Below are 56,212 nucleotides of genomic sequence, written 5' to 3' on the forward strand. Positions count from 1 at the left end.
ACGAGATCGGCATGGGCGACAACATCTGGCTCGGCGACCGCGACGCGGTGCGCACCCCGATGCAGTGGACGCCGGACCGCAACGCCGGCTTCTCGACCTGTGACCCCGGGCGACTCTACCTGCCGACGATCATGGACCCGGTCTACGGCTACCAGGTGACGAACGTCGAGGCGTCCATGGCCTCGCCCTCCTCCCTGCTGCACTGGACCCGGCGCATGATCGAGATCCGCAAGCAGAACCCCGCCTTCGGCCTGGGCACCTACACGGAACTGCCGTCCTCCAACCCGGCCGTCCTGGCCTTCCTGCGGGAGGCCCCCCCGAATGGGGACGGGGAAGACGACGTGGTGCTGTGCGTGAACAACTTCGCGCGGTTCGCGCAGCCCACCGAACTCGACCTGCGCGAGTTCGCCGGACGCCACCCGGTGGAGCTGTTCGGCGGAGTCCGCTTCCCCGCCATCGGCGAGCTGCCGTACCTGCTGACCCTCGGGGGCCACGGCTTCTACTGGTTCCGGCTCACCCGAGTCGCATCCCGCATCGGCCGCCGCGCTTGAGCCTGGGCCGAGGAAAGGACGCGTCACCATGCCGAAGACCGCACCCCTGCGCCCCAGACGCAGGCAACTCGCCGAGCCCATGGCGTCGCTCGGCGAGCTGCTGCGGGAGTGGCTGCCGCACCAGCGCTGGTTCGCCGGCAAGGACCGACCCGTCGCCGAGCTGGGTCTGCTGTCGATGACCGAGCTGTTCCCGGGCTGTCTGCACCTCCTGGTGCACACCGGACAGGGCCCCGTGCCCGCCCCGGGCGGCGCCCCCTCGGCCGGGGACTGCTACCAACTGCTGCTCGGCGTACGCGAGCAGCCCTCTCCGCGCCTGGGCCGGGCGATCATCGGTCAGGTACAGGACGGCCCGCTGGCCGGGCGGACGGTCTACGACGCGCTGCACGATCCGCGCACCGCGCAGCTCCTGCTGGAACGGCTGCGGCACCCCGGCAAGGCGGGGCCGCTGCGCTTCGAGTCCGACCCCGCGCGGCCGGTGCCCGGCGGACTCGCGCCGCGCCTCCTGGACGCGGAGCAGTCCAACTCCTCGCTGATCTACGGCGACGAGTTCATCCTCAAGCTCTTCCGGCGCGTCCAGCCGGGCGTCAACCCCGACCTCGAGGTGCCGGACGCGCTGGCCCGCCAGGGCTGCGGGCGGGTCCCGGCGCCGGTGGCGTGGATGCGCACGACGCATCCCTACGAGGCGACCCTCGGTGTGCTCCAGCCGTTCCTGCACGACGCCTCCGACGGCTGGACCCTCTCCCTGAACGCGCTCGCGTCCGGGGACGACTTCACCGTGCAGGCCCACGAGCTGGGACAGGCCATGGGGGATGTACACCTGGCGCTGGCCTCCGCCTTCCCGGCCGGGGCCCCCGGGGAGAACGGCCGCACCGCGGCGGCGATGACCGAGCGGCTGACGGCCGCCGCGCACTGCGTCCCGGCGCTCCAGCCCTTCGTCCCGGGACTGCGGGCCGCCTTCGCCGCGCTGACCACCTGCGACTCCGGGCCGCCCGCCCAGCGCATCCACGGCGACCTGCACCTCGGGCAGGTGCTGCGGGCAGGCCGGGACTGGTTCGTCATCGACTTCGAGGGCGAACCGTCCCGCCCGCTGGCCGAACGGCGCAGCGCCCACTCCCCCGTCCGGGACATCGCGGGCATGCTGCGCTCCTTCGACTACGCCGCCCGGCAGCGTCGCCCCTGGCGCCCCGAGTGGGCGCGCCGCTGCCGGGAGGCGTTCTGCGCGGGCTACGCCGCCCGCGCGGGCTGGGACCCCCGTAAGAAGCACGGCCTGCTGCGCGCCTACGAGACGGACCGGGCCGTGTATGAGGTGCTGTACGAGGCGCGGCACCGCCCCGACTGGCTTCCCGTACCCATGGCGGCGATCGAACGACTCGCCGTGAGAGGAGACTGACCCGTGGCACTCCGCGACACCTCACTCCCCGAGCCGTCCGCGCCCGCCCCGTCCCCACCCGGCGCCCGCGCCACCGCCCCGCCGCTGGACCCCACCGACCGGGGGCGCCTGCTGGCGGGCGCCCACCACGATCCGCACGCCCTGCTCGGTGCCCACCCGGTTCCCGGCGGGGTCGCCTTCCGGGTGCTGCGGCCCTTCGCCCGCGAGGTGAGCGTGGTCGTGGGCGGCGAGCGCCACGCCCTCGTCTCCGAGGAGGACGGCCTCTTCTCCGGTGTGCTGCCGCTGGCCTCGATCCCGGCGTACACCGTCGTCGTGGCGTACGAGGAGGGCGAGCACGAGGTCCACGACCCGTACCGCTTCCTGCCGGCCCTGGGCGAGCTGGACCTGCACCTGATCTCCGAGGGCCGGCACGAGGAGCTGTGGCGGGCGCTCGGTGCGGAGCCGATGAGCCACGAGGGCGTCACCGGCACCCGGTTCACGGTGTGGGCGCCGAACGCCCAGGGCGTGCGGGTCGCCACCGACTTCACGCACTGGGACGGCACCGCGTTCCCGATGCGCTCGCTGGGCTCGTCGGGCGTGTGGGAGCTGTTCCTGCCGGGCGTCGGTGAGGGCACCAAGTACAAGTTCGAGATCCACTCGCGCCACGGCCACCGGTTCCTGAAGGCCGACCCGATGGCCCGCGCGGCCGAGGAGCCGCCGAACACCGCGTCCGTGGTGACCGCCTCGCGGTACGAGTGGGGCGACGCGGAGTGGATGCGGACCCGGGCCGCCACGCCGGTGCACGAGGCGCCCTTCTCCGTGTACGAGGTGCACCTGGCGTCCTGGCGGCCGGGCCTCACCTACCGCGAGCTGGCCGAGGAGCTGCCCGCGTACGTCAAGGACCTGGGCTTCACCCACGTGGAGCTGATGCCGGTCGCCGAGCACCCATACGGCCCGTCGTGGGGGTACCAGGTCACCGGTTTCTACGCGCCCACCGCACGCCTCGGCTCGCCCGACGACTTCCGCTTCCTGGTCGACGCCCTGCACCGGGCGGGCCTCGGCGTGATCATGGACTGGGTGCCGGCGCACTTCCCGAAGGACGACTGGGCGCTGGGCCGCTTCGACGGGGAACCGCTGTACGAGCCCGGGGACTCCCGGCGGGCGGAGCACCCGGACTGGGGCACGTACACCTTCGACTTCGCCCGGACCGAGGTGCGCAACTTCCTCGTGGCGAACGCGGTGTACTGGTGCGAGGAGTTCCACATCGACGGGCTGCGCGTGGACGCGGTCGCCTCGATGCTCTACCTGGACTACTCGCGCGACTCGGGGCAGTGGGAGCCCAACCAGTACGGCGGCCGTGAGGACCTGGCGGCCATGGCGTTCCTCCAGGAGATGAACGCGACCGTCTACCGCCGCTGCCCCGGCGTGGTGACCATCGCCGAGGAGTCGACGGCGTGGGGCGGCGTGACCCGGCCCACCGACACGGGCGGGCTCGGCTTCGGCCTCAAGTGGAACATGGGCTGGATGCACGACTCGCTGGAGTACGCCGCGCACGAGCCGGTGCACCGCAAGTACCACCACCACGAGATGACGTTCTCGATGGTGTACGCGTACAGCGAGAACTACGTCCTGCCGATCTCCCACGACGAGGTGGTGCACGGCAAGCAGGCGCTGGTGTCGAAGATGCCGGGCGACTGGTGGCAGCGGCGGGCGAACGTGCGCGCCTACCTCGGCTTCATGTGGGCCCACCCCGGCAAGCAACTGCTCTTCATGGGGCAGGAGTTCGCGCAGGGCGCCGAGTGGTCCCAGGAGCACGGGCCGGAGTGGTGGCTGCTGGACGAGGGGTACCACTCGGCGGCCGACCACCGCGGGATCCAGGACCTGGTCCGCGACCTCAACACCCGCTACGCGGGCACCCCCGCGCTGTGGCAGCGGGACACCGACCCGGCCGGTTTCCGGTGGGTGGCGGTGGACGCGGCCGAGGACAACGTCTTCGCGTTCCTGCGGTTCGACGCGGACGGTGCGCCGCTGCTGGCGGTGTCGAACTTCTCCCCCGTCGTCCGGCACGAGTACCACCTGGCCGTTCCCGGCGAGGCCGTCGCCTGGCAGGAGGTGCTCAACACCGACGCCGGGGAGTACGGCGGCAGCGGGGTGACCAACCCCGGTCCGGTCAAGCCCGAGGACGGCGCCGTCCGGATCACGCTGCCTCCGCTGGCCACGGTCTGGCTGACGCCGTACGCCCTGTGAGACGACCAGGTGTCCGACCGGCTGCCCGGGGCAGTCGGTTGGTCCCGGGAGCCCACAGAGAGGCGGCACCACGTGCGCACCGTCGGAGTGGAGGAGGAGCTCCTCCTGGTCGACCCAGCGACCGGAGAGCCACGGGCGCTGTCCGCCGCCGTGCTGGCCAGGGCGTCGCTGGACGACGCCGAACAGGACGTGTTCGAGAAGGAACTGCACGAGCAGATGCTCGAGTTCGCCACCCATCCGCAGGCGGACATGGAGCGGCTGCACACGGAGATCGTCCGCTGCCGTGAGGAGGCTGGCCGGCACGCCGGGGGGATCGGGTGCGCCGTCGCCGCGCTCGCCTCGTCGCCGCTGCCGGTCACCCCGTCCATCGGCGTGAACCGCCGCTACGAGTGGATGGCCGACCAGTACGGCGTCGTCGTCCAGGAGCAGCTGGTCCTCGGCTGCCACGTGCACGTCGCGGTCGGCTCCGACGAGGAGGGCGTCGCGGTCATCGACCGGGTGCGGCCCTGGCTGCCGCTGCTGACCGCGCTGAGCGCGAACTCCCCCTACTGGCAGGGGGAGGACTCCTCGTACAGCAGCTACCGCAGCCGGGTCTGGCAGCGGTGGCCGTCGGCCGGTCCGACGGAGCTGTTCGGTTCGGCCGAGCGCTACCACCGCCGGGTCGCGGACATGCTGGCCACGGGCACGATCCTCGACGACGGGATGGTCTACTTCGACGTCCGGCTCTCCCCGCGCTATCCGACGGTCGAGTTCCGGGTGGCGGACGTCTGCCTGGACGCGGGGACCGCGGTCGTCCTCGCCGCCCTCGCCCGCGCGCTGGTCGAGACGGCCGCCCGTCAGTGGCGCGCGGGCACCGAGCCGGACGGGCACAGCGTGAGCCTGCTCCGCCTGGCGGCCTGGCGGGCGGCCCGCTCCGGGCTGACGGAGGAGCTGCTGCACCCCGCGACGATGCGGCGGATGCCCGCCGCGGTGGTCGTACGGGCGCTGGTGGAGCACGTCGAGGAGGCGCTGGCCGACCACGGTGACCTCGACCGGGTGCGCGAGGGCGTCGGGACGCTGCTGCGCCACGGGAACGGCGCCCGGGTGCAGCGCGAGCTCTTCGAGCGCACGGGCAGTCTCAGTGAGGTCGTCACGGCGTGCGTGCGCCGGACCCAGGCGGCCTGAACCGAGATCACCGCGCGGACACACTTCTGCCGTCCCGGCCCCCCGCGGCCTGCGGCTCGGCTAGATTCCGAGCACCGCCGGCCACGGTACTCGTGGGTGGTGTCACCGTCCGTACACGTCAGGAGCCAGCGTATGCGCGACCTCGCTCCCGCTCCCCGGGCCGCCGGGCCGCTGACCGGCGGGCTCGCCGACAGCCTCTTCGAGACGGCCGCCCGCAGGCCGACCCTGCCGATGCTCGCGCGCCGCCGCGGCCCCGACTCCGCGGTCTGGGACGAGGTGACGGCGGTGGAGGTCCGCGACGAGGTGGTCGACCTGGCCAAGGGGCTGATAGCGAGCGGGATCCAGCCGGGCGACCGGGTGGCGATCCTGGCCCGTACCCGGTACGAGTGGACGGTCTTCAGCCACGCCCTGTGGACGGTGGGCGCCGAGGTCGTGCCGATCTATCCGACCTCCTCGCGCGACCAGGTCGAGTACATCCTGCGGGACGCCGGCTGTGTGGGCGTGCTGGTCGAGGACGAGCAGAGCGTGATGACCGTCGGCTCGGTGTGCGCGTCGCTGCCGGCCCTGCGGCACGTCTGGCAACTGGACGCGGGGGCGCTGGACGCGCTCGTGGCGCGCGGCGAGTACCTCCCGTTCGCCACCGTCGACTCCATGCGCCGCATCGTGCTGCCGGACTCCACGGCGGTCGTCGCCTACACCTCGGGGACGTCGGGCCGGGCCATGGGCTGCGCCCTCAGCCACCGCGGGCTGGCCCTCCCCTGCGACACGCTGATCGCGGGCTGGGGCCACACGGTGGCGCCGGAGGGAGAGCAGGGCGCGGTCCTCGCCTACCTCCCCTTCTCGCACGTGTACGGGCTGATGATCCAGACCCTGTGTGTGCGCGGCGGGCTCCTGATGGCGCACGAGCCCGCGATGACCGGCGAGGCGCTCTCCTCGGCCCTGCGGTCCTTCCGTCCGACGTATCTGTACGCCGTCCCGTCGGTCCTGGAGAAGATCTACAAGAATTTCCTGCGCGCGGCCCAGCAGGCGGGGCGCGGGGCCCTGTTCGAGCGGGCCGCCGGCACGGCGCGGGACTTCGCCGCGGCGCTGGAGCGCCAGCGGCTGGGCAGGGGGCCGGGGCCCGGCTTCGACCTGCGGCTCCAGCACGCCCTGTACGAGCGGACGGTGTACCGCCGGCTGCGGAACGCTCTCGGGGGACGGGTGCTGCGGGCGACGTCCGGCGGTTCGCCGCTCAGCCGCGAGCTGTCCCTGTTCTGGGAAGGCATCGGGGTCTACGTCCACGACGGCTACGGGCTGACGGAGACCAGCGGCGGACTGACGATGCAGCCACTGGGCCGGGAGAAGTCGGGCACCGTCGGGCAGCCGTTGCCCGGGGTGGAGATCCGGCTGGCCGACGACGGGGAGATCCTGGTGCGCGGGGCGTCGCTGTTCCAGGGGTACGTCGGTGACGAGGCCGCCACCCGCCAGGTGATGCGCGGGGGCTGGCTGGCCACCGGGGACCTCGGGCACCTGGACGACGAGAACTATCTGGCGATCACCGGCCGCAAGAAGGACATCATCATCACCAGCGGCGGCAAGAGCGTCGCGCCGGCCGCCCTGGAGCAGCGGCTGCGGATGCACCCACTGGTGCACCAGGCGGTGGTGGTCGGCGACAACCGGCCCTGTGTCGGTGCCCTGATCACTCTGGACCCGGAGTTCCTGACGCACTGGCGGGCGGCGCTGGCCGCGCAGGGCGACACCGCGGCCCGTGAGGCACGCGAGGAGAACGCGCTGCGGGAGGAGGTGGCGCGTGCGGTGGCCGCCGCCAACAGCGCGGTGTCCCGCTCGGAGTCCATCCGGGTCTTCCGCGTCCTGCCGGAGCCCTTCGACGTGGCCAACGGCCTGCTCACCCCGTCGATGAAGCTGCGGCGGGACGAGATCGTGCGGACCTACGCCCTGGAGATCGACGCGATGTACGAGGCGCGCTCGCACCGCCGGCCGCCGCAGCCGCCGCCCGAGGAGCCGGCCGGCTGGGAGGAACCGGACAGCGTGTTCCTCCGCTGAACCGCGCCCGGGGGTGACAGGGCCGTCACCCCGGGTCGCACCGGCAGGACCAGGCAGACCGACGCGAATGGCCTCGGCCGTCTCGGGAACTAACAAACGAAGGGAATGCGAAGGAAGGACGACGCCCGGCCGGTGCCGGGCCGGGAAGGCGAGATGGCAGCCGAGTCGCGTAGGGACAGGACACTGGCTTCCGAGGAGATCACGAGCCGCACGGCGAGCTTCACCGGGGAACTGCACAACGTGACCGGTGCGCGGCTGGTCGCGGAGGAGTTCCTCTACGACCTGGCCCGTGCGGCGCCTCCCGCGGCGCCCGAGCACTGGGACGACATACTCCTCGTGGTCACCGAACTGGCGGCCAACGCCGTGCAGTACGCCCCGGGGCCGTTCCAGCTGCGGCTGCGCCGTACCTTCGACGGCGTGCACGTGGTCATGCACGACACCAGCCTGACCGAGCCCGCGCCGCGTCCCTTCCATCCGAGCAACGGCGGCGGCGGCATCGGCTGGCATCTGATCCACACCCTGTCCGACCAGGTGAGCGTCGTCACCGGTGAGCGGGGCAAGGACATCCACGTCTTCCTGCCCTGGTGACCTCGCGGTCAGGTGCTCGCGGGGCGCAGGGGCACCAGCACGCTGATCGTCTTGCCGCCGCCCTCCCGCGGGTCCACGGCGATGTCCCGGGCCAGCCGGGCGACCAGCGGCCAGCCGTAGCCGCCTCCGGGGTGCGTGGTGGGGAAGGCGTACGCCGCCCGGGGCACCACCTCGCTGTGGTCGTGCACGGCGATCCACAGCCCCTCGGGCATCGGCCGCACCTCGAAGCCGGCCAGTCCGTCGCCGTGCCGGATCGCGTTGGTGACCAGCTCCGAGACCACGAGCAGGAGGTCGACGACGTCCTCTTCGCGGACCGTGCGGCCGGAGCCGCCCCACTGGGCGCGCGCCACCGACTCGGCGTGGGCGCGTGCCGCCGACGCGCTGTCCACCACGGCCGGCGCCGGCACCCCCACAGGGGCGGCGGCGGACGAGGCCGTGATGATCCCTTCACTTGGTTCCATGTCGTGGGTCCCCGTTTTCAGCGTGTTTCCGCGTGCTCTCTTCCGGCGCCCGGTCAGGTCGCGGAAGTCTCCCTCGGCGGCAGCCGATGGTAGTAGTCGCCGACGGACGCCAGGTAGGCACGGTCCATCGTCTCGCTGTCGGTCCGGAACCGCGGCGCGGCCTTCACCTCGGCCCTGGTGCAGGTCAGCGTGACCGTCCGGGACTCGGGGTCGATGCCGCGGACCACGCCCACCGGCACCAGCACGCTCCGGCCGAAGACCCAGACTCCGGTGTCGACGACCAGGTGCTGCATGCCGAAGTACTCGGCCTGCCGGTCCACGTGCCCGATGGTTCCGTCGTCGGCGACGACGGTGCAGTCCGTCAGGTCCTGTCCCTCCACGTGACCGCTGTCCGCCGCGTACGACCAGATGCTCTCCATCGGCACGCTGTCCCTTCCCTCCCGTTTCGGCGACTTCCGCGGAGCCGGTCCGGCCCCACAGCAGCAGATACCCGGCCGGAGCCACCGCATTCGGGCCCGCGGGCCGATCGGGGGCGGCGAAACGCCCCCGCCGAGGGGCGCGGCCCCGCTTTGTCCGCACCCCGCACCTGGGTTAATCTCGGGCGTATTTTCTCATCGTGCAAATCCGTGAACAGCGGAAATGCCACGCAACAGCCCGGACCCACCCAATCGGTCCGGAGGGGGTCCGAGTCCTCGCTCCGAGGGCTCTTGGGGAGCGGAACGAGGGTGCGCATGACCAACGACAGCGCCGGGGCCGTCGACGCGGTTCCGGCCGATCAGGAGTTGCGCCGCCTTCTGGCGGGCCTGACGGCGGTGCGGGACGGCGACTTCGGCACCCGTCTGCCGGACGACGCCGACGGCCTGATGGGCGACATCGCCAAGGTCTTCAACGGCATGGTCGACCAGTTGTCCGTGTTCACCTCCGAGGTGACCCGGGTGTCCCGCGAGGTCGGCACGGAGGGCACCCTCGGCGGACAGGCGAAGGTGCCGGGTGTCTCGGGCACCTGGGCCGACCTGACGGACTCGGTCAACGCCATGGCGGGCAATCTGACCACGCAGGTGCGGGACATCGCCCAGGTGGCCACCGCCGTGGCCAAGGGCGACCTCTCCCAGAAGATCGACGTCGACGCCCGCGGCGAGATCCTCGAACTGAAGAACACCATCAACACGATGGTCGACCAGCTCTCCGCCTTCGCCGACGAGGTCACCCGCGTCGCCCGCGAGGTCGGCACCGACGGACGCCTCGGCGGCCAGGCCGACGTCCAGGGCGTCAAGGGCACCTGGCGCGACCTCACCGACTCGGTGAACTTCATGGCGGGCAACCTGACCAACCAGGTCCGCAACGTCGCCCAGGTGGCCACCGCCGTGGCCAAGGGCGACCTCTCCCAGAAGATCACCGTGGACGCGCGCGGCGAGATCCTGGAGCTGAAGAACACCATCAACACGATGGTCGACCAGCTCTCCGCCTTCGCCGACGAGGTCACCCGCGTCGCCCGCGAGGTCGGCACGGCCGGGAACCTGGGCGGCCAGGCCCGGGTGCGCGGGGTGTCGGGCACCTGGAAGGACCTCACCGACAACGTCAACGTGATGGCGTCGAACCTGACCGGTCAGGTCCGCTCCATCGCCCAGGTCGCCACCGCCGTGGCGCGGGGCGACCTGTCGCAGCGGATCACCGTCGACGCCAAGGGCGAGGTCGCGGCGCTGGCCGACGTCATCAACACGATGGTGGACACCCTGTCCGCCTTCGCCGACGAGGTCACCCGCGTCGCCCGCGAGGTCGGCACCGACGGACGCCTCGGCGGCCAGGCCAACGTGCCGAACGTCGCCGGCACCTGGAAGGACCTCACCGACAACGTCAACTCGATGGCCAACAACCTCACCGGCCAGGTGCGCAACATCGCGCTGGTGACGACCGCGGTGGCCCGGGGCGACCTGTCGAAGAAGATCGACGTCGACGCGCGCGGCGAGATCCTCGAACTGAAGACGACGATCAACACGATGGTCGACCAGCTGTCCGCCTTCGCCGACGAGGTCACCCGCGTCGCCCGCGAGGTCGGTACCGAGGGCCGGCTCGGCGGTCAGGCCGAGGTGGAGGGCGTCTCCGGCACCTGGAAGCGCCTCACGGAGAACGTCAACGAGCTGGCCGGCAACCTCACCCGCCAGGTCCGCTCGATCGCCCAGGTCACCTCCGCCGTCGCCGAGGGCGATCTGACCCGCTCCATCAACGTGGAGGCGTCCGGCGAGGTCGCCGAGCTCAAGGACAACATCAACTCCATGGTGGAGTCCCTGCGCGAGACCACCCGGGCCAACCAGGAGCAGGACTGGCTCAAGACCAACCTGGCCCGCATCTCCGGCCTGATGCAGGGCCACCGGGACCTGCCCGTGGTCGCCGAGCTGATCATGGACGAGCTGGTACCGCTGGTGTCGGCGCAGTACGGCGCGTTCTACCTGGCCGAGGAGGGGGACCAGGGTCCCGAACTGCGGCTGGTCGGCTCCTACGGCTACCCGGAGAGCACCGCCAGGCCCACCCGTTTCGCCTTCGGCCGCACCCTGGTCGGCCAGGCGGCGCGCAGCCGGCGCACCATCCTGGTGGACGACCTGCCGGCCGGCTACCTGACCGTCTCCTCGGGGCTCGGCGAGATCGTGCCGACGGCCCTGGTGCTGCTGCCGATCGTGGTGGAGGGGCAGGTCCTCGGCGTCATCGAACTCGCGTCGGTCGCCCCGTTCACGCAGATCAACCAGGACTTCCTGCAAATGCTGATGGAGACCATCGGCGTGAACGTCAACACGATCGTGGCCAACGCCCGTACGGACGAACTCCTGGCCGAGTCGCAGCGCCTCACCGGCGAACTCCAGGCCCGCTCGGCCGAGCTCCAGGTGCAGCAGGAGGAACTCCAGCACTCCAACGCCGAGCTGGAGGACAAGGCGTCCCTGCTGGCGACGCAGAACCGGGACATCGAGGCGAAGAACCTCCAGATCGAGCAGGCCCGGCAGGAGCTGGAGGCACGGGCCCAGCAGCTGTCGCTGGCCTCGAAGTACAAGTCGGAGTTCCTGGCCAACATGAGCCACGAACTGCGCACCCCGCTCAACAGCCTGCTGATCCTCGCCCAGTTGCTCGCCCAGAACCCCTCGCGCAACCTCACCCCGAAGCAGGTCGAGTACGCGGGCATCATCCACTCCGCGGGCTCGGACCTGCTCCAGCTGATCAACGACATCCTGGACCTGTCGAAGGTCGAGGCGGGGAAGATGGACGTCGCCCCGGAGCGGGTGACGCTGCGGCAGCTCATCGAGTACGTCGAGGCCACCTTCCGGCCCATGACGACGCAGAAGGGCCTGGAGTTCACGGTGGCGACGGCCGCCGGCGCGCCCGCGGACCTGCTGACCGACGACTCCCGGCTGCGTCAGGTGCTGCGCAACCTGCTGTCCAACGCGGTGAAGTTCACCGAGCGGGGCGGCGTGGAGCTGGCCGTCGAACCGGCGCCGGACGACGAGGTGCCCGCGGGCGTGGTCCGGGGCGGTGCCGTGGTGGCCTTCCGGGTGAAGGACACGGGCATCGGCATCCCCGAGCAGAACCTGGAGTCGATCTTCGGGGCGTTCCAGCAGGCGGACGGCACGACGAGCCGCAAGTACGGCGGCACCGGGCTCGGCCTGTCCATCACACGGGAGATCGCCCAGCTGCTCGGCGGCGCGGTCACCGTGGACAGCACGCCCGACCGCGGCAGCACCTTCACGCTGTTCCTGCCGGTGACCCGGCCCGACTTCGAGGAGCTGCTGGTACGGGGCCCGGACCGGGTGCCGGACGAGTCGACCGCCGACGTGCTCGCCCGGCCGGCACCGGTGCCCGAGCTGACGAGCGGCGGTCACCGGCCGCGCCCGCGGCGGCTGCTGGTCGTGGAGGAGCGCCCGCGCGGTCTGCTCACCCTCGTCGCGGAGAGCGTGATCGCCGATCTGACGCACGGGCGGGACGAGGCGGGCGACCGGCCCCCGCTCGACGTGATCACCGCCGTGGGGGCGCAGGAGGCGGCCGGCGCGCTGGCGGCCGAGCCGTGCCACTGCGTCGTCCTGGAGCTGGGCATGCCGGACGAGGAGGCGTCCCGGTTCCTGCACGCGCTGCGGGGCGACTCCGCGCTGGCGAGCGTGCCCGTGCTGGTGCACAGCGGCCACCGCGTGGACGCGGCCCTGGAGGAGGACCTGCGCTCCGGCGCCGCGGGCGGGGTGCTGGAGTTCCTGTCCAGCCTCGACGAGCTGCGCGAGCGTATCGCCCTGCACCTGGCCGCCGAGGAGCCCGGGGACGTACTGACCCTGGTCCGGCCGGAGGAGCCCCGGCGCGCGAGTGCGCACCTCGGGGAGGACTCCCCCACCGGGCGCACCGTCCTCGTCGTCGACGACGACGCGCGCAACCTCTTCGCGCTCAGCGGGATCCTGGAGCTGCACGGTTTCCGCGTCCTGCACGCGGAGAACGGCCGCCGGGGCATCGAGAAGCTGACGCACCACCCGGAGGTCGCGCTGGTCCTGATGGACGTGATGATGCCGGAGATGGACGGCTACACGGCGACGGCGGAGATCCGCCGGATGCCCGAGTACGCCGAGCTGCCGATCATCGCGGTCACCGCCAAGGCGATGCCGGGCGACCGGGAGAAGAGCCTCGCCTCGGGGGCCAGCGACTACGTCACCAAGCCCGTCGACACCCAGGACCTCATCGCCTGCGTCCGACGGTGGCTGCCCGCATGACCGCACCGGCCCCCGTCCCGTACCAGGGTGGGCCGGACGGAGCGCGGCGCGGCCCGTCGCGCTCCGTGGCCCTCGCCAGCCGAGGAGCGTCCCCGTCGTGAGCAAGTCCGAGCAGTCCCGCGAACCGGCCGCCGCACCGCGGGAGCCGTCCGCCGCACCGCCCCCGGCACCCGGGCCGCCGCAGTCCTGCGCGCTCGACGGACCGGCCGTCGGCATGCGCGCGCTGACGCCGCTGTCGCCCGTGGGCCGGCTGGCGGCCACCGTCGACCGGCTCAGCAGCGAGGTACGGGCCGCCCAGGCGGAGGCCGAGGGCCGGGCCCTGATCGAGCTGGCCAAGGGCATCCTGGTGGCGCGGCTCGGCTGCGGTCCGGCCCAGGCGGCGCGGCAGCTCGCCGAACTGGCCGAGCAGTCCCGGGCGACGCCGCTGGAGTTCGCGGTCGACGTCATCAACCAGGCGGCGCGGGACCGGATGTCGGAGGTGACGGACGCCTTCCTCGCGGCGACCGCCGCCGTGCGCTCCGAGTCCGACCGGGACCCCCGGGCCGGCGGGGACGGCGGGGGCTCCGGGCGAGACCGGCGGCCCGGGGAGACGGGGGGCGACTCCGCCGCCGTACGCCTGCGGGCCGCCGAGAGCGGCGCGCTGGCCGCGGGCGACACCCAGGCCGTGGCCGACTCCCTGCTGGAGCAGGCGCTGCGCCCGCTCGGCGCGGTCGCGGTGGCCATCTGGGCGGCCGGGTACGACGGGTCGCTCACCCTGGCCGGCAGCGCGGGGTTCTCCCCGGCCGAGGCCACCCGCTGGCGCTACGTGCCGCCGGACGTGGCGACGGTCGCCCGGTCCGGACTGACCGAGCGGACGGGGCAGTGGTTCACGTCCCTGGCGGAGACGGGGCTGCCCAGCGTGGGCCGGCACCAGTATCCGGACGGCGGCAGGGTCGCCGTGCCCGCCGGCACCGGAGGGCGCCTGCACGGCGTGCTGGAGATCGCCTGGCCGGCACCGCTGGCGCCGCAGCCGCCGCAGGTGGTGCGCCAGGTGGAGGCCCTGGCGGAGCTGTGCGCGCACACCCTGGAGTCGTACACGCCGCCGAACGGCGCCGGGCAGCAGCCGCGGGTCATGCCGGACGCGGTGGAGCTGATGGACCTGGCCGACGGACTGTACGACCCCGCCCTGGTGCTGGTGCCGCACCTGGACGCCGACGGCCGGCTGGCGGACTTCCGCATCCAGCACGTGAACGAGAATTTCCTGGACCCCGCCGGCCGGCCGCGTGCCGTCGTGAGCGGGGCCCTGCTGCTGGAGGCGTACCCGTTGGCCGCCGGGGACAGCGAGCTGTTCCGGCACCTCGAGCGGGTGTACGCGACGGGCGAGCCGTTCCGGGCCCGGCGCATGAACCTGACCGCGCTGGTGGACCAGGTGGCCCTGTCGGCGGTCGCGGACATAAGCGTCAGCCGGCACGGCAACGCCGTCCTCCTCATCTGGCGGATCGAGGACGAGACGGCCCGGCTGGCCAGCCTCCTCCAGCACGCCCAGCGACTCGGCCGCATCGGCGGTTTCGAGGAGAACCTGCTGACCGGCGAGATCACCTGGAACGGGCAGCTCTTCGACCTCTACGGACGTCCGCGGACGAGCACCCCGGTGCGGCTGGAGGAGCTGGCCGCCCACGCCCATCCGGACGACGCGGTCGCCATCGGACGCTTCCTGCGCACGCTGCTGCACCACCGGCGGCCGGCCTCGGCGGCGTTCCGGCTCCAGCGGCCGGACGGCGTGACCCGGCACGTGCGGGTGGTGGCCGAGCCGGTCCTGGACACCGACGACCGCCTGCTCGTCGTACGGGGGGCCTATCAGGACATCTCCGCCCAGCACTGGACCGAGGTGGCGCTCGCCGCGACCCGCGACCAGCTGGCCCACACCGAGCAGCAGGCCATCGAGCGCAACCGGCTGACCCTCCAGTTGCAGCACGCCATCATGCCGCCGGCGCAGACCCCGCTGAAGATGCCCGAACTCCAGGTGGCCGTCCGCTACCGGCCCGCGGAGACGGAGCAGCTGGTCGGCGGCGACTGGTACGACGCCGTGAGGCTGCCGAACGGGCTGGTGCTGCTGTGCGTCGGCGACGTGGCCGGACACGGCATAGAGGCGGCGACCAGCATGGTCGTGCTGCGCAACGCGCTGCGCGGGCTGGCGGTCACCGGGGCCGGTCCGGGCCAGCTGCTGTCCTGGCTCAACATCGTCGCGCACCATCTGACGGGCGGTGTCACCGCGACCGCGGTGTGCGGGCTGTACGACCCGGCCCGGCGCACCCTGCGCTGGGCCAGGGCGGGCCATCTGCCGCCGGTGCTGGTGCGCGGCGTACGGGCGGAGCGGCTGCCGCTGGTCAGGGGGATGCTGCTGGGCGCGGTCGCGGAGGCGGCGTACGAGGAGGCCGAGGTGCAGCTGGCCGGCCAGGACACGCTGCTCATGTACACCGACGGCCTGATCGAGCGCCGGGACCGCTCCGTGGAGGAGGCGCTGGACCAGTTGCTGACCACCGTCAGCCCGACGCCGACCACCCTGGACCAGCACCTGGACCGGCTGCTCACCTACAGCCGGTCGGACACCGACGACGACACCTGCCTCGTGGGCATCCGGGTCGGCTGAGGGCGGTCCGCGAACCCGTCCCGGCGGCCGTGCATGGGACCCGGATTCGGGGGTAATCGCCGGGCGCGGCGGATCACGACGGTCCGCCGCGACGCCGCGTTGTTGGAGGTACACGTGCCCATCGCCCAGAACCCGTTGTCCGTCGAGGTGACGCTGCCGCGGGAGGAGATCGCGCTGCTGAAGGTGGCGGGCTACCTGGACGTCGACACCGCGACCGAGCTCCAGCATCACCTGGCCAACCAGCTCCACCACGGCCGACGGCACTTCCTCCTGGACCTGTCGGAGGTCCCGTTCATGGACTCCTCCGGCATGAACATCATCCTGCGGGTCTACCAGGAGGCCCGGGAGCTGCCGGGCAGTGTGCACATCATCGCACCGGCCCCGGCGGTGCGCCGCGTCCTGGACCTGACCGGGGTGAGCATCACCGTGCCGGTCTCGGAGAGCACCGAGGAGGCGCTCTCTCGCGTCGACGCGCAGCCGGCGGGTCCCGGCGTGCCGGAGGCCTGAGCCCCGGGCCCCGCCGGGCGGGGACCGGTCGTGCGGGAGCAGGTGTCGTGCGAGGTCGGAGGGTGGTTACAGTTGTCGCCCGGCAGAGTCACATCACCGCCGCACCGCTTCGTGCGCTGCGGGGGGCAGGAGCGGATGAGGAGTGGAACAGGTGCCGGAAGAGGGAACCGCGGGATCGCCCACGCTTGAGATCAGGGACTTCCTGCGGCGCCGCCGGGAGCAGATCGCCCAGCGCTGGGCCGACGAGCCCTTGTTCCGGGCCGTGTTCACCGTCTCGCGCGACGAGGCGGTCGAGGCGGGCAAGGCCGTGGTGGACGCGCTGGCTCAAGTCGCGGACGCGGAGCGGGTGGAGGACCCGGACGCCGCGGGATTCACCACGGTGCGCGAGCAGTTGGCGCGGATGGGCGCGGCCCGCTCCCGGGCGGGCCTGAGCAGCGCGCAGGTGTCGGGCGAACTGGCCATGCTGCGTGCACCGGTCGAGAGCCTGCTCCTGGCCGATCTGCCCGACGACTCCGTCGAGCACACCCGCTCCTGTCTGGCCACGCTGGGTGTGCTGATGGGCACCCTGCGCGTCGTGGTGATGCAGACGGCGCTCAGCGAGGGCCAGGCACTCATCGACCGGCAGCGGCTGCAGTTGCTGGAGGTCGCCACCCCGGTCATCAAGCTGTGGGACGGCGTCGTGGCCGTGCCGCTGATCGGCACGCTGGACAGCGCCCGCAGCCAGGTGGTGATGGAGACCCTGCTGGAATCCATCGTGGAGCAGCAGGCGCGCTTCGCGATCCTGGACATCACCGGTGTCCCGACGGTCGACTCCCTGGTGGCCCAGCACCTGATGAAGACGGTCGCGGCGGCCCGGCTGATGGGCGCCGAGTGCATGGTCTCCGGCATCCGGCCGGCGATCGCGCAGACCATGGTCCACCTCGGTCTCGACCTGGGCAACGTGCCGACCCGTGCGAGCCTGGCCGACGCGCTGGCGTACGTACTGCACCAGCTCGGGGTCGGCATCGTGGCGCCCGGCTCGAACGGAGCGGTCACGCGGTGAGCGAGAGCTTCCCGGGACCCGGCGGGGCTCCCCCGGCGGGTCGTCTTCCGGTCCTGCGGCTCGGTGACGTCCTGCTGGTCACCTTGCAGGGAGACCTGCACGACAGCACGGCGCAGCAGCTCCAGGAGGATCTCGCCGAGACCATCGTGGGCAGTGGCGCCACGGGTGTGATCATCGACATCTCCGGTGTGGAGATCGTCGACTCCTTCCTCGGCCGGGTGCTGGCCGAGATCGCCGGGCAGAGCGGCCTGCTCGCCGCGCGCACCGTGGTGGTCGGCATGCGGCCGGCGGTCGCCATCACGCTGGTGGAGCTGGGTCTCACGCTGCCGGGCATGCGGACGGCGCTCAGTCCCGAGCGGGCGATGGAACTCCTCACGGGGCAGGCCCCGTCGTCCCGCCACGGCGGCCTGCGCCGGGAGACTCAGTGATGCACACTGCCGCGGGCTCCCAGGCCCGCCTGCCGATCCGTTCGGACATGGATCTGGTGTGGGTGCGACAGCATGTGCGGCAGGCCGCCGCACAGACCGGCTTCGGGCTGGTGGACCAGACCAAGCTGGTCACGGCGGCCAGCGAACTGGCGCGCAACACGCTCGTGTACGGCGGGGGCGGAACGATGGAGACGGAGCAGCTGACCGACGGGTCCGCCCGGGGGCTGCGGCTCACCTTCGCCGACGAGGGGCCGGGCATCGCGGATCTGGAGCAGGCGCTCAGTGACGGCTTCACCTCCGGTGAGGGGCTGGGCCTGGGGCTGGGAGGGGCCCGGCGGCTGGTGCACGAGTTCGCGATCGAGAGCGCCCCGGACACGGGCACGACGGTGCGGGTGACGTCCTGGGTGGGCAGACCGCCGCGGCCGCGCGAGGAGTCCTGATGCCACGCGTGTGGGACGTGCCGGTGCACGACTCGACCCGGGTGCGTGACGTCAGGGTGGCCGCGGAACAGGCGGCGGCGCTGGCCGGACTGGACGAGCGGCGCACCGCCACGGCGGCGCTGGTGGCGACCGAGCTGGCCACCAATCTGCTCAAGCACGCCGGGGGCGGCCGGGTCCTCATCGACGTCGTCGCTCCGCCCGTCCTCGCCGGCGGCCGGGACGGAGCCCGGCTCGTGCAGGTGACCACGGTGGACCACGGCCCGGGGATCGCCGACGTGCCCGCCGCCCTGGGGGACGGTTTCACCACGGCGCACTCCCTCGGTGCCGGTCTGGGCACCTGCGCGCGTCTCTCGGACCACTTCGACCTGCACAGCGTCCCGGGGCGGGGCACGGTGGTGGCCGCCCGGATCGGCGCCGTACCGGACGGCCCGGCCACCGAGCCGGGCCCTGCGGACCGGGTGCGGGCCGGCGGCGTCAACCTCCCCTTCGGCGGGGCGCAGTACTCCGGCGACGCCTGGGCCTGGGTGCGCGCGGGCGACCTGGTCACGCTGATGCTGGCCGACGGTCTGGGACACGGCCCGGAGGCGGCCCGTGCCTCGACCGCCGCCGTCGATGCCCTGCGCGACGCGGCCCACGTCACCCCCGCGGACGCGCTGCGGCGGCTCGACCGGGCGCTGACCGGCACCCGCGGCGCGGCCGTCGCGGTGGCCCAGGTCGACGCGCGGGCCGGCGTGCTCAGGTTCGCCGGCGTCGGCAACATCGGGGCGCGGCTGTGCGAGGGCGGCACCTGGCGCCATCTGCTGTCCCGGCCCGGCATCATCGGCACCCACCGGCCCACGACGCTGCGTGAGGAGACCGCGGACTGGGCGGACGACCGGGTGCTGGTGCTGCACAGCGACGGTCTGCCGAGCCGCTGGACGCCGACGGCGGAGACCTGCAGCACGACGGCCGACCCGGCGGTGACCGCCGCCGTCACCCTCCGCGACGCGAGCAGCCCGGCCCGCCCGGTGCGGGACGACACCGCGGTCGTCGTGCTGGCCCCCGTCCCGGGGAACCGCCCATGACCCGTACCTGGCAGATCAGCGACGTCACCGACGCGGCGCGGGCGCGCGTCGCCACCGCGCGGCTGGCCGCGGCCTGCGGAGTGCCGCCGCTGGAACGCACCCGGCTGACGGCCGCGGTCGGCGCGCAGCTGCGGCTGTGCCTGACCAAGGGCGGCACCTGGCGGCTGACCCTCACGACGGGCCCGGCGGGCCGCGCCGCGTCGGAGGCCGGGAAGGGCGCCCTGCACGCCGTGGTGACCTCGCCGGACGCCGCGGCCGCGGGCGAGCCGCCGTGGCAGGTCACGGTGGCCTGCCCCGAACCGGCCACGGATCTCGGGGACGGCGCCGTGCCGGACGACGCGGCCGGACTCGCGGAGGCCCTGCTCGGTGCCGACGAGGACACGGCGCTGGTGCTGGAGCGGCTCGGCGAGCAGGAGGACCTGGTCGGCTTCCACCGCGAGGAGTTGCAGCAGACCAACCAGGGCGTCGTGGCGCTGCACGCGGAGCTGGACGCCGCCGGGCGGGCCCAGCGGGAGGCGTTCGCCGCCGAACGCAAGGCGCGCACGGAGGCGGAGAACGCCCGGCGGCGGCTGACCTTCCTGGCGGACGCGAGCGCGGTGCTGACGGCGTCCCTGGACCACCACGAGATCGTGCGGCGGCTGCCGGAGCTGCTGGTGCCCGAGTACGCGGCGAGCGTCGACGTCTGGCTGTTCGAGCAGGACGACGGGCGGCCGGTGCAGGCGCGTCCTGCGGCGGCCGTGGTCGCGGCCCGCACCGGGCGGCCGCAGTACGCCGCCACGCAACCGGGGGGCCTGCCCGGCGTCCAGGACCAGCCCCCCTCGGCGCTGGACGCGGACCGGCCCGCGCTGTGCATCCCGCTGCCGACCCGGCAGGCGCCCCAGGGCGTGGTGACCCTGTCGCCGCCCGGGGAGCAGTGGGACCCGGACGACGCCGTCATGCTGGTGGAGCTGACCCGGCGGGCGAGCATCGCGATCGACCACGCCCGGCGCTACCAGCACAACCGCGACATCGCGGAGACGCTCCAGCGGGCCCTGCTGACGGAGCTGCCCTCCCCGGCGGGCCTCGGGCTGGCCGCCCGCTATCTGCCGGCCACCCACGGGCTGAACATCGGCGGCGACTGGTACGACGCCTTCCGCCAGCCCGACGGCGGGGTCATCACCGTGGTCGGCGACGTCACCGGGCACGGGCTGCGCGCCGCCGTGATGATGAGCCAGCTGCGTACCGCGCTGCGGGCGTACGCTGTGGACGGCGGCAGCCCGGGGCGGCTGCTGACCCGGCTGCACACGTTCCTGCACCATTTGCAGCCCGACCTGTTCGCCACCGCCGTCATCGCGCGCTTCCACCCCGACGACCCGACCCTGACGTGGGCCGCCGCCGGCCATCCGCCGCCGGTGCTGCGGACCCCGGACGGTCAGGTGCGGATCCTGGACGACAAACCCGGCGCGATGCTCGGCATCCCGCTCCGCCAGGAGATCGCCGACCACACGGTGCCGCTGGCGCCCGGCTCCACGCTGGCGCTGTACACCGACGGTCTGGTGGAGCGCCGCGCCCAGGGCATAGACCCGGGCATCGGGCGACTGGCCGACGCGCTGGGCTCGTTCGCGCCGGCGAAGCTGGAGACGGACCTGGAGGGTGCGGCGGACGGGCTCCTGGATCCGCTGCTCAGCGACTCCGAGCGGGACGACGACGTGTGCCTGCTGCTGTGCCACCTCCGCGGCCCGGCCTGACCGGCGGCACCACTCCCCCGGCCGCGCCCGCCCGATCGCACCCGCCTGCCGCACCCGGCTGGCCGCACCGGCGTGGGCGCGATGGGATTGTCGAGGTGCGAAGCAGCGATCCAGGGGCAGGCGAAGGGCGTTCGCGGCGGAACGTCCGACGCCGCAGAAAGGGATGAACACCGTGACACGACCCAGGATTCTGGTGGTCGGCGCAGGTTTCGCCGGCGTCGAGTGCGTCCGCCGTCTGGAGCGGAAGCTCGCCCCCCGAGAAGCCGACGTCACCCTGGTGACACCGTTCTCCTACCAGCTCTACCTGCCCCTGCTGCCCCAGGTCGCCTCCGGGGTGCTGACCCCCCAGTCGATCGCGCTCTCCCTGCGCCGCAGCAGCCGCTACCGGACCCGGATCATTCCGGGCGGCGCCATCGGGGTGGACCTGAAGGCGAAGGTGTGCGTGGTGCGCACCATCACCGACCAGATCGTCAACGAGCCGTACGACTACATCGTCCTCGCACCCGGAAGCATCACCCGCACGTTCGACATCCCGGGGCTCACCGACAACGCGTTCGGCATGAAGACGCTGGCGGAGGCCGCCTACGTCCGCGACCACGTCATCTCCCAGCTGGATCTCGCCGACGCCAGCCAGGACCCGGTCGAGCGCGCCTCCCGGCTCCAGTTCGTGGTCGTGGGCGGCGGTTACGCCGGTACCGAGACCGCGGCCTGCCTCCAGCGGCTGACGCACGCGGCCGTCAAGCGGTACAACCGGCTCGACCCGAGTCTGATCAAGTGGCACCTGATCGACATCGCCCCGAAGCTGATGCCCGAGCTGGGCGAGAAGCTCGGGCGCGACGCGCAGGAGGTCCTCGCCCGGCGCGGCATCGAGATCTCCCTGGGTGTCTCCATCGACAAGGCCGGGCCCGAGGAGGTCACCTTCACGGACGGCCGGGTGGTGCCGACCCGCACGCTGATCTGGACGGCGGGCGTGGTGGCGAGCCCGCTGATGGCCACGCTCGGCGCGGAGACGGTCAAGGGGCGGCTCGCGGTCACCGCCGAGATGTGCCTGCCGGACCACGACGGGGTGTTCGCGCTGGGCGACTCCGCCGCCGTGCCCGACCTCGCCAAGGGCCAGGACGGCGCGGTGTGCCCGCCCACGGCGCAGCACGCGATGCGGCAGGGCCGGCACGTCGCCGAGAACCTCATCGCCACGCTGCGCAACCAGCCGATGCGGCCGTACGTGCACAAGGACCTCGGTCTGGTCGTGGACCTCGGCGGCACCGACGCGGTCTCCAAGCCGCTCGGCATCGAGCTGAAGGGTCTGCCGGCGCAGGCGGTGGCCCGCGGCTACCACTGGTCGGCGCTGCGCACGGGCGTGGCCAAGGCCCGGGTGGCGGCGAACTGGGCGATCAACGCGGTGGCCGGCGACGATTTCGTCCGCACCGGCTTCCAGGCCCGCAAGCCGGCCAAGCTGAAGGACTTCGAGTACACCGACGCCTATCTGACCCCGGAACAGGTACGGGAGCGGGTCGAGGGGGCGGGTCTGAAGGAGCGGTGACCCCGCGGCCGGGTCCGGCCCGCGGCATGACATGCTGAGAAGTGGATCTCGGCGTGAACCGGCCGGGAATCGGCTGTGAATCGGGAGAGTGTACGGCGGCGTGAAGGCAGCGGGGCGCTCGGTGCGGACACGGCTGCGGGACAGCGTCGCCGCGTCCGACCCCGGGCTGTTGCGGCTGACGGCGGGACTGCGGACGGTGGGCGCCATCGCGCTGACGCTGGCGGTGCTCGCCGTGTTCGGCGTGGACGTCAAGCATCTGGTGGCGGGCGCCATGGCGGCGATGGTCGCCACGTTCGCCATCCGGGAGAAGGAGCTGGGCCCGCAGGCCGTCACGCTGGCGCTGGGCCTGCCCGTCGCCCTGGCCTCGGTGTCGCTCAGCGCGCTGCTGACCTCGCGGGTGATCATCGGCGACGCGGTCTTCGTCGTCCTGATCTTCTGCGCGGTCTTCGTCCGCCGGTTCGGCGACCGCGGCACCGCGTTGGGGCTGATCGGCTTCCAGGTCTACTTCGTGTCGCTGTTCGTCGGCGCGAAGGTGTCCGGGCTGCCGGCCCTGTGGACCGCCATCGCGGTGGCGTTCGCGTCCAGCGCGGTGGTGCGCTTCGGGATCGTACCGGCGACGCCGGCGCGGATCCTGCAACGGCTGCGGCAGGCGTTCCGGGCCCGCCTGGCGCAGCTGATCGCCACGCAGGCCGAGTTGCTGGACGCCGGTCCCGACGACATCGAGAAGACCCTGGAGCGGCTGCGCGAGGGCACCGCGCGGCTGCACGAGACGGCCCTGATGATCCAGTCCCGGCTGGAGGAGGGCACGCCCGACGAGTCCACCGCGCGGCTGGTGCAGCGGCGCATCGCGGACGCCGAGATCGCCGCCGAACGGCTGGGCCTGCTGCTGCTGACCGCGCGCAGCGCCGAGCGGGCGGACACCCTGACGCTGCACCTGCCGGGGGCGCCCGCGCCCTCGGTGGGCCACTCGCCGGCGCCCGGTGAGGCGACGGACATACTGCGCCGGGACCTGGCGGCGCTGCGCACGCTGGTGCTGAGGCCGCCGGCCGAGGCGCGCGGGACCGCGCTGTCCCATCTGCGCAACCGGCTCCTGGGCTACCGCGACGAGGAGAACCTGCCCGAGGCGACCCCGGCCGTCCAGGACGTCTTCCGCGGCATCGGTGAGAGCGCGCGGGCGGTCATGGGGCTGCGGATCGCGCTGGACGGGCCGCAGGACGAGTCGGACGACTCACCGGCGACGGCCCGTTCCCGGGAGGAGCTGGACGCCGAGGACGCGGCGATCGACGCCGGCGAGGAGGCGGCGGCCGAGGACGAGCCGACCGGTCTCAGGCGGCCCACGACGCGGGCCGCGGTGCAGGTGGCGGTGGGGTCGTCGCTGGCCATCGTGGGCGGTGAGTTCCTGTCGACGCAGCGCTGGTACTGGGCGGTGCTCACCTGCTGGATCGTCTTCATCAACACCGCGTCCACCGGCGAGATCCTGGTCAAGGGCTACCGCCGGCTGCTGGGCACCGTGCTGGGGGTGGTGGCCGGCATCGTGCTGGCCGGTCTGGTCGGCAACCACACCTGGACCGCGTTCGGGCTGGTGCTGGTGCTGATCTTCGCGATGTTCTACACGGCGCCGCTGTCGTACACGCTCATGTCGTTCTTCGTCACGGCGATGCTGGGGCTGCTGTACACCCTGCTGCACACGTACAGCATGTCCGTGCTGCTGCTGCGGGTGGAGGAGACGGCGCTGGGCGCGGCGTGCGGGATCGTCGCGGCGGCGCTGGTGCTGCCGATACGGACCGACCGGCGGACCAACGAACTGCTCGGCACGGTGCTGGAGCGGCTCACCGACGTCACCGAGGGCGCCGTCGACCAGCTCAGCGGCGGTCCCGCGGCCGACCTGCTGGACACGGCCCGGGAGCTGGACCAGGCGCTCGGCGACCTGCGGGCCGCCGTGCAGCCGCTCACCCACCCGATCACGCCGCTGCGCTCGCGGCGCAACACGGCGCAGTACGTGGTCGCGCTGCTGGAGACCTGCGCCTACCACGCGCGGTCGCTGGCCGCGACGGCCGAGCTGCTGCCCACCCACCCGTCGATCGCGGCCGACCCGCGGCTGCGCGGGGCGGTGCGGCGCACGGTGCGCAACATCGAGGCGATCGCCGCCCACGTCGAGGACGACGACAAGGTGACCGAGGTGGAGACCGGCCCCAGCATCGCCTCGCTGCTGGAGCCGGACGCCGCCGGGACGCCCCGGTACGGCAGGATCACCGGCCGGGTGCTGCGGCACCTGGAGCGGCTGGACGAGGCGGTGGTCGGCCTCGCCCGGCCGCTGGGTGTCGCCGTGAGGACTCCGCAGCGCTGAGCCGCCGGAGCCGGGCGGTCAGAAGTCGCTGGGCAGACCGCTCGCCTCGGCGATGCCGCGCAGTTCCTCGTTCTGCCGGTGGCGTTCCTTGAGGTAGTCGGCTATCTCGCCGAGGCGTTCGGGGTCGGCGGCGGTGGTCGCGTCGGTGACGACCCGGACGGGGCCGGTCTCGTCGGTGCTGATCTCGACGACTTCGTTGTCCAGCCGCCCGGTGACGGCGGTGGCGATGACCAGGGCGGCCTCGTCCCTGATCTCCTGGGGCAGTGCCTCGGCGTTGTCGCCGTCCAGGGAGAAGTCGATGGTCGGCATCTGCTGCTCGTCGATCGCCTGGAGGACCGGTTCCACCACGCTGAGCAGCAGCTGGTAGTCGTCGTTCGGCATGCGGACGCGCAGGAGGTCGAGGTAGACGTCCACGGGACGTCCGTCCGGCGGAGGAATCTCGTGTTCGTTCATTCGCCCCGTGTTCCCCGTGGTGCCCGGCTCAGACGCGGCGCCAGCGTGCCAGCGCGAAGGAGAACACCCCGAACAGGACCAGACCGGCGGCCACGAGGGCCAGGAGCCAGGGGCCGAGGGGCGTGTCGGCGAAGGAGCGGAGGGTGTCGTCGAGGCCCTTGGCCTGATCGGGCTTGTAGTCCACCGCGGCCCGCACCGCGAAGGCGCCCGCCGCCGCGAACACGGCTCCGCGGGCCACTCCCCCGCCGACGCCGGTGACGTCGAGCAGCGTCCGGGCCCGGGAGCCGAGGGCGCCGAGCTTCAGCTTCTTGTGGTAGCTGCGGCGGATGGCCTGCACGGCGATCACCACTCCGGCGACCACGATGCCCGCTCCGGCCAGTCCCACGATCCACTGCCCCGCGGGCATCTCCATGACCTTGGCCGTGACGTCCCGGGACTGCTGGTCGCTCGAGCCGCTGCCGCCCGCGCCGGCCGCGAAGGCCAGGACGGAGTAGGCGACGAAGGCGTAGAAGACGCAGCGGGCCGCGGCCGGCAGCCGCTTCTTGGCCTTGTGCCCGTCCTTGCCGGTGGCGCCGAAGGCCGCCTCGGACAGGCGCCACAGGGCCATTCCGACGAGCCCGATGCCCAGCGCCCACAGCAGGACGGCGCCGAACGGCTTGTCCGCCAGCTCCTCCAGGGCGCCGCCCCGGTCCGCCTGCCGGTTTCCGCTGCCGAAGGCGATCTGCAGGGCCAGGATGCCGACCAGCAGGTAGATGACTCCGCGAGCGGTGAGCCCCGCCCTGGCGGCCCCCTCGGCGGCCGATCCGTTCGCGGCCCTCCGGGCGGTGCCGCGGCCCGTGCTTGCCATGACTCGTGCGTTCATGTGGACCTCCCCTCCGGGACACCGCATGCCCCGGCATCGGCCCCGCACGCACAGACCGGCCCGTACACCGCCCAGCGGTGTACGGGCCGGAGTCCACGCCGTCAGTGCTGCGGCGGACGGCCGCCTGCCGTCCGCTCGCCGAGCGCCTCGTCGCGCACCCGGGCGCAGCTGCGGCTGATGAGACGTGACACGTGCATCTGCGAGATGCCCAGCTTGTCGGCTATCCGGCTCTGCGTCATGTCCTCGAAGAAGCGCATGTAGAGGATGGCGCGTTCGCGTTCGGGAAGCCGGCGCAGGCCCGTCTTGGCGGACTCGCGGTCGATCACGGTGTCGTACGAGGCGTCCGCCGCGCCGAGGGTGTCCGCGAGGCTGTAGCCGTCGTCGCCGGCCGACAGCTCGGCGTCCAGCGACAGGGTGCTGAAGCTCTCCAGCGCCTCCATTCCGGCACTGACCTCGTCCTCGGTGAGGCCGGTGTGGGCGGCGAGGGCGGCCAGCGAGGGTTCGGGGCTGCCCGGGGCCTGGGTGAGTTCCCGGCGCGCCACGCGCACCTTGTTCCGCAGCTCCTGGACCCGGCGGGGGACCCGCAGCGCCCACATCCGGTCCCGGAAGTGGCGCTTGACCTCGCCGGTGATGGTGGGCACGGCGTAACTCTCGAAGGCGCCGCGCTCCGGGTCGAAGCGGTCGATGGCCTTCACCAGGCCCAGCGCCGCCACCTGGCGCAGGTCCTCCAGGGACTCGCCGCGGTCCCGGAACCGGCCGGCGATCCGGTGGGCCATGGGTAGCCAGGCGGTGACGAGTTCGTCGCGCAGGGCGTCCCGCTCGGGGCCGTCCGGCAGGCCGGCGAGGCGGCCGAAGAGGGCCATGGTGTCGGGAGCGTCGTCGTGGCGACGGCGGCCGGTGGTGGCGTTGGAGGTTCCCGAGGCGTCGGGGCGGCCGGTGGGCGTTTCTACGAGCATGCGGATTCGCTCCTGAACGGTGGTGTCAGGGACTTGCCGCGAGAACGGCACCGTTCGCACCCACCCCGGTCGCGATCCGTCGCGATCCGGAGGGGCCGAAGCGGCCATACCGCTCCCGCCGCTGCGCCTCCGGTCCGAAGCACGATTCTGCGACTGCCCCTGACCCGGTGGAACAAACTCCGCTTTGCGAAATGTACTCAGGACAGCGGAACGAGGACGGTGATGCACTTGCCGCCGGCCGGAAGATCTGCCACGCGCACGTCGTGGGCGAGCCGGCAGACGATCGGCCAGCCCCGGCCGCCGACGCGGCGGCGGCCCTGTTCGTCGGTGGCCGGCACGGCCACCGGCAGGTCGTGGCTGCGGTCGCTGACCGACAGCCGCACGCCGGGTCCCACGACGTCGACGCGGAAGTCGGTGATGCCGCCGCCGTGCAGGATCGCGTTGGTGGTCAGCTCCGAGGCGACCAGCACGGCGTCCGAGAGGGCGCGGGCGTCGTACCGGGCGGGGCCGTCGGCGCCCCGGCGCCCGGCGACGGCTCGTTCGACGGCTCTGCGGGCGTCGGCGGGCCGGCACGGCCCGTACCGGTCCGCGCCGTACTGATCCACGACGGTTTCGGTCGTCTGCCGGTCGCGCATACGTCCGCTCCCTGATCGGTGACATGAGCCTTCGGTCCGGGCCGTGCGCCGTGGTGGGCGCCGTACGGACCCGTCACTTCCGGCTGACCTGTGGCCGCACCGGCAAACCTCGGGCCATCCTTGTGGCCCAACGGCCATCCGGGCGCCCAGCGCGGGTACGCGGAGTACATGACGGATGTTGTGGACTCGGACGAACTGCTCCGCCGGATGCACCGGGCGAGGACCTGTGCGATGGAGGAGACACGGAGCTGGCGGGACCGGAGCGCGGAACTGCGGCCGACCGATCCGGAGGGATCCCGGGAGGCCGCCGTAAGGGCGGTGGCGTACGAGGCCGTCCTGCGGGTGCTGGACGAGGTACTGACCCCGGGGCGCCACCCGCGGTGAGCGGTGCCGGGACGGATCGACGCCGCCGGGCGTGCGTGAGTCCGGTCACGTACGCCCATCCCGGTTTCCCCGGACACCCCAGGATGGTTTAGCGTTCATCCATACGTGGCGACGGAGTCGATGGAAAAGTCCTCCGCGGTCACCGCGAACGGCCCTGGCCGGCCTCCCCCGTCCGGCCAGGGCTTTTTCATGCCGGCGCACCGCCGTCCCCGGATTGCGCACCGAATCCGTACGGGATCCGCCGTCCGCCGAATGGCCCAGCGCGCCGACAACGACTCAAATGGGCATAGGGAAAGCCCCGGAACCGAATCGCCGGCGAGGAGCCCCGTGCCATGACCAAAGCGATCAAACTCCTGACCGCTCTTCCCCCGGCCCAGCGCGAACGGCTGATGGCGCTCGCGCGGGAGATCTCGTTTCCGGAGGACGCCCGGATCTTCGAGGCGGGCGACCGGGCGGACCGCTTCTGGGTCATCCGCTCCGGCGCGGTCTCACTGACCCAGCAGGTGACGTCCATGCAGACGGTCACCGTCGCCAGCCTGGGCGTGGGCGACCTGCTCGGCTGGTCCTGGCTGTTCCCGCCCTACGAGTGGGACTTCGGCGCCGAGGCCTTCAGCCAGGTGCGCGCCTACGAGTTCGACGCGGCCACGGTGCTCGACCTGTGCGAGGAGGACCCGCACCTGGGCATCGTGCTGGTGCGGTCGGTCGCCGAGATCCTCGCGCACCGGCTGGAGACCACCAGGGGCCGGCTCATGGACCACTACGCGCTGCACGGGCGCGGGTCCCTGTAGGCGCCTCAGACGCGGTAGCGGCGCAGCGCCGGCACCGCGGCCGCCAGGGCCAGCATCACCACCACGACGAGCAGCCCGCCGCCCGTCACCGCCTCGCGCGCGCCGAAGGCGGAGCCCGCTGTGCCGTGCAGGACGTCGGCCAGCCGCGGACCGCCCGCCACGACGACGGTGAACACCCCCTGCATCCGCCCGCGCATCTCGTCGGTCGCGGCGGACAGCAGGATCGCCCCGCGGAACACCATGGACACCATGTCGGCGACTCCCGCCACCGCCAGGAACGCCACCGCGAGCCACAGACTCCCGCTCAGTCCGAATCCGGCGACGGCACCGCCCCAGACGACGACCGCGCCGATCACCATCCAGCCGTGCCGCCGTGCCCGGGAGAAGGTGCCCGACAACAGCCCGCCGGCCACCGCGCCGACCGGGATCGCCGCGAACAGCAGCCCCAGGGCGAGCCCCTCGCCGTACGGGGCGTAGGTCTCGGCGGCGAGCTGCGGGAACAGCGCGCGGGGCATGCCGAGGACCATGGCGACGATGTCGGCCAGGAAGGACAGCAGCAGCACCTTGTGCCCGGCGATGTAGCGGAAGCCGGCCACGATCTCGCGCACGCCCGCGCGCCGCACCGCCGTGCCCGCGAGCGGCGGGAGGGCGGGCAGCCGGTAGACCGCCCACACCGTGACGCACAGGGCCAGCGCGTCGATCAGGTACAGCTCGGGCAGTCCGATCACCGGGATGAGCGCACCGGCGAGCAGCGGCCCGACCACCTGCCCGGTCTGCATCACGGTCGAGCCGAGCGCGTTGGCCGCGGGCAGTTCGCCCTCCGGGACCAGCCGGGCGATGGAGGCGTTGCGGGCCGGGGCGTTGAGGCCCCAGAAGGCCTGCTGGAGCGCGAGCAGCAGCATCAGCGCGGCCACCGACTCCAGGCCGGTGACCGCCTGCACCCAGAACAGCAGTGAGGTGACGGCGATGCCGGTGTTGGTGATCAGCAGCAGCTTGCGGCGGTCCATGGTGTCGGCGACGGCGCCGCCCCACAGCGCGAACACGACGAGCGGCAGCAGGCCGGCGAGACTGGCGGCGCCCACCCAGGCCGAGGAACCGGTGATGTCGTAGATCTGCTTGGGCACCGCGACCGCGGTGAGCTGGCTGCCGACGGCCGTGACGATGGTCGAGGACCACAGCCTGCGGTAGGCGGGGCGGCGCAGCGGGCGGGTGTCCATCGCCCAGCGGCGCCACCCGCGCCGCGCCCCCTCGTCCGGGGCGGGGGTCTTCGCCGCCCCCTGCTCGGTCCCGCTCTCGCTGCTCTCGCTGGTGTCCACGCGCTTCCTACGTGCTCGATACATCTTTCGGCTGCGGAGATCAGTGTCGCAGCTCCGTTCGAGCGGGGGGTCAGGCGCCGGCGATGAGGCTCACCCCGAGGACGATCATGGTGGCGGCGACCAGTCCGTCCAGCACCCGCCAGGCAGCGGGCCGGGCCAGGAAGCGGCCGAGGTGGCGCGCGCCGAAGCCGAGGACCGCGAACCAGACCAGGCTGGCCGCGGCGGCGCCCAGACCGAAGGTCCAGCGCAGCGGGCCCCGGTCGGCGGCCACCGAGCCCAGCAGGAACACGGTGTCGAGGTAGACGTGCGGGTTGAGCCAGGTCAGCGCCAGGCAGGTGAGCACCGCCCGGCGGCGGGAGCCCGCGGTGCCGCCCTCCGCCCGCAGCGCGCCGGCCGGGCGGAACACGCGCCGGGCGGCGAGCGCGCCGTAGCAGAGCAGGAAGGCGCCGCCGATCCAGCCGACCACGGTCAGCGCGTCCGGCCAGGCCACCACCACCGCGCCGACGCCGCCGACGCCCAGGGCGATGAGCAGCGCGTCGGACAGGGCGCAGATGCCGACCACGGCGAGGACCGCGTCGCGACGGATCCCCTGCCGCAGGACGAAGGCGTTCTGCGCGCCGATGGCGACGATGAGCGAGAGACCGGTACCGAAGCCGGCGGCCGCGGCGGTGAGGGCGTTGGACATGCTCTCGACGCTAAGCGGACGATCACCGCAGGTACAGCTAAAGGTTCTTACGTATCCTTAGCGCTCGTGATGACGGAGGACGCGGCGGACCTGCCGCTGGACCAGGTGCGCACCCTGCTGGCCGTGGTGGACGAGGGCACCTTCGACGCGGCGGCCGCCGCGCTGCATGTGACGCCGTCGGCGGTCAGCCAGCGGGTGAAGGCCCTGGAGCAGCGCACGGGCCGGGTGCTGCTGCTGCGCACCAAGCCGGTGCGCCCCACGGAGTCCGGCGCGGTCCTGGTGCGCCTCGCCCGCCAGGTGGCCCGGCTGGAGCGGGACGCGCACGCCGAGCTGGGCCTGAGCGGGGCGGCCGGCGAGCCCACCCGGATCTCGGTCGCCGTCAACGCCGACTCGCTCGCGACCTGGTTCCTCGGCGCGCTCACGGAGCTGCCCGGAGGGCCCGGGCTCTGCTTCGAGCTGCGCCGCGAGGACGAGGCCCACACGGCCGCGCTGCTGCGGGAGGGCGTGGTGATGGCCGCGGTGACGTCCTCGCCGGAGCCGGTGCCGGGCTGCGCGGTCCGGTTCCTGGGGCGGATGCGCTATCAGCCGTGCGCCGCCCCCGAGTTCGCCGCGCGGCACCTGGCCGGGCCGCTGCGGGAGGCGCTGGGCGCGGCTCCCGTCGTGGTCTTCGACCGGCGGGACGACTTCCAGGACGCGTTCGCGCGACGGCTCGGGCGCGGCGGCGCGAGCACCGCACGGCACTACGTGCCCACCTCGGAGGGGTTCGTGGAGGCCGTCGCAGCGGGCCTCGGCTGGGGCATGGTGCCGGAGCCGCAGGCGCGGCCGCTGCTGCGCGCGGGGCGACTTGTCGACTTCGCGCCGGACCTGTCGGTGGACGTCCCGCTCCACTGGCAGCAGTGGAAACTCGACTCCCCGGCGCTGGCCACGGTGGCCGACGCGGTCCTGGCCGCGGCCCGGCGGGAGCTGTCGCGCTAGGCACCCGGCGCCGGTCGTTCGCAGTCGGCCGGTTTCGGCCCGCCGTCGAACGGTCACCCGCATCGGAGCAACTTTTGGATGAAGGCCAACGCACGAAGGCGCGAACGCAACCGATCGCAGGTGACTTTGATGGACAACTGGCGAGAACACGCCGCGTGCCGCACGGAGGACCCCGACCTGTTCTTCCCGATCGGCACCACCGGCCCGGCCGCTTTGCAGACCGAGCAGGCGAAGGCGGTCTGCCGGGGCTGCCCGGTCCAGGAGCAGTGTCTGCGATGGGCGCTCGACACCGGGCAGTCCATCGGCGTGTGGGGCGGGACCAGTGAGCTGGAACGCCGTGCGCTCAAGCGCCGCGAGGCGGTGCGCAGAAGGTCGAGCGCGTGAGCGTCCGGGTACGCCGCGTCTACGAGGCTCCCGAGGCCGGCGACGGTGTCCGGGTCCTGGTGGACCGGCTCTGGCCGCGCGGCCTGTCGAAGGACGCGGCGCGGGTCGACGAGTGGCCCAAGGGGCTCACCCCGTCGACCGGACTGCGCCGCTGGTACCACGCGGGTGAGGGCTCCTTCGCGGAGTTCACCGAGCGCTACGAGGCGGAGCTGGCCGCCCCCGAGGAGAAGGACCTCCTCGACCACCTGCGGGAGCTGGGGGCCGCCGGGGACGTGACGCTGCTGACGGCGTCCAAGTCGCCCGGGGAGAGCCACGCCGCGGTGCTGCAGCGCCTTCTCGGCGGAAGCTGAGGAGGCGCTGCGGCGCGTGCGGGACGCCGTCCTTCAGGCGGTCCGCCGGGCGGCGTCGCGGCCCGCGGCCCGTCCGGAGAACAGGCAGCCGCCCAGGAAGGTGCCCTCCAGCGCGTTGTACCCGTGCACTCCTCCCCCGCCGAAGCCGGCCACCTCACCGGCCGCGTACAGCCCCTCGACGGGCGTGCCGTCGGCGGTCAGGGCGCGTGAGTCGAGGTCGGTCTGGATGCCGCCGAGGGTCTTGCGGGTGAGGATGTGCAGCTTGACGCCGATCAGCGGACCCGCGGCGGGGTCGAGGATCCGGTGCGGCGCGGCGACCCGGCCGAGACGGTCCCCGATGTAGCGGCGGGCGTTGCGGATCCCCTGGACCTGGGCGTCCTTGGCGTACGGGTTGGCCATCTGGAGGTCGCGGGCCTCGATCTGCCGCCGGATCAGGGCCGCGTCCAGGAGCGGTTTCTCGGTCAGCCCGTTCATCCGCTCGACCAGCTGCTCCAGGTTCGGAGCGGTCACGAAGTCGGCGCCCTTGTGCAGGAAAGCGTCCACCGGGGCCGGGGCGCCCTTGCCGAGGACGCGTTCGCGCAGGAAGCCGGCCCGGTCCTTGGCGGTGATGTCGGGGTTCTGCTCGGAGCCGGAGAGTGCGAACTCCTTCTCGATGATCTTCTGGTTGAGGATGAACCAGGAGTGGTCGTGCTCGGCGAGGCCGTCCGCCGTGCGCAGGTGCCGCAGGGTGCCCAGGGTGTCGTAGCCGGGCAGGCAGGGCTCGGGCAGCCGGCGGCCGAGGGCGTCGAACCACAGGGACGACGGTCCGGGCAGGATGCGGATGCCGTGGCCGGGCCAGATCGGGTCCCAGTTCCGCAGGCCCTCGGTGTAGTGCCACATCCGGTCGCGGTTGACCAGGCGGGCGCCCGCGTCGGCGCTGATGCCGAGCATCCGTCCGTCGACGTAGGCGGGGACGCCGGTGACCATCTCGGCGGGCGGGGTGCCGAGACGCTCGGGCCAGTGGCCGCGGACGATGTCGTGGTCAGCGCCGATGCCGCCGGAGGTGACGATCACGGCCTGGGCGGTGAGTTCGAACTCGCCGGCCTCGTCGCGGCTGGAGGCGACTCCGCGGGGCGAGTCGTCCTCGGCGAGGACCGTGCCGCGCACGCCGCGCGCGGCGCCGTCCTCGACGATCAGGTGGTCGACGCGGTGGCGGTGGTGGAAGGTGAGCAGTCCGTCGCGCGCGGCCTGTTGTGCGTACCGCACGAAGGGCTCGACCACGCCCGTGCCGGTGCCCCAGGCGATGTGGAAGCGGGGCACCGAGTTGCCGTGTCCGCCGGCCCTCAGGTCGCCGCGCTCGGCCCAGCCGACGGTGGGCAGGAAGGTGATGCCGTGCCCGGCGAGCCAGGACCGCTTCTCCCCCGCCGCCCACTCCACGTAGGCGCGGGCCCAGCGCACCGCCCAGGAGTCCTCGTCCTCGGTCCGGTCGAAGCCGGCGCTGCCCTGCCAGTCGTTCCAGGCCAGGTCGAAGGAGTCCTTGACGCCGAGGCGGCGCTGCTCCGGGGAGTCGACGAGGAAGAGGCCGCCGAAGGACCAGAAGGCCTGGCCGCCGAGGTTGGCCGCGTTCTCCTGGTCGAGCAGGGCGACCTTCCGGCCCCGGCTGGTCAGCTCGTGGGCCGCGACCAGGCCCGCCAGGCCCGCTCCGACCACGATGACGTCGGCATCCATGGCGACCGTCCCTTCCTTGTCCTTGGTGGCTCTGTCATTGACGAGCGCTGCCGTCGGTGAGCAGCGCGGTGAGCAGTTGTCCCAGCCAGGCCCGAGCGTGCTCGACGTCCCGGTCGAGGAGGAGCTGGGTGGTGACCCCGTCGTACGCGGCGACGACCGCGTGCGCGGCGCCCTCGGCGTCGCCCAGCACGGCGGGCAGGGCGGTGTGTCCGCGGGCCCGGGCCAGCCGGTCGGCGATCGCGCGCCGGAGGCGGGCCCGGTGTTCCAGCAGGACCCCGGCGACCTCCGGGTCGCGGGCGGCGTGCACCAGGAAGTCCGTCTTCACCAGGAGCCAGTCCCGGTCCAGGAGCAGCACCTCGGTGACGCGGTCCACGGCGGCGGGCACGTCCAGGCCGGGCCCGTCCTGGGCGAGGGCGCCGGCCACCTGCTCCGCGATCAGGTCGGCCCGGTCCCGGTAGAGGGCGAAGAACAGTTCGTCGAGGGTGTCGAAGTTGGAGTAGAAGGCACCCCGGCTGTACCCGGCCGCCTCGCAGACCTCCTCGATCGAGACCCGGCCGAAGCCCTTGGCCGCGAACACCGCGAACGCCGCGTCCAGGAGGTTCGCGCGGGTGCGCACGCGCCGCCTGGTCACCCGCCCGGTCGTCGCCTTCACCGCCATCGGCCCGGCCCCTTCCGCCGTTCGATGCGTGAATGTATCGGATACACCTGTGTATCCGACAGCCCCCGGACGCCCGCTCGCGCACATACTTAGAACGCACATTCGAATAAGGAGTACGCTGGTCCCATGACCACGCACCTCCAGGGCTCACTCTTCGACCAGACCGACGAGGTCCGGCTCGGCCCGCTGGACGGACTGCGCCGCACCCACCTCGGGGCAGGTGCCTGGATCGACCTGCTCCCGGGCTGGCTGCACGGGGCCGACGCGCTGTTCCAGCACCTGGCCGCCGAGGTCCCGTGGCGCGCGGAGCGGCGTGCCATGTACGAACGGGTCGTCGACGTACCCCGGCTGCTCGCCTTCTACGGCGCCGGCGACCCGCTGCCGCACCCCCTGCTGACCGAGGCCCGCGACGCCCTCTCCGCGCACTACGCCGACGAGCTGGGCGAGCCGTTCACCACGGCCGGGCTGTGCCACTACCGCGACGGCCGGGACAGCGTCGCCTGGCACGGCGACCGGATCGGACGCGGCGCGCGCCAGGACACGATGGTCGCCATCCTCTCGGTCGGCGCGCCCCGGGATCTGCTGCTGCGCCCGGCGGGCGGGGGCGGCGAGACCGTGCGCCGCCCGCTCGGCCACGGCGACCTGATCGTGATGGGCGGCTCCTGCCAGCGCACCTGGGAGCACTGCGTCCCGAAGAGCACCCGTGCCGCGGGCCCGCGCATCAGCGTCCAGTTCCGGCCGCACGGCGTGCGCTGAGGGGCGGACGGCCGTCACCGTGCCGGGTCTGCTTGGCTGGTGCGGGCAGAGCGGAAACGGAACGCGGGAGACCCCATGGGCGCGGACGTACGACAAGTGGCCGACGGCACCTACCTGGTGCACGGTTCGCACACCAACTGGGTGATCCTCACCGACGGCGACGCGGTGACCCTGGTCGACACCGGCTACCCCGGAGACCGGCGGCAGCTGCTCGACTCCCTGGCCGCGGTGGGCGGTTCACCCGAGGCGGTCTCGGCCGTACTGATCACCCACGCGCACAACGACCACCTGGGCTCCGCCGAGTACCTGCGCGCCGCCCACGGCACCCCGGTCCTGCTGCACGAGGCCGAAGTGCCGCACGCCCGGCGGGACTTCCTCCAGCAGGTGTCGGTCGGCACGGTCCTGCGCAACGGCTGGCGGCCGGGCGTGCTGCCCTGGATGGTGCACGTGCTGCGCTCCGGCGGCACCGAGCGGCATCCGGTGACCACGCCCGCGCCCTTCCCGTCGGACGGCGCGCTGGACCTGCCCGGGCGGCCGGTACCGGTGCACACCCCCGGGCACACGGACGGGCACTGCGCCTACCACCTGCCGGACGCCGGGGTGGTGATCTCGGGGGACGCGCTGGTCAGCGGGCACGCCACGGCCAGGACCCGGGGGCCGCAGCTGCTGCCCGACATGTTCCACCACGACCGGGCGGGCACCCTGGCCTCCCTCGGGATCCTCGCCGGACTCGACGGCGACGTCCTGCTCCCCGGGCACGGGCCCGTCCACCGCGGCAGCGTCAAGGAAGCCGCGCTATTGGCCCGGGAACGCGCCGCTTAGAGTCTTGGCATGGCCTTGCAGATCAGCGCCACCAATCCGGAGCACCCCGCGCTCCTGCTCGAACTGCCGTGGCAGCTGCCGCTGGAGCAGTGGCCCGAGGAGTACCTCGTGCCACTGCCGCGCGGCATCTCCCGGCACGTCGTCCGCTACGCCCGCGCCGGGGACGAGGTCATCGCCGTCAAGGAACTGGCCGAACGGCCGGCGCTGCGCGAGTACCAGCTGCTGCGCGACCTGGACCGGCTCGCCATCCCCGCCGTGGACGCGCTGGCCGTGGTGACCGGCCGCACCGGCACCACCGGCGAGGAACTGGAACCGGTGCTCGTCACCCGGCACCTCGGCGGCTCGCTGCCGTACCGGTCCATGTTCGAGACCACGCTGCGCCCGGCGACCATGCACCGTCTGATGGACGCCCTGGCCGTACTGCTGGTTCGGCTGCACCTGGCGGGGTTCGCCTGGGGCGACTGCTCGCTGTCCAACACGCTCTTCCGCCGCGACGCGGGCGCCTACGCCGCGTACCTGGTCGACGCCGAGACCGGCGACCTGCACCCCCGGCTCAGCCCCGGTCAGCGCGACTACGACCTCGACCTGGCCCGGGTGAACATCAGCGGCGAGCTGCTCGACCTGGAGGCCTCCGGGGCGCTGCACCCGTCCGTCGACCCGATCGACTTCGGCACCGAGATCTGCGCCCGCTACCGGACGCTGTGGGAGGAACTGACCCGCACCTCGGTGTACCCGGCGGGCAAGTACCACTACATCGAACGCCGGATCCGGCGCCTGAACGACCTCGGTTTCGACGTGGCCGAGATGCAGATAGAGCACGCCTCCAACGGCGACACGGTCACCTTCGTGCCCAAGGTCGTCGACGCCGGCCACCACCAGCGCCAGCTGCTGCGGCTGACCGGCCTGGACGCCGAGGAGAACCAGGCCAGGCGGCTGCTGAACGACCTGGAGAGCTGGATGGCCACCCAGGACGACTACGCCCCGGGCGACCCTCTCGGCGCCCGCCCGGAAGTCCTCGCCCACCGCTGGGTGCGCGAGGTCTTCCGGCCCACCGTGCGCGCCGTGCCGCCGGACCTGCGGGGCTCGATGGACCCGGCCGAGATCTACCACGAGCTGCTCGAACACCGCTGGTACCTCTCCGAGCGGGCCCAGCACGACATCGGCCTGGACACGGTCGTCGAGGACTACCTCGTCAACATCCTGCCCAAGGCCCGGGAGACCCTTCAGCCCATGTCGGACTGACCTCCCGGGCCGCCCCGCGCGCGGTCTCAGGTGTGCGGGACCACCGCCACCGGGCAGCCCGCGTGGTGCAGCACACCGTGCGCCACCGAGCCGATCCGGGCACCGACGGCCGTACGGCGGGCGCGGCGGCCCACGACCATCAGCTGGGCGTTCGCCGCCACCGACAGCAGCACCTGGCCGGCGCTGCCCATCTCCACGTGCTCCACCACGGGCACGTCCGGGAAGCGCTCGCGCCAGGGACCGAGCGCCTCGCCCAGCGCCTTCCGCTCGTACTGCTCCAGCCCGCCGGCCTCGTCGGCGAGCGCCATCGAGCCGGGGCTGTAGGTGAAGACCGTCGGCAGGGCCCAGGCCCGCACGGCACGCACGGTGGCGCCGCGCGCGGCGGCCGCCTCGAAGGCGTACCCGATCACGTCGGCGCTGTCCTCGGGCTCGCCCTGCTGGCCGACGACGACCTCGCGGCCGGCGGCCTCACCCGCGGCCTCGTCACCGGCGCGCACGAGGACGACGGGCCGGGTCGCCTCGGCGATCACCTGGCGGCCGACGGAGCCGAGCAGGAAGCCGACGACCGCCCCGTGGCCGCGCGAGCCGAGCACCAGCGTCTCGGCGTCGGCCGCGGCGGCGAGCAGTACGGCGACGGGGTCGTCGGCCTCACGGACCTCCGTGGACACCGTCAGCTCCGGGTGCCGCTCGGTGATGGCCCGGACCGGCTCGGCGACCGCGTCCCGCACCCACCGCTCCTGCGCGTCCCGGTCCCCCTCGCCGCCGTCCCGGACCTGCCAGGCGTGCACGACGTGCAGCGCCGCCTCCCGGCGCACCGCCTCCCTCGCGGCCCAGTCCAGTGCGGCCAGGCTCTCCTCCGAGCCGTCCACGCCTGCCGTGATCGGGCGCGTCATACGGGTCCCTCCCTGTGTCGCGGTGACGTCCATGGGCCCCAGTCTTCCCTACGATGTCCGCATGCCATTGGAGTGGGAGCAGGTGGTGGTCGACGCGGCCGACCCCGAGGCCCTCGGGCGCTGGTGGGCCCGGGCGCTGGGCTGGGTGGTGGTGGACGACTCCCCCGACGAGTACGAGATCCGTCCGGAGCCGGACCGGCTGCCGGGACTGCTCTTCGGCCGGGTGCCGGAGGGCAGGGCGGGGAAGAACCGGCTGCACCTCGACTTCCGGCCCGTGGACCAGGCGGCCGAGGTGGCCCGCCTGCTGGAGCTGGGGGCGCGCCACGCCGACGTGGGCCAGGGCGAGGAGGTCCCGTGGGTGGTGCTGGCCGACCCGGAGGGCAACGAGTTCTGCGTGCTCGGCCCCCGCGGCGGGAGCCCGGCTGCCTGAGCGAGGTGCGGCGATCGAACATACGATGGGCTGCAGGCCGGTGCGGTGACGGGGACGCCGTGCCGTGAATCCGGCCGCTCGACGTGGGGGACGCATGGCACAGGACGACGGGGCGACGCGGACCGTCATCATGACCGTGGACGACGACCCGGGAGTCTCCCGTGCCGTCGCCCGTGACCTGCGGCGGCGCTACGGCGCCACGTACCGCATCGTGCGCGCGGAGTCCGGCGAGTCGGCTCTCCAGGCGCTGCGGGAACTGAAGCTGCGCGGCGACCTGGTGGCGGTGCTCCTCGCCGACTACCGGATGCCGCAGATGAACGGCATCGAGTTCCTGGAGCAGGCCCTGGACATCTATCCGGGCGCCCGGCGGGTGCTGCTGACGGCGTACGCGGACACCGGCGCGGCGATCGACGCGATCAACGTCGTCGACCTGGACCACTACCTGCTCAAGCCGTGGGACCCGCCCGAGGAGAAGCTGTACCCGGTCGTGGACGACCTGCTCCAGGCCTGGCGCACTGGCGACCACCGGCCGGTGCCCAGCACCAAGGTCGTCGGGCACCGCTGGTCGGCGCGGTCCTCGGAGGTCCGCGAGTTCCTGGCCCGCAACCAGGTGCCGTACCGCTGGTACGCGTCCGACACCCCGGAGGGGCGCCGCCTGCTGTCGGCGGCCGGGCAGGACGGGCAGCGGCTGCCGGTGGTGATCACACCGGACGGGACGCCGCTGGTGGAGCCGGAGGCGCCCGACCTCGCCGCGCACGTGGGCCTGGCGACGACCCCGACCTCGGACTTCTACGACCTGGTGGTGATCGGCGGCGGCCCGGCCGGGCTGGGAGCGGCCGTGTACGGGGCCTCGGAGGGGCTGCGGACGGTGCTGGTGGAGCGGTCGGCGACCGGCGGCCAGGCCGGGCAGAGCTCCCGCATCGAGAACTACCTCGGCTTTCCCGACGGCGTCTCCGGCGGGCAGCTCACCGAGCGGGCCCGGCGGCAGGCGGCGAAGTTCGGCGCCGAGATCCTCACCGCGCGGGAGGTGACCGGCCTGGAGGCCAACGGGGCCGCGCGGGTCGTGCGCTTCTCGGACGGCTCGGCGATCGCCGCGCACAGCGTGATCCTGGCGACCGGCGTGTCCTACCGGCAGCTCGCGGCGCCGGGCACGGACGAACTGACCGGCTGCGGCGTGTTCTACGGTTCGGCGCTGACCGAGGCCGCCTCCTGCCAGGGCCACGACGTGTACATCGTCGGCGGCGCCAACTCGGCGGGGCAGGCGGCGATGTACCTCGCACGGGGCGCCAAGTCGGTGACGCTGCTGGTGCGCGGCGGCTCGCTGGCGGCGTCGATGTCGCACTACCTGGTCCAGCAGATCGAGGAGACCCCCAACATCCACGTGCGCTGCGGCACCGTGGTCGAGGGCGCGCGGGGCGACGGCCGGCTGGAGCGGCTGACGCTGCGCGACGCGGAGGCCGGCGGCACCGAAGAGGTCGACGCGCAGTGGCTGTTCGTGTTCATCGGCGCGGCGCCGCTGACCGACTGGCTGGACGGGACGGTGCTGCGGGACCAGCGCGGGTTCATCCTCGCCGGGCCCGACCTCACCGTGGACGGGCGGCCGCCGGCGCAGTGGGAGCTGGACCGCCCGCCGTACCACCTGGAGACCAGCGTCCCGGGCGTGTTCGTGGCGGGCGACGCCCGCGCCGAGTCCGCGAAACGGGTCGCGTCCGCAGTCGGAGAGGGAGCCATGGCCGTGATGCTCGTCCACCGGTACCTGGAGCAGTCGTGAGCGGGCGGCCGGCGCCGTGCGCCCCCGAGGAGATCGGGAAGCTGTTCCTGTTCGAGAAGCTGTCGCCCGAGCAGCTGGGCCGGCTGTGCGCGGAGGGGCGGGTCGAGGTGTTCGAGCCCGGCCCGGTGTACACCGAGGGCGAGGACGCGACCTGCTTCTACGTGATGCTCGAGGGCACCGTCGTCCTCTCCCGCCGGGTCGGCGCCGACGACGTGGAGACCAACCGCACCTCGCAGCGCGGCGTGTACGCGGGCGCGATGCAGGCGTACGTGGGTGACCGGCTGCCGCAGGTCTACAACAACTCCATGCGGGTCACGGAGCCGACGCGGTTCTTCGTGCTGCCCGCCGAGACGTTCGCGGCCGTCATGCGGGAGTGGTTCCCGATGGCGGTGCACCTGCTGGAGGGGCTCTTCTTCGGGTCCAAGAGCACGCAGCGCGCGGTCGGGCAGCGCGAGCGGCTGCTGGCCCTGGGCTCGCTGTCGGCCGGTCTCACGCACGAGCTGAACAACCCGGCGGCCGCCGCCGTGCGGGCCACCTCGACGCTGCGGGAGCGGGTGGCGAAGATGCGGCACAAGCTGGCCGTGATCGCCGAGGGCCCGTTCTCCCGGGACGCGCTGGCGGGGCTCATCGAGATCCAGGAGCGCACGGCCGAGCGGGTCGCCAAGGCGCCGTCGCTCAGCCCGCTGGAGGCCGCCGACCGGGAGGACGCCCTCACCGACTGGCTGGAGGACCACGGCATCGACCACGGCTGGCAGCTCGCCCCGACCTTCGTGCAGGCCGGTCTGGACACCGACTGGCTGGAGCAGGTCGCGGCGGCGGTGGACGAGGAGATCCTCGCGGGAGCGGTCGGCTGGCTCAACTACACCGTCGAGACCGAGCTGCTGATGAACGAGATCGCGGACTCCACCGCCCGGGTCTCCCACCTCGTCGACGCCGCCAAGCAGTACGCGCAGCTCGACCGGGCGCCCTACCGCACCGTCGACGTCCACGAACTCCTGGACAGCACCCTGCTGATGCTGTCGGGCAAGATCGGCCCCCGCATCGAGGTCGTCAAGGAGTACGACCGCACGGTGCCGAAGGTCCCGGCGTACCCGGCGGAGCTGAACCAGGTGTGGACCAACCTGATCGACAACGCGGTCGCCGCGGTGAACGGCGCGGGCGGCGCCGGCACGCTGACGGTGCGGACCGCCCTCCACCACGACCGGCTGCTCGTGGAGTTCCGCGACACCGGCACCGGGATCGCACCGGAGATCCGGGAGCGCATCTTCGACCCGTTCTTCACCACCAAACCGGTGGGCGAGGGCACCGGGCTCGGCCTGGACATCTCCTGGCGGATCGTGGTCAACAAGCACCACGGCGCGCTCCAGGTGGAGTCCGAGCCGGGCGACACCCGTTTCCAGGTGCTCCTGCCGCTCACCGCCGCCGAGCCCGATCCGACCGAGGAGACGGCACGAGAGGAGACGGCATGACCAGCGACACCGGAATCGACCCCACCGTCCCGCCGAGCGGCAGCGGCTGCGCCGAGTGCGACTCGGCGGGCGGCTGGTGGTTCCATCTGCGGCGCTGCGCGAGCTGCGGCCATGTCGGGTGCTGCGACAGCTCGCCGGGGCAGCACGCCACCGGGCACTACACGGCCACCGGGCACCCCTTGGTGCAGAGCTTCGAGCCGGGCGAGGAGTGGTACTGGGACTACGCGGCCGGCGAGGTGCGCGAGTCCGGTCCGGGCCTCGCCCCGCCGTCCAGCCACCCCGAGGACCAGCCGGCGCCCGGACCGGCCGGCCGGGTTCCGGCGGACTGGGCCGCCACGCTGCGGCGCTGACCGCGCGCGGACCGGTCCGGCGGGCCCCGGGACCGGTGCGGACCGTCGGGCAGTCCCGGGGTCCGGTCCGGGCGATCCCGGTCCCACGGGACGGGCGGCGCCGTCGGGCCCGCGTGTCAGGATGGGCGGCGTGCCGCAGACCTCACTCACCAGCCCACTCGTCGGCCGCGAGGACGAACTCGCGCGTCTCACCGGCGTCCTGGAGCGCGCCCGTGCCGGGGAGGCCCGCGCGGTGCTCGTCGCCGGGGACGCCGGGGTGGGCAAGACCCGGACCCTGGGCGAGGTCGCCGGCCGAGCCGCCGCGGCCGGGACCACCGTGCTCACCGGGCACTGCGTGGACCTGGGCGACGTCGGTCTGCCCTATCTGCCGTTCACCGAGATCCTCGGCGCGCTGGCCGCCGACGAGCGGTTCGCCGCCGTGCTGGCCGCCCACCCGGTGGCCGACCGGCTGCTCGGCGGCGGCCCGGACGACGGGGGCACGGCGGACCGGTCGCGGCTGCGCCTCTTCGAGGGCGTGGCCGCACTGCTCACCGACCTGGCGGACGTCGCGCCGCTGCTGCTGGTCCTGGAGGACCTGCACTGGGCCGACCAGTCCTCCCGGGACCTGCTGAGGTTCCTGCTCAGCCGGGGCGTGTTGCAGCGGCCGGCCGGCGGGGCCCCGGGCCACCGTCTCGCGGTGCTCGCCTCGTACCGGGCGGACGACCTGCACCGCCGCCACCCGCTGCGTCCGCTGCTGGCCGAGCTGGTGCGGCTGCCCTCCGTGGAGCGTCTCGAGCTGCGCCCCCTGCCGGACGCCGACGTCGCCCGGCTGGTCCGCGCGCTGCGGGACCGGCCGCTGCCGGACACCACCGTCCACCGCATCGTCGAACGCGCCGAGGGCAACGCCTTCTACGCCGAGGAGCTGGTGGCGGCCACGGACACGCCCGCGGCCGGCGTGCCCAGCGGCCTTGCCGACGTGCTGCTCATCCGCTTCGAGCAGCTGTCGGAGACGGCGCAGCAGGTGCTGCGCACCGCCGCGGTCGCCGGGCGGCGGGTGGGGCACGATCTGCTGCGGGACGCCGTGGGGCTGCCCGAGGAGGAGCTGGAGTCGGCGCTGCGCGAGGCCGTGGAACGGCAGCTGCTCGTCTCCGGCGACGGGGACACGTACTCGTTCCGGCACGCCCTGGCCCGGGAGGCGGTCTACGCCGATCTCCTCCCCGGGGAACGGGCCCGGCTGCACGGCGGGTTCGCGCGGCTGCTCGCCGGGCCGGACCGCCGCTCGGACAGCGCGGCCGAACGCGCCCACCACTACCGCGAGAGCCACGACCTGCCCGAGGCGCTGACCGCGTCCCTGGAGGCCGCCGACCACGCGCAGCGCGTCGGCGCGCCCGCCGAGGAGCTGCGGCACGTGGAGGCGGCCCTCGACCTGTGGTCGGCGGTCGACGCCGCCGCGCGGCCCGCGGGACCCGACGCGGTGACGCTGACGCTGCGCGCCTCGGCGGCCGCGGCGCACGCCGGGGAGGTGCACCGGGCGGTCTCCCTCACCCGTTCCGCGCTGGCCGGCCTCGGCCAGGACGCCGACCTGGAACTGGCGGCCCGCGTGCGCTACACGCTCGCCGGGAACCTGCTCAGCGTCGACAACCAGTCGGCGGCGTACGCCCACAGCAGCGAGGCGCTCGGCCTGATCCCCGCCGAGCCGCCGTCGGCGACCTGGCTGTGGGCCGCGGCGACCCATGTGATGGCGGCCCGCCAGGTCGGGGAGAACGGGACGGCGCTGCGCGTGGCCCGCCGGGCCCTCGAAGTGGCGGAGGAGCTGGACATCACCGACGCCCGCGCCGACCTCCTGATCTCCCTGACCAGCCTGGAGGGCGGCAACCGGAGCACCCCGGAAGGCCGCGAGCGCCTGCTCGAGGCGCGGGAGCTGGCACGGCGGGCGGGCAACGCGCCGGTGGAGCTGCGCGCCCTGTTCAACCTGGCCATCGGCGGCTTCGAGTCCGGCGACCTGGAGGAGTGCCTGACCCGGGCGTCGGAGGGACTGGACCGGGCCCGCCGCTCCGGGCTGCTGTCGTCGCCCTATCCGCGGGAGATGCGGTACCTGCGGCTGCTGGTGCAGTACACGCTGGGGCACTGGGACGAGTGCGTACGCGGCACCGAGGAGCACAGCGGGACACTGCCCGCCTGGGGTGGTCACACCCTCGGTCCGGGGCTGTACGTGGCTCTGGCGCGCGGCGATGCGGGGGCCGCCGACCGCGCCCGGGAGCTGCTGAAGGGGCCGTTCGACTGGATGGCCCGGCTCGTCGGGGGCATCGTGCTGACCGACGACGCGGCCCTGCGCGGGGACGCGGCCGACGCCGTGCGGTCGATGCGGTCCACCGTCGAGGCGCTCAGCGACGACGCCGGCACACCGCCCCTCGCGACCGTCAGGCTCGCCGCCCTCGCCCTCTCCGCCGTCGCCGACACCGTGGTGGAACTGCGCAGGACCGGGGACGAGGCCGGCGCCGCCCGCTGGGCGCAGACCGCGGCCGAACTGGTGGAGCAGGCGCGGTCGTCCGCCGGGTATGGGGAGGACGGAACGCCCCAGGGCCCGGAGGGGCAGGCCTGGCTGGCGCGGGCCGAGGCGGAGTGGATCCGGACCACCGGTTCCGAGCCGGACCCGGCGTCCTGGGAGAGGACGGTGGCGGCGTTCGCCTTCGGTGACACCTACGAGCGCGCCCGGTGCCGGCTGCGCCTCGCGGAGGCCCTGCTGGCGGCCGGCCGCCGCGAGGAGGCGGCCACCGAGGCCGAAGCGGTACGCCGGGAGGCGGACCGGCTCGGCGCCACGGTGCTGCGCGAGCGGCTGGACGACCTGACCCGCCGCGGCCGCCTCACGGACGCGGCGCCCGCCGGCGGGCCGGGGGCCGCGGTGCTCACCGCCCGGGAGCGGGACGTGCTGCGGCTGCTCGCGCTGGGCCACAGCAACCGCCGGATCGGCGAGGAGCTGTTCATCAGCGCCAAGACGGCGAGCGTCCACGTCTCCAACATCCTCGCCAAGCTGCACGCGGCCGGCCGCACCGAGGCGGTCGCCATCGCCTACCGGCAGGGTCTGATCGTCCCGGAGCCGGCGTCGTCGGACTGAGCGGGCGGGCCCGGGCGCCGGGAACCCCCGCCGCCCGGCGGACGTTGACCCGGCACCGACACCCGTACGTGTACCCCCACCCCTACCCGCGCCCGGAGCGCGCACGACGAAACAGGGCGGCACGATGAGCGAGCTGGTCCCCGGGGGCAACGTCCCTCTGCCCGTCGGCCCCGTGCAGATACGGGTGCCCGGCCCCTTCGACGTGTCGGCGCTCGTCACGGACGACGGCGGAAAGGTCGGCGGGGACGGGGACTTCGTCTTCTACAACCAGCCGCAGGCACCCGGCGCCCGGCTCCTCGGCGGCACGCTCACCGTCGATCCGGCCCGGCTGCGGCCCGGTGCGAGCCGGGTGACGGTGGTGGTCAGCCCGTCGGACCCCGGGACCGCCCTGAGCGCACTCCCCTCCCCCGCCCTCCACGTCACCGACACCGGCGGCCGGACCCTGGCCCGGTTCACCCCCGCACGCCCCGGGCAGGAGACCGTGCTGCTGCTCGCGGAGCTGTACCGGCGCGGCGAGCGCTGGAAACTGCGCGCCCTGGGCCAGGGGTACGCCGACGGACTCGCCGGACTCGCCCGGGACTTCGGGGTGGACGTGATCGACGACGCCCCCGGGCCGCATGGGGCGCAGGCCGAGTCGCCCGTGCCGCCCGCCGACGCCGACGGCTTCCTGGGCCTGGTCAACTCCGCCCGGACGGCGGCCGGTTCCCCGCCGGTCACCGCGGACGCCCGGCTGGTCTCCGCGGCCGGGGCGCACGCCGCCGCGATGGCCGCCGCGGGCACGCTGAGCGTCGAGACACGGGACGGCGTCTCCGTCCATCAGCGCGTCGTCTCCGCCGGGTTCGCCTACCTCACCGTCGGCGAGCACCTGGTCTCCGGCCCGCGCACCCCCGCCGAGTTCGTCTCGTACTGCCTGGGCACCGAACGCACCCGGCGCACGCTGCACGACACCGCCTTCACGCACGCCGGCTGGGGCCACGCCACCGGCGGCCCCTCCGGCGACACGTACTGGACGGCGCTGTGGGCGGTGCCGCTCACCCCGGACGGGCTGGACCGCACCACGGCGGAGGTCGTCGCCCTCACCAACCGGGAGCGGGCCGGGGCGGGACTGCGTCCGCTGGCCGTCGACGCCGCTCTGACCCGGGCCGCGCAGGCGCACAGCGCGGACATGGTGGCCCGCGACTTCTACGCCCACACGGACCCCGACGGCGGGAAGCCCTGGGACCGGGCAGCCGCCGCGGGAGCCGCCCGGCGCACGGTCGGCGAGAACATCGCCTGCGGGCAGCGCTCCGCGGCCGACGTGGTCGAGGGCTGGATGAACAGCCCCGGACACCGCGCCAACATCCTCAAGGGCGACTTCACCCACATCGGGGTCGGCCTGGCCGGGGGCGGACGGGCGGGCACCTACTGGACCCAGCTCTTCGGCGGCTGAGCACCCGGGACGGACTCGGCACGCGATCTTGGCGGAACGGCACTCTCCGGGCCAGGATGCCGGTATGAAGGGTGACCTCTTTTCCAGTGAGCACATGGTGCAGCCCGCCTCCGCGCCGGGCATGACCGTCGAGAACTCCAAGTGCGTCCGCTATTCGGTGAACGGTGAGATGCTCGCCCGGCAGGGCGCGATGATCGCCTACCGCGGCCGGCTCCAGTTCGAACGCAAGGGCCAGGGCGTGGGCGGCATGCTCAAGCGCGCGGTCACCGGCGAGGGGCTGCCGCTGATGGCGGTGCGCGGACAGGGCGAGGCCTGGTTCGCGCACGAGGCGCAGAACTGCTTCATCGTGGAGGTCGAGCCCGGCGACGAGTTCACGGTGAACGGGCGCAACGTCCTGTGCTTCGACGCCTCGTTGTCGTACCGCATCGCCACCGTGAAGGGCTCGGGCATCGCCGGCGGCGGGCTGTTCAACAGTGTCTTCACGGGACACGGCAGGCTGGGGCTGGTGTGCGAGGGCAGCCCGCTGGTCATCCCGGTCTCGCCGCAGTACCCGGTCTACGTCGACACGGACGCGATCGTCGGCTGGTCGGCGGGGCTCGAGACCTCCCTGCACCGTTCGCAGTCCATGGGCTCGATGCTGCGCGGCGGCTCCGGGGAGGCGGTCCAGCTGCTGCTCCAGGGCGAGGGCCACGTCGTCGTCCGGCCGAGCGAAGCGACACCGCAGAAGGCGCAGCAGCACTGATGACCGCATTGATCGGGATCACGGAGATCGAAGCCGCGGCCCAGCGGATCGCCGGACATGTCGTCCGCACCCCGACCGTGCCCAGCCCCGGGCTGTCCGCACTGCTCGGGGTTCCGGTCACCGCGAAGCTGGAGCTGCTCCAGCGCACCGGCTCGTTCAAGGCGCGGGGCGCGACGGCGAAGCTGCTGTCGCTGACCGAGGCCGAGCGGGCCGTCGGGGTCGTCGCGGTCAGCGGCGGCAACCACGGCATCGCCGTGGCGGTGATGGCCGCGGCCCTGGACGTGAAGGCGACGGTGGTCATGCCGCGCACGGCACCGGCCCGTTCCGTCGAGATCGCCGAGGAGGCGGGCGCGCTGGTGCGGCTCACCGACGGCATGGACAGCGCCTTCGCGCTCGTGACGCGCCTGTGCGAGGAGGGACTGACCCTGGTCCACCCCTTCGACGACCCGGTGGTGATCGCCGGTCAGGGCACCGTCGGGCTGGAGTTCGCGCAGGACGCCGGGGACCTCACCGACGTGCTGGTGAGCATCGGGGGCGGCGGTCTGATCGCGGGCGTGGCCGCGGCGCTGCGGGCGCGGCGGCCGGAGCTGCGGGTGTGGGGGGTGGAGACCGAGGGCGCCGAGGCGATGTCCCGGGCGCTGGCGGCGGGCGGGCCGCTGCCCGTGACCCTGTCGTCGATCGTCACCACACTCAGCGCCCCGGCCGTCTCGCAGGTGACGTACGAGCATGTGTCGGCGCTGGTCACCGAGGTGCTGGTGGTGTCGGACCGGGAGGCCGTCGAGGGATCGCTGGCGCTCGCGGAGCACGCCAAGGTGTGGACCGAACCGGCGGCCGGGTGCCTGCTGCCGGCCGCCCGGCGGGTGGTGGAGCGGGTGGGGGACGGCGCCCGGCTCGGTCTGGTGGTGTGCGGCGGCAATGCCACGACCGCCGACATGGCGTCCTGGGCGGACCGGTTCGGGTTGCGCTGACACCGATTACTGCACCGATTTCCGGCACCGGATCCGTATTTACCGCTGGTTACCCCCAGGTGGGCACAGGAATTCCGGTGCCGGACGGTCCGGTGGCGGAATTCGGGACGGACGGGCTGTGCGGGACCACCCAGTTCAGGGCTGGTCCATACCGGGTCGGCCACCTTTCCCGCATACGTCGTCGCGCAGGTGTTCGGCGCATTTTGAAGAAGGGTCAGAAAGGGGCCCGGATCGCGCATTCGTTGAACGCGTCCGGGCCCGCTCACCGTATCCCTGGACAAGCTGAGAGCCAGCGGTGCGAACGAGGGATGGCCATGGGCTGGGCGCACGTCTCCACACACGAGTTGGTCGCCGGGCGGTACCGCCTGCTGGAGGTCGTCCACGAGGAGACGAACCGCGTCTGCTGGTCCGGGGAGGACACCGGGACGGGCCGGCCGTGCCTGGTCACACGGATCGCGCTCCCGGAGGAACAGTCCGGCGACACCGCCCGCCGGACCACCGGGCGGGTGGTCCGCACCTGCGAGACCGTGGAGCGGCTGTGCCCCGGGCGGATCGTCCCGGTGATCGACGCGACCGTCGCGGACGGCGCCCTGTGGACGGTGACCGAGTGGGTCGGCGGGGTACCGCTCGGCGACCTCCTGGACCGGCAGGGCACGTTCAACTACGTGCGCGCCGCACGCGTCGGCCTGGAACTGCTGGCCGTGCTGGACGCGGCGCACGGCGAGGGCATCACCCACGGCGAGCTGAGCCCGGGCCAGGTGTTCGTGCGCGAGGACGGCTCGGTCGCCGTCACCGGGTTCGGGCTGGCCGGCGCCACCCTCGCCCCGCGGCTCACCGCGCCCTCGTACGCCTCGCCCGAGCAGGCCCGCGACGAGCGGATCGGCCCCGCGGCGGACCTGTGGACGCTGGGCGCGATCCTCTACACCATGGTCGAGGGGCGTCCGCCCTTCCGCGACCGCGGCCGGGCCGAGGCGACACTGAAGGGCGTGGACCGGCTGCCGCTGCGCACTCCGGCGCGCACCGGTCCACTCACCCAGGCCGTGCTGGGCCTGCTGCGCAAGGACTCCCGCGAGCGGCTGACCCGCCCGGTGGTCCGCGAGGCGCTGACCCGGGTGCTGACGGAGGACCCCGACACGGCCGTGCGCGAGGTTCCGGGCCCCCGGTTGCGCGGTGTGTACGCCGCGGCCCGGGGCGCGAGCCGGGCGTGGAGCCGGCGCGGCACGGTCGTGGGGACCGCCCTCGCGCTGGTCACGGTCACGGTCGCCGTCGTCGCCGCCACCCAGGGGCTGCCCGGCACCGACGACGATTCGGGCACGGACGCCCGGCAGCGCCCCTCGGCCCCCGCCGCTCCCTCCCCCGAGGACTCCGCCCCCGCCTCACCCGCGCCCCCGTCGAGCGCGCGTCCGTCACCGTCGCAACCCGCCGGCGGAACGCTGCCCGCCGGGTTCAGCCGCTACGACGCGCCGGAGGGCTTCTCCGTGGCCCTGCCCGGGAACTGGCGGCGCCTGGACACCTCTCGGGTGCCGGACGGGGCCTACCGGGTCGTCTTCGGCGCGTCCGGCGACCCGCGCACCCTCGCGGTCACCTACAGCGAGCGCGCGGGCGAGGACCCGGTCGCGGTGTGGCGCGACGACGTCGAGCCGGGACTGGAACGCTCGGGCGGCTACCGGCGGATCGGCGAGATCCGGGCGACGACGTACCGGGGGCGGGAGGCCGCCGACATGCAGTGGACGGCCTACGACGACGGCGACCGGCTCCGCACCTTCGGCCGCGGGTTCCTGCTCGGCGGCGGGCGCAGCTTCTCGCTGCGCTGGACGGCCCCGGCCGCCGACTGGGACGACGGCGAGAACGAACGGGCGCTCGCCACGTTGCTCGCAAGCTTCCGGGAGGACACGGCCTGACCGCTTCCCTCCCGTTCACGGCGGTTTTCCCTCCGGCCGGGCGGGGACCCGGACGCCATGGCACACATCGGATACACGATGATGACCGAGCAGGCCGGCCCGCGTGAACTCGTCGGCCATGTGGTGCGGGCGGAGGAGGTGGGGTTCGACTTCTCGGTGACCTCGGACCACTACTTCCCCTGGCTTCGGTCGCAGGGCCACTCACCGTACGCCTGGAGCGTGCTGGGCGCCGCGGCCCAGGCGACCTCCCGCATCCCGCTGATGACGTACGTGACGTGCCCGACCTTCCGTTACCACCCGGCGGTGGTGGCGCAGAAGGCGGCGACGCTGCAACTGCTGTCCGAGGGCCGGTTCCGGCTGGGTCTCGGCTCGGGCGAGAACCTCAACGAGCACGTGGTGGGCGGCGGCTGGCCGTCCGTCGACGTGCGGCACGAGATGCTCCGGGAGGCCGTGGAGATCATCCGGGCGCTCTTCGACGGCGGCCACGTGAACCACCGCGGCACCCACTTCGACGTGGAGTCGGCGCGGCTGTGGGACCTGCCGGAGAGCGCGCCGCCGATCGGGATCGCCGTCTCCGGCGACCGCTCCTGCGCACTGGCGGGCGAGTTCGCCGACCTCGTGATCGCCACCGAGCCCAAGGCGGAACTGCTGGCGGCCTTCGACCGGCACGGCGGCACGGGCAAGCCGCGCGTGGGCCAGCTGCCGGTGTGCTACGACCCCGACCGGGAGGCGGCGGTGGAGCGCGCCCACGCCCAGTTCCGCTGGTTCGGCAGCGGCTGGAAGGTCAACTCGGAGCTGCCCCACCCGGACTCCTTCGCGGCGGCCACCCAGTTCGTCACCCCCGAGGACGTCGCCGGGTCCATCCCCTGCGGCGACGACCCGGACGCCTTCGTGGCGGCCGTGCGCCCGTACGTGGAGGCCGGCTTCACCGAGATCGCCCTGGTGCAGATCGGCGGCGAGTCCCAGCACGCCTTCCTGGACTGGTCGGAGAAGACCCTGCTGCCCGCGCTCCGCGAGGCGCTGGGCGATAGCCGACCGACCGCGGGGTAGGAGAGGGCTCTACGTCCGTCCCGCTGGAGGTCACCCGTGAACACCGCCGTGCACAGGACCCTCGTCGTGCAGATCCGGACGGGCGACACCGACCGCTTCCCGGTACTCGCGCACTTCTCCTACGACGCGCTGGACCCGTTCGCGCTCACCGTGGTGTTCAGCCACGACGGCCGCGTCCTCGCCCGCTGGTCACTGGACCGGCAGATGGTGGGCGAGGGGCTGACGCGGCCGGTCGGCGTCGGCGACGTACGGATACGGCCCCAGTCGCGGGGCGTGTGGGACGAGCTGCGCATCGAACTGCTGGGCGACGACCGGTCCGACGGGGACCGCCACCGCGCCGTGGTGTTCGTCTGGGCCGCGGCCGTCGAGGCGCTGCTGCGCGAGACGCACGCCGTGGTCCGGCCGGGCACGGAGCAGGTGCGCGTCGACGACTTCCTCGCGGAACTGACGGCCGAGGGCTGACCCCGCCTCAGTCGGCGGTGTGCCGGTGCCGGGTCCACATCGGGATCCCGAACCAGCAGATCAGGTACCAGAGCACGACGCCGGTCACGACGTAGGGCACGAACCCGTTGTGGGTCGCGACGCGCAGGATCAGCAGGAGCGAGCAGGCCATGGTGGCGAGCAGCAGCACCAGTCCGAGCACGGTCAGCCGCGACGCCCACCGCACCGCCTGGGGCTTCACCCGACGCCCGGACACCAGACGGTGCAGGGACACCGGACCGATCAGGGCGCCGGTGGTCACGGCGCCGAGCACCACCGTCACCAGGTAGATCCGCTGGTCGGTGACGGAGAGTTCCTCGTACTTGGACTGGAACACGACGGTGAGCAGGAAGCCGAACAGGATCTGCACGCCCATCTGCGCGACGCGCACCTCCTGGATCAGCTCCGACCACATCCGGTCGGCCCGCTCCTCCTCGGTCTCGTTGCGGCCTCTGCGCCGCCCCCCGCCGTCGGCCGTGCCCGAGTCGCTCACGGTTCCTCCCGCTCGCCGTCGCCCGTGTGTTCTCCTTTCACGTCTCTGTTCCCGCGATCCCCGCACTCAGGCGCCGGGCCGGGGCGAGGACCCCCGGTTTGAGGGAACGGCGGGCGGTTACACGGGCCGGACAGAACGGCACACAGGGAGGAAGTGCGAAGGATGTCCGACACTCAGCTCACCGTGACGCTCAGCGGCGGCGGCCTCGACGACGCGCGGGCCGTCGTGCGGGCGCTGGAGGACGTCTTCGGGCCACCCGACGGCCGCCCGTCCGACGAGCGGGCGACGGTGCGCACCGCGACCTTCGACTCCCCGCCCTCACCGGAGGCCGCCCCGGCGGCGGCGCGGGCCGCGCTGTCCGCGCCGGTGACGGTCACCGTCCAGGGCACGCCGCAGGCGGTCGAGGCGGCGAGCACGACGCTGTCGCACGCCTTCAGCACGCGCGACGAGGGAGCGGCCGCCGGCGACCAGGAACGCGAACGGCAGTTGCTCCTGGTGCCGTGAGGCCGCGGCGCACCGGCTACCAGCGGCCCTCGACCTGGTCCTTGATCCGCCGGTCGTAGAGGTCGCGGACCGCCGCGAGGGTCCGGTCGGACAGTTCCGGGAGCCGGGCGGCGTCGGTGTTGGCGCGCGCCTGCTCGGGCGAACGTGCTCCCGGGATCACCGTGGTCACACCGGGCTGCTGGACGACCCAGCGCAGGGCCAGCTGGGCCGGGGTGTATCCCTCGGGGGCGAGCGCGGCGAACTCCGCGGCGGCCTCCACACCGGTGGCGAAGTCGACGCCGGAGAACGTCTCGCCCTGGTCGAATGCCTCGCCGTGCCGGTTGAAGTTCCGGTGGTCGTTCGCCGCGAAGACGGTGTCCTTGGTGTACTTGCCGGACAGCAGTCCGGAGGCGAGCGGCACCCGGGCGATGATGCCGACGCCCGCCTCCCGGGCCGCGGGCAGGACCTCGGTCAGGGGCTTCATCCGGAACGGGTTGAGGATGATCTGCACGCTCGCCACGTTCGGCCGGGCGATCGCGGTCAGCGCCTCCTCGCAGGTCTCCACGCTCACGCCGTACGCGGCGACGCGCTCCTCCTCGACCAGCGTGTCCAGGGCGTCGAAGACCTCGTCGCTGGAGTAGACGGGCGTGGGCGGGCAGTGCAGCTGCACCAGGTCGACGACGTCGACGCCGAGGTTGCGGCGCGACCGGTCGTTCCACTCGCGGAAGTTGTCGAGGACGTAGTTCTGCGGGATCTGCTCGACCCGGCGGCCCATCTTGGTGGCGACCAGCACGTGCAGGTCGGGCCTGCCGCGCAGGAACGTGGCGATGGTCTCCTCGCTGCGGCCGTCGCCGTAGACGTCGGCGGTGTCGAAGAAGGTCACCCCCGACTCGGCCGCCGCCTCCAGCACCGTGAGGGCCTGCTTGTCGTCGACGTCCCCCCAGTCGGCGCCCAGTTGCCAGGTGCCGAGGCCGACCACCGACGCGTGCTGATCCGACCTGCCGAAAGTGCGCTCGTCCATGGCGTCAGTCTGTCATCCGCCGCGCGCCCGCGGTTCTGCGGGCCTGCGCGGCCCGCGCCAGCCGCGGTCCCAGCCAGCGCTTGAACCGGCGCAGCGCCTCCAGCCGCCCCGCCGCCCGGTCGAGCCGGTAGTAGAGGCCGGGCGGGACGTACGGCAGCAGGGGCGAGTGGCGCTGCCCGAGCAGGGCGAACATCCGCTCCGGGGGCAGACCGATGTAGCGGGGCAGGTTCTCGTACCACTGGGCGCTGTGGCGGGCGGCGCTCTGCACCGGCAGCAGGGCGGCCCTGCGTTCCCGCTCGTACCGGGCGAGCGCGTCGGGCAGGCGGGCGTGCTCGCGCAGCGCCGCGGCCAGGGCCATGGCGTCCTCCAGGGCGAGCGTGGTGCCGGCGCCGATGGAGTAGTGCGTGGTGTGGGCGGCGTCGCCGAGCAGGACGAGGTTGCCCCGGGACCAGGTGCGGTTGGTGAGGGTGCGGAAGGCGGGCCAGCCGGCGCCGGCGCGACCGCCGCCGGAGCCTGCGCCGAGCGGGTGTCCGTCCAGGACGTCGGCGAAGAGCTTCTCCAGCAGGACCAGTGCCTCGCCCTCGTCGGCCCGGTCGAGCCCCAGACCGGTCCAGGTCTCGGGCCCGCACTCGACGACGCAGGTGCTGCCGCCGGGACCGAACCCGTACCCGTAGGCCCAGATCCAGCCGTGGTCGGTCTCGGTGAAGGCGAAGGTGAAGGCGTCGAAGACCTTGGTGGTGCCGAGCCAGACGTAGCGGTTGCGGCCGAAGGTGATCTCGCTGCCGAAGTGCGCGGCGTGGTGGGTGCGCAGCGCGCTGCCCACGCCGTCGGCGGCCACCACGAGGTCGGCGGCGGGCGGGTTCGCGCCGGTGATCTCGTGGTCGAACTCCAGGCGCACGCCGAGGGAGCGGGCGCGGGCGGCGAGGATCTCCAGGAGCCGGTGGCGGCCGATGCCGAAGCCCTCGTCGCCCTGGTGCCGGGTGGAGAGGTCACCGACGTGGGCGACGCCGTCGCGCCAGCGCACGGAGTGCTCCTCGACGGCGCGCGCCGACTCGGGGTCGTGCTCCCGGAGCCGGTCGAGCAGTCCGCGCCAGTAGGTGACGCCCCAGCCGTAGGTGGAGCCCTCCGGGTCACGTTCGTAGACGGTGATGTCGTGGGACGGGTCCTGCAGCTTCAGCAGGATGGACAGATACAGTCCGGCGGGCCCGCCGCCGACGCAGGCGACCTTCACACACACCCCTGGTATGCACTCGTCGCGGTCATGGGGACACGCAGAGTAGCAAGGGCGGCGCGGAAAACGGCGTCACACGGCCGAGGGGTCCGCGCGGATCAGCCGACGGTCGCCGTGCGGCACTCCGGGTGGCCCCAGCCCTGGTCGTTCTTGGCGATGGACTCCCCCGCCGCGTACGCCCGTCCGCACAGGCAGCGGCCCGGGAACTTCGCCTTGATGGTGCGCGCCGCGGACCCGTTGCCCTTGCGGGCGGTGCCCGGCTTGCGGCGCGGCGACTTCCCGGCCGCCGGGACGTCGGGGGCGGGCGGCGGCTCCGGGGAGCCGAGGCCGCTGCCCGCGGGCTCCTGGGCCACCGCGGCCTGGCTGGCGGCGCGGTCGGCGAAGTCGTTGAGACGGTCGCCGTCGACCTGGTGGGCGGGGACGTAGCGGAAGTCGACCGAGCGTCCGGCGAGCAGTTCGTCGATGCGCACGACCAGTTCCTGGTTGGCGACCGGCTTGCCGGCCGCCGTCTTCCAGCCGTTGCGCTTCCAGCCGGGCAGCCAGGTGGTGACGGCCTT

51 protein-coding genes (1 of these 51 cut by a window edge) are annotated in these 56,212 nt (G+C 73.5%); 36 read left to right on the forward strand and 15 right to left on the reverse strand.

Annotated elements, in window-relative coordinates:
• The 6 genes from ACZ67M_RS23545 to ACZ67M_RS23570 form a co-directional block, all read left to right on the forward strand.
• A partial coding sequence (locus ACZ67M_RS23545) for an alpha-glucosidase C-terminal domain-containing protein (protein WP_392104987.1) occupies positions 1 to 551 on the forward strand: 551 nt, incomplete at its 5' end.
• 28 nt (positions 552 to 579) lie between these two features.
• Positions 580 to 1,941, forward strand: a complete 1,362-nt coding sequence (locus ACZ67M_RS23550) for a maltokinase N-terminal cap-like domain-containing protein (protein WP_361356391.1) — start codon at positions 580 to 582, stop codon at positions 1,939 to 1,941.
• A 3-nt stretch (positions 1,942 to 1,944) separates the two neighbouring features.
• Positions 1,945 to 4,167: a 1,4-alpha-glucan branching protein GlgB gene (glgB, locus tag ACZ67M_RS23555; RefSeq protein WP_469852602.1), complete on the forward strand. Its 2,223-nt coding sequence runs from the start codon at positions 1,945 to 1,947 to the stop codon at positions 4,165 to 4,167.
• A gap of 72 nt (positions 4,168 to 4,239) precedes the next feature.
• Positions 4,240 to 5,331, forward strand: coding sequence for a glutamate--cysteine ligase (locus ACZ67M_RS23560; protein ID WP_385802800.1), 1,092 nt, complete (start codon positions 4,240 to 4,242; stop codon positions 5,329 to 5,331).
• Between the two features lie 132 nt (positions 5,332 to 5,463).
• On the forward strand, positions 5,464 to 7,374 hold the full coding sequence (locus tag ACZ67M_RS23565) for an AMP-dependent synthetase/ligase (RefSeq protein WP_469852604.1): 1,911 nt from the start codon (positions 5,464 to 5,466) through the stop codon (positions 7,372 to 7,374).
• Positions 7,375 to 7,527: 153 nt separating this feature from the next.
• Positions 7,528 to 7,962 carry an ATP-binding protein gene (locus ACZ67M_RS23570; RefSeq protein WP_361356383.1) on the forward strand — a complete coding sequence of 145 codons (435 nt, stop codon included), beginning with the start codon at positions 7,528 to 7,530 and terminating at the stop codon, positions 7,960 to 7,962.
• Positions 7,963 to 7,970: 8 nt separating this feature from the next.
• Here the strand turns inward: ACZ67M_RS23570 and ACZ67M_RS23575 are convergent, their stop codons facing one another.
• Positions 7,971 to 8,423 (reverse strand): ATP-binding protein, encoded by a 453-nt coding sequence (locus tag ACZ67M_RS23575; RefSeq protein ID WP_469852606.1) that lies wholly within the window; start codon positions 8,421 to 8,423, stop codon positions 7,971 to 7,973.
• 53 nt (positions 8,424 to 8,476) lie between these two features.
• Complete coding sequence (locus ACZ67M_RS23580; protein ID WP_392105073.1) at positions 8,477 to 8,842, reverse strand: PRC-barrel domain containing protein; 366 nt, start codon at positions 8,840 to 8,842, stop codon at positions 8,477 to 8,479.
• A gap of 312 nt (positions 8,843 to 9,154) precedes the next feature.
• On the opposite strand from ACZ67M_RS23580, the gene ACZ67M_RS23585 reads away from it, so the two are divergent.
• The 10 genes from ACZ67M_RS23585 (at position 9,155) to ACZ67M_RS23630 (ending at position 24,877) form a co-directional block, all read left to right on the forward strand.
• A complete protein-coding gene (locus ACZ67M_RS23585; protein WP_385802805.1) occupies positions 9,155 to 13,153 on the forward strand; it encodes a HAMP domain-containing protein in 3,999 nt (1,332 codons plus the stop codon).
• A 214-nt stretch (positions 13,154 to 13,367) separates the two neighbouring features.
• Positions 13,368 to 15,782 (forward strand): SpoIIE family protein phosphatase, encoded by a 2,415-nt coding sequence (locus ACZ67M_RS23590; RefSeq protein ID WP_392238108.1) that lies wholly within the window; start codon positions 13,368 to 13,370, stop codon positions 15,780 to 15,782.
• A gap of 114 nt (positions 15,783 to 15,896) precedes the next feature.
• Positions 15,897 to 16,289: an STAS domain-containing protein gene (locus ACZ67M_RS23595; RefSeq protein ID WP_361356377.1), complete on the forward strand. Its 393-nt coding sequence runs from the start codon at positions 15,897 to 15,899 to the stop codon at positions 16,287 to 16,289.
• Positions 16,290 to 16,440: 151 nt separating this feature from the next.
• Positions 16,441 to 17,331, forward strand: coding sequence for an STAS domain-containing protein (locus ACZ67M_RS23600; RefSeq protein ID WP_361356375.1), 891 nt, complete (start codon positions 16,441 to 16,443; stop codon positions 17,329 to 17,331).
• Positions 17,328 to 17,759, forward strand: a complete 432-nt coding sequence (locus ACZ67M_RS23605; RefSeq protein WP_361356373.1) for an STAS domain-containing protein — start codon at positions 17,328 to 17,330, stop codon at positions 17,757 to 17,759. Before ACZ67M_RS23600 ends, ACZ67M_RS23605 begins: the two co-directional genes overlap by 4 nt.
• Positions 17,759 to 18,199, forward strand: a complete 441-nt coding sequence (locus ACZ67M_RS23610) for an anti-sigma regulatory factor (protein ID WP_392014827.1) — start codon at positions 17,759 to 17,761, stop codon at positions 18,197 to 18,199. Before ACZ67M_RS23605 ends, ACZ67M_RS23610 begins: the two co-directional genes overlap by 1 nt.
• A complete protein-coding gene (locus ACZ67M_RS23615; RefSeq protein ID WP_392014830.1) occupies positions 18,199 to 19,263 on the forward strand; it encodes an ATP-binding SpoIIE family protein phosphatase in 1,065 nt (354 codons plus the stop codon). Before ACZ67M_RS23610 ends, ACZ67M_RS23615 begins: the two co-directional genes overlap by 1 nt.
• Positions 19,260 to 20,990 carry a PP2C family protein-serine/threonine phosphatase gene (locus ACZ67M_RS23620; protein WP_361356367.1) on the forward strand — a complete coding sequence of 577 codons (1,731 nt, stop codon included), beginning with the start codon at positions 19,260 to 19,262 and terminating at the stop codon, positions 20,988 to 20,990. Before ACZ67M_RS23615 ends, ACZ67M_RS23620 begins: the two co-directional genes overlap by 4 nt.
• Positions 20,991 to 21,153: 163 nt before the next feature.
• Positions 21,154 to 22,530, forward strand: coding sequence for an NAD(P)/FAD-dependent oxidoreductase (locus tag ACZ67M_RS23625; protein ID WP_161329384.1), 1,377 nt, complete (start codon positions 21,154 to 21,156; stop codon positions 22,528 to 22,530).
• A gap of 100 nt (positions 22,531 to 22,630) precedes the next feature.
• Positions 22,631 to 24,877, forward strand: coding sequence for an FUSC family protein (locus ACZ67M_RS23630; protein WP_361356364.1), 2,247 nt, complete (start codon positions 22,631 to 22,633; stop codon positions 24,875 to 24,877).
• 18 nt (positions 24,878 to 24,895) lie between these two features.
• Here the strand turns inward: ACZ67M_RS23630 and ACZ67M_RS23635 are convergent, their stop codons facing one another.
• The 4 genes from ACZ67M_RS23635 to ACZ67M_RS23650 all read right to left on the reverse strand — a co-directional run bounded on the left by ACZ67M_RS23635 (position 24,896) and on the right by ACZ67M_RS23650 (position 27,783).
• A complete protein-coding gene (locus ACZ67M_RS23635; RefSeq protein WP_122618714.1) occupies positions 24,896 to 25,330 on the reverse strand; it encodes a hypothetical protein in 435 nt (144 codons plus the stop codon).
• 28 nt (positions 25,331 to 25,358) lie between these two features.
• Complete coding sequence (locus tag ACZ67M_RS23640) at positions 25,359 to 26,192, reverse strand: DUF1206 domain-containing protein (RefSeq protein WP_392014836.1); 834 nt, start codon at positions 26,190 to 26,192, stop codon at positions 25,359 to 25,361.
• Between the two features lie 101 nt (positions 26,193 to 26,293).
• Positions 26,294 to 27,148 (reverse strand): SigB/SigF/SigG family RNA polymerase sigma factor, encoded by an 855-nt coding sequence (locus ACZ67M_RS23645; protein ID WP_361356360.1) that lies wholly within the window; start codon positions 27,146 to 27,148, stop codon positions 26,294 to 26,296.
• A gap of 197 nt (positions 27,149 to 27,345) precedes the next feature.
• A complete protein-coding gene (locus ACZ67M_RS23650; protein WP_361356358.1) occupies positions 27,346 to 27,783 on the reverse strand; it encodes an ATP-binding protein in 438 nt (145 codons plus the stop codon).
• Between the two features lie 168 nt (positions 27,784 to 27,951).
• Here ACZ67M_RS23650 and ACZ67M_RS23655 point away from each other — a divergent pair, with 168 nt between their 5' ends.
• Positions 27,952 to 28,167, forward strand: a complete 216-nt coding sequence (locus ACZ67M_RS23655; protein ID WP_125489498.1) for a hypothetical protein — start codon at positions 27,952 to 27,954, stop codon at positions 28,165 to 28,167.
• 332 nt (positions 28,168 to 28,499) lie between these two features.
• Positions 28,500 to 28,955 (forward strand): cyclic nucleotide-binding domain-containing protein, encoded by a 456-nt coding sequence (locus ACZ67M_RS23660; protein WP_361356356.1) that lies wholly within the window; start codon positions 28,500 to 28,502, stop codon positions 28,953 to 28,955.
• A gap of 5 nt (positions 28,956 to 28,960) precedes the next feature.
• Here ACZ67M_RS23660 and ACZ67M_RS23665 read toward each other — a convergent pair whose 3' ends face one another.
• The gene (locus ACZ67M_RS23665; RefSeq protein WP_450730734.1) at positions 28,961 to 30,271 is read right to left on the reverse strand and encodes an MFS transporter; all 1,311 of its coding nucleotides are present in this window, start codon (positions 30,269 to 30,271) and stop codon (positions 28,961 to 28,963) included.
• 70 nt (positions 30,272 to 30,341) lie between these two features.
• Positions 30,342 to 30,956 carry a LysE/ArgO family amino acid transporter gene (locus tag ACZ67M_RS23670; RefSeq protein ID WP_361356352.1) on the reverse strand — a complete coding sequence of 205 codons (615 nt, stop codon included), beginning with the start codon at positions 30,954 to 30,956 and terminating at the stop codon, positions 30,342 to 30,344.
• 69 nt (positions 30,957 to 31,025) lie between these two features.
• On the opposite strand from ACZ67M_RS23670, the gene ACZ67M_RS23675 reads away from it, so the two are divergent.
• From ACZ67M_RS23675 to ACZ67M_RS23685, 3 genes are all read left to right on the forward strand, one after another.
• Positions 31,026 to 31,931 (forward strand): LysR family transcriptional regulator ArgP, encoded by a 906-nt coding sequence (locus ACZ67M_RS23675; protein ID WP_392015026.1) that lies wholly within the window; start codon positions 31,026 to 31,028, stop codon positions 31,929 to 31,931.
• Between the two features lie 129 nt (positions 31,932 to 32,060).
• Complete coding sequence (locus ACZ67M_RS23680) at positions 32,061 to 32,315, forward strand: WhiB family transcriptional regulator (protein WP_361356350.1); 255 nt, start codon at positions 32,061 to 32,063, stop codon at positions 32,313 to 32,315.
• Positions 32,312 to 32,665: a DUF488 domain-containing protein gene (locus ACZ67M_RS23685; RefSeq protein ID WP_392014843.1), complete on the forward strand. Its 354-nt coding sequence runs from the start codon at positions 32,312 to 32,314 to the stop codon at positions 32,663 to 32,665. The genes ACZ67M_RS23680 and ACZ67M_RS23685 overlap by 4 nt, the downstream gene beginning before the upstream one ends.
• Before the next feature lie 33 nt (positions 32,666 to 32,698).
• Here the strand turns inward: ACZ67M_RS23685 and ACZ67M_RS23690 are convergent, their stop codons facing one another.
• Both ACZ67M_RS23690 and ACZ67M_RS23695 read right to left on the reverse strand, forming a co-directional pair.
• The gene (locus ACZ67M_RS23690) at positions 32,699 to 34,372 is read right to left on the reverse strand and encodes an FAD-binding dehydrogenase (RefSeq protein WP_469852613.1); all 1,674 of its coding nucleotides are present in this window, start codon (positions 34,370 to 34,372) and stop codon (positions 32,699 to 32,701) included.
• A gap of 34 nt (positions 34,373 to 34,406) precedes the next feature.
• A complete protein-coding gene (locus ACZ67M_RS23695; protein ID WP_469852615.1) occupies positions 34,407 to 35,030 on the reverse strand; it encodes a TetR/AcrR family transcriptional regulator in 624 nt (207 codons plus the stop codon).
• Positions 35,031 to 35,156: 126 nt separating this feature from the next.
• Here ACZ67M_RS23695 and ACZ67M_RS23700 point away from each other — a divergent pair, with 126 nt between their 5' ends.
• From ACZ67M_RS23700 to ACZ67M_RS23710, 3 genes are all read left to right on the forward strand, one after another.
• The gene (locus ACZ67M_RS23700; protein ID WP_450730730.1) at positions 35,157 to 35,786 is read left to right on the forward strand and encodes an alpha-ketoglutarate-dependent dioxygenase AlkB; all 630 of its coding nucleotides are present in this window, start codon (positions 35,157 to 35,159) and stop codon (positions 35,784 to 35,786) included.
• A gap of 75 nt (positions 35,787 to 35,861) precedes the next feature.
• A complete protein-coding gene (locus tag ACZ67M_RS23705; protein ID WP_361356340.1) occupies positions 35,862 to 36,608 on the forward strand; it encodes an MBL fold metallo-hydrolase in 747 nt (248 codons plus the stop codon).
• Positions 36,609 to 36,617: 9 nt separating this feature from the next.
• Complete coding sequence (locus tag ACZ67M_RS23710) at positions 36,618 to 37,850, forward strand: DUF4032 domain-containing protein (RefSeq protein WP_392105010.1); 1,233 nt, start codon at positions 36,618 to 36,620, stop codon at positions 37,848 to 37,850.
• Positions 37,851 to 37,876: 26 nt separating this feature from the next.
• On the opposite strand, the gene ACZ67M_RS23715 is transcribed toward ACZ67M_RS23710, so the two are convergent.
• Positions 37,877 to 38,743 carry a universal stress protein gene (locus ACZ67M_RS23715; RefSeq protein ID WP_361356338.1) on the reverse strand — a complete coding sequence of 289 codons (867 nt, stop codon included), beginning with the start codon at positions 38,741 to 38,743 and terminating at the stop codon, positions 37,877 to 37,879.
• 61 nt (positions 38,744 to 38,804) lie between these two features.
• Here ACZ67M_RS23715 and ACZ67M_RS23720 point away from each other — a divergent pair, with 61 nt between their 5' ends.
• The 11 genes from ACZ67M_RS23720 (at position 38,805) to ACZ67M_RS23770 (ending at position 52,409) form a co-directional block, all read left to right on the forward strand.
• Positions 38,805 to 39,173, forward strand: a complete 369-nt coding sequence (locus tag ACZ67M_RS23720; protein WP_361356336.1) for a VOC family protein — start codon at positions 38,805 to 38,807, stop codon at positions 39,171 to 39,173.
• Positions 39,174 to 39,267: 94 nt separating this feature from the next.
• Positions 39,268 to 40,944: an NAD(P)/FAD-dependent oxidoreductase gene (locus ACZ67M_RS23725; protein WP_385802831.1), complete on the forward strand. Its 1,677-nt coding sequence runs from the start codon at positions 39,268 to 39,270 to the stop codon at positions 40,942 to 40,944.
• Entirely contained in the window at positions 40,941 to 42,413 is a 1,473-nt protein-coding gene (locus tag ACZ67M_RS23730; protein ID WP_361356332.1) for an ATP-binding protein, read from the forward strand. The genes ACZ67M_RS23725 and ACZ67M_RS23730 overlap by 4 nt, the downstream gene beginning before the upstream one ends.
• Entirely contained in the window at positions 42,410 to 42,763 is a 354-nt protein-coding gene (locus tag ACZ67M_RS23735; protein WP_361356330.1) for a UBP-type zinc finger domain-containing protein, read from the forward strand. Before ACZ67M_RS23730 ends, ACZ67M_RS23735 begins: the two co-directional genes overlap by 4 nt.
• Before the next feature lie 121 nt (positions 42,764 to 42,884).
• Complete coding sequence (locus ACZ67M_RS23740) at positions 42,885 to 45,857, forward strand: helix-turn-helix transcriptional regulator (RefSeq protein ID WP_392237623.1); 2,973 nt, start codon at positions 42,885 to 42,887, stop codon at positions 45,855 to 45,857.
• A 124-nt stretch (positions 45,858 to 45,981) separates the two neighbouring features.
• Complete coding sequence (locus ACZ67M_RS23745; RefSeq protein ID WP_469852618.1) at positions 45,982 to 47,286, forward strand: CAP domain-containing protein; 1,305 nt, start codon at positions 45,982 to 45,984, stop codon at positions 47,284 to 47,286.
• Between the two features lie 64 nt (positions 47,287 to 47,350).
• Positions 47,351 to 48,028 (forward strand): AIM24 family protein, encoded by a 678-nt coding sequence (locus tag ACZ67M_RS23750; protein WP_469852619.1) that lies wholly within the window; start codon positions 47,351 to 47,353, stop codon positions 48,026 to 48,028.
• Between the two features lie 8 nt (positions 48,029 to 48,036).
• A complete protein-coding gene (locus tag ACZ67M_RS23755) occupies positions 48,037 to 48,996 on the forward strand; it encodes a threonine/serine dehydratase (protein ID WP_469853036.1) in 960 nt (319 codons plus the stop codon).
• A gap of 308 nt (positions 48,997 to 49,304) precedes the next feature.
• A complete protein-coding gene (locus ACZ67M_RS23760; protein WP_392105018.1) occupies positions 49,305 to 50,897 on the forward strand; it encodes a serine/threonine protein kinase in 1,593 nt (530 codons plus the stop codon).
• 57 nt (positions 50,898 to 50,954) lie between these two features.
• The gene (locus tag ACZ67M_RS23765; protein WP_451854663.1) at positions 50,955 to 51,947 is read left to right on the forward strand and encodes an LLM class F420-dependent oxidoreductase; all 993 of its coding nucleotides are present in this window, start codon (positions 50,955 to 50,957) and stop codon (positions 51,945 to 51,947) included.
• A 36-nt stretch (positions 51,948 to 51,983) separates the two neighbouring features.
• Entirely contained in the window at positions 51,984 to 52,409 is a 426-nt protein-coding gene (locus ACZ67M_RS23770) for an SsgA family sporulation/cell division regulator (RefSeq protein ID WP_361356318.1), read from the forward strand.
• A gap of 7 nt (positions 52,410 to 52,416) precedes the next feature.
• Here ACZ67M_RS23770 and ACZ67M_RS23775 read toward each other — a convergent pair whose 3' ends face one another.
• The gene (locus ACZ67M_RS23775) at positions 52,417 to 52,920 is read right to left on the reverse strand and encodes a DUF6328 family protein (RefSeq protein WP_361356316.1); all 504 of its coding nucleotides are present in this window, start codon (positions 52,918 to 52,920) and stop codon (positions 52,417 to 52,419) included.
• 162 nt (positions 52,921 to 53,082) lie between these two features.
• On the opposite strand from ACZ67M_RS23775, the gene ACZ67M_RS23780 reads away from it, so the two are divergent.
• Entirely contained in the window at positions 53,083 to 53,424 is a 342-nt protein-coding gene (locus ACZ67M_RS23780) for a hypothetical protein (protein ID WP_361356314.1), read from the forward strand.
• A 16-nt stretch (positions 53,425 to 53,440) separates the two neighbouring features.
• Here ACZ67M_RS23780 and ACZ67M_RS23785 read toward each other — a convergent pair whose 3' ends face one another.
• The 3 genes from ACZ67M_RS23785 to ACZ67M_RS23795 form a co-directional block, all read right to left on the reverse strand.
• A complete protein-coding gene (locus tag ACZ67M_RS23785; protein ID WP_361356312.1) occupies positions 53,441 to 54,424 on the reverse strand; it encodes an aldo/keto reductase in 984 nt (327 codons plus the stop codon).
• A 4-nt stretch (positions 54,425 to 54,428) separates the two neighbouring features.
• Positions 54,429 to 55,661: an FAD-dependent monooxygenase gene (locus tag ACZ67M_RS23790; protein WP_361356310.1), complete on the reverse strand. Its 1,233-nt coding sequence runs from the start codon at positions 55,659 to 55,661 to the stop codon at positions 54,429 to 54,431.
• Positions 55,662 to 55,753: 92 nt separating this feature from the next.
• Positions 55,754 to 56,212: the 3' portion of a ribonuclease H family protein gene (locus ACZ67M_RS23795; protein ID WP_361356308.1), read on the reverse strand. Its footprint extends 243 nt past the window's final position; only the last 459 of its 702 coding nucleotides appear in the window; its start codon lies off the right edge, out of view — the gene reads right to left on this strand; the stop codon is at positions 55,754 to 55,756.

It is taken from the genome of Streptomyces sp. NPDC107500 (genome assembly GCF_055582785.1).

What these genes read in the sequence shown, in the direction of transcription:
- ACZ67M_RS23550 (WP_361356391.1), top strand. Translation starts at nt 580, where the DNA reads ATGCCGAAGACCGCACCCCTGCGCCCCAGACGCAGGCAACTCGCCGAG.
- ACZ67M_RS23565 (WP_469852604.1), top strand. Translation starts at nt 5,464, where the DNA reads ATGCGCGACCTCGCTCCCGCTCCCCGGGCCGCCGGGCCGCTGACCGGC.
- ACZ67M_RS23570 (WP_361356383.1), top strand. Translation starts at nt 7,528, where the DNA reads ATGGCAGCCGAGTCGCGTAGGGACAGGACACTGGCTTCCGAGGAGATC.
- ACZ67M_RS23575 (WP_469852606.1), bottom strand. Translation starts at nt 8,423, where the DNA reads ATGGAACCAAGTGAAGGGATCATCACGGCCTCGTCCGCCGCCGCCCCT.
- ACZ67M_RS23580 (WP_392105073.1), bottom strand. Translation starts at nt 8,842, where the DNA reads ATGGAGAGCATCTGGTCGTACGCGGCGGACAGCGGTCACGTGGAGGGA.
- ACZ67M_RS23585 (WP_385802805.1), top strand. Translation starts at nt 9,155, where the DNA reads ATGACCAACGACAGCGCCGGGGCCGTCGACGCGGTTCCGGCCGATCAG.
- ACZ67M_RS23590 (WP_392238108.1), top strand. Translation starts at nt 13,368, where the DNA reads ATGCGCGCGCTGACGCCGCTGTCGCCCGTGGGCCGGCTGGCGGCCACC.
- ACZ67M_RS23610 (WP_392014827.1), top strand. Translation starts at nt 17,759, where the DNA reads ATGCACACTGCCGCGGGCTCCCAGGCCCGCCTGCCGATCCGTTCGGAC.
- ACZ67M_RS23615 (WP_392014830.1), top strand. Translation starts at nt 18,199, where the DNA reads ATGCCACGCGTGTGGGACGTGCCGGTGCACGACTCGACCCGGGTGCGT.
- ACZ67M_RS23620 (WP_361356367.1), top strand. Translation starts at nt 19,260, where the DNA reads ATGACCCGTACCTGGCAGATCAGCGACGTCACCGACGCGGCGCGGGCG.
- ACZ67M_RS23625 (WP_161329384.1), top strand. Translation starts at nt 21,154, where the DNA reads ATGAACACCGTGACACGACCCAGGATTCTGGTGGTCGGCGCAGGTTTC.
- ACZ67M_RS23635 (WP_122618714.1), bottom strand. Translation starts at nt 25,330, where the DNA reads ATGAACGAACACGAGATTCCTCCGCCGGACGGACGTCCCGTGGACGTC.
- ACZ67M_RS23640 (WP_392014836.1), bottom strand. Translation starts at nt 26,192, where the DNA reads ATGAACGCACGAGTCATGGCAAGCACGGGCCGCGGCACCGCCCGGAGG.
- ACZ67M_RS23645 (WP_361356360.1), bottom strand. Translation starts at nt 27,148, where the DNA reads ATGCTCGTAGAAACGCCCACCGGCCGCCCCGACGCCTCGGGAACCTCC.
- ACZ67M_RS23650 (WP_361356358.1), bottom strand. Translation starts at nt 27,783, where the DNA reads ATGCGCGACCGGCAGACGACCGAAACCGTCGTGGATCAGTACGGCGCG.
- ACZ67M_RS23655 (WP_125489498.1), top strand. Translation starts at nt 27,952, where the DNA reads ATGACGGATGTTGTGGACTCGGACGAACTGCTCCGCCGGATGCACCGG.
- ACZ67M_RS23660 (WP_361356356.1), top strand. Translation starts at nt 28,500, where the DNA reads ATGACCAAAGCGATCAAACTCCTGACCGCTCTTCCCCCGGCCCAGCGC.
- ACZ67M_RS23670 (WP_361356352.1), bottom strand. Translation starts at nt 30,956, where the DNA reads ATGTCCAACGCCCTCACCGCCGCGGCCGCCGGCTTCGGTACCGGTCTC.
- ACZ67M_RS23675 (WP_392015026.1), top strand. Translation starts at nt 31,026, where the DNA reads ATGACGGAGGACGCGGCGGACCTGCCGCTGGACCAGGTGCGCACCCTG.
- ACZ67M_RS23680 (WP_361356350.1), top strand. Translation starts at nt 32,061, where the DNA reads ATGGACAACTGGCGAGAACACGCCGCGTGCCGCACGGAGGACCCCGAC.
- ACZ67M_RS23690 (WP_469852613.1), bottom strand. Translation starts at nt 34,372, where the DNA reads ATGGATGCCGACGTCATCGTGGTCGGAGCGGGCCTGGCGGGCCTGGTC.
- ACZ67M_RS23695 (WP_469852615.1), bottom strand. Translation starts at nt 35,030, where the DNA reads ATGGCGGTGAAGGCGACGACCGGGCGGGTGACCAGGCGGCGCGTGCGC.
- ACZ67M_RS23700 (WP_450730730.1), top strand. Translation starts at nt 35,157, where the DNA reads ATGACCACGCACCTCCAGGGCTCACTCTTCGACCAGACCGACGAGGTC.
- ACZ67M_RS23705 (WP_361356340.1), top strand. Translation starts at nt 35,862, where the DNA reads ATGGGCGCGGACGTACGACAAGTGGCCGACGGCACCTACCTGGTGCAC.
- ACZ67M_RS23710 (WP_392105010.1), top strand. Translation starts at nt 36,618, where the DNA reads ATGGCCTTGCAGATCAGCGCCACCAATCCGGAGCACCCCGCGCTCCTG.
- ACZ67M_RS23715 (WP_361356338.1), bottom strand. Translation starts at nt 38,743, where the DNA reads ATGACGCGCCCGATCACGGCAGGCGTGGACGGCTCGGAGGAGAGCCTG.
- ACZ67M_RS23720 (WP_361356336.1), top strand. Translation starts at nt 38,805, where the DNA reads ATGCCATTGGAGTGGGAGCAGGTGGTGGTCGACGCGGCCGACCCCGAG.
- ACZ67M_RS23725 (WP_385802831.1), top strand. Translation starts at nt 39,268, where the DNA reads ATGGCACAGGACGACGGGGCGACGCGGACCGTCATCATGACCGTGGAC.
- ACZ67M_RS23735 (WP_361356330.1), top strand. Translation starts at nt 42,410, where the DNA reads ATGACCAGCGACACCGGAATCGACCCCACCGTCCCGCCGAGCGGCAGC.
- ACZ67M_RS23740 (WP_392237623.1), top strand. Translation starts at nt 42,885, where the DNA reads ATGGGCGGCGTGCCGCAGACCTCACTCACCAGCCCACTCGTCGGCCGC.
- ACZ67M_RS23745 (WP_469852618.1), top strand. Translation starts at nt 45,982, where the DNA reads ATGAGCGAGCTGGTCCCCGGGGGCAACGTCCCTCTGCCCGTCGGCCCC.
- ACZ67M_RS23750 (WP_469852619.1), top strand. Translation starts at nt 47,351, where the DNA reads ATGAAGGGTGACCTCTTTTCCAGTGAGCACATGGTGCAGCCCGCCTCC.
- ACZ67M_RS23760 (WP_392105018.1), top strand. Translation starts at nt 49,305, where the DNA reads ATGGCCATGGGCTGGGCGCACGTCTCCACACACGAGTTGGTCGCCGGG.
- ACZ67M_RS23765 (WP_451854663.1), top strand. Translation starts at nt 50,955, where the DNA reads ATGGCACACATCGGATACACGATGATGACCGAGCAGGCCGGCCCGCGT.
- ACZ67M_RS23780 (WP_361356314.1), top strand. Translation starts at nt 53,083, where the DNA reads ATGTCCGACACTCAGCTCACCGTGACGCTCAGCGGCGGCGGCCTCGAC.
- ACZ67M_RS23785 (WP_361356312.1), bottom strand. Translation starts at nt 54,424, where the DNA reads ATGGACGAGCGCACTTTCGGCAGGTCGGATCAGCACGCGTCGGTGGTC.